Origin of the sequence: Terriglobus sp. ADX1 (genome assembly GCF_036877645.1) — a bacterium.
Classification (GTDB): Bacteria; Acidobacteriota; Terriglobia; order Terriglobales; family Acidobacteriaceae; genus Terriglobus.
On record NZ_JAEDXV010000014.1, the window covers coordinates 57,672 to 115,342 of the forward strand.

The 57,671-nt window shown below is 54.1% G+C and carries 49 protein-coding genes (1 of these 49 only partly in view); 27 read left to right on the top strand and 22 right to left on the bottom strand.

The window, feature by feature from the left end:
* The 3 genes from JAO32_RS10965 to JAO32_RS10975 all read right to left on the bottom strand — a co-directional run.
* Positions 1-1,200, bottom strand: the beginning of a protein-coding gene (locus tag JAO32_RS10965; protein ID WP_334240250.1) for a TonB-dependent receptor. 1,908 nt of this gene lie to the left of the window's left edge; the window shows 1,200 of its 3,108 coding nt (coding positions 1-1,200); its start codon is at positions 1,198-1,200; the stop codon falls past the left edge of the window.
* 88 nt (positions 1,201-1,288) lie between these two features.
* Positions 1,289-2,581, bottom strand: coding sequence for a hypothetical protein (locus JAO32_RS10970; protein ID WP_334240253.1), 1,293 nt, complete (start codon positions 2,579-2,581; stop codon positions 1,289-1,291).
* A gap of 1 nt (position 2,582) precedes the next feature.
* Positions 2,583-3,269, bottom strand: a complete 687-nt coding sequence (locus JAO32_RS10975) for an RNA polymerase sigma factor (protein WP_334240255.1) — start codon at positions 3,267-3,269, stop codon at positions 2,583-2,585.
* Positions 3,270-3,422: 153 nt separating this feature from the next.
* Here JAO32_RS10975 and JAO32_RS20030 point away from each other — a divergent pair, with 153 nt between their 5' ends.
* The 6 genes from JAO32_RS20030 to JAO32_RS10990 all read left to right on the top strand — a co-directional run bounded on the left by JAO32_RS20030 (position 3,423) and on the right by JAO32_RS10990 (position 12,196).
* Positions 3,423-3,638 carry a helix-turn-helix domain-containing protein gene (locus JAO32_RS20030; protein ID WP_443082590.1) on the top strand — a complete coding sequence of 72 codons (216 nt, stop codon included), beginning with the start codon at positions 3,423-3,425 and terminating at the stop codon, positions 3,636-3,638.
* Between the two features lie 1,285 nt (positions 3,639-4,923).
* Positions 4,924-6,105 (top strand): tyrosine-type recombinase/integrase, encoded by a 1,182-nt coding sequence (locus JAO32_RS20035; RefSeq protein ID WP_443082591.1) that lies wholly within the window; start codon positions 4,924-4,926, stop codon positions 6,103-6,105.
* Positions 6,096-7,055 (top strand): tyrosine-type recombinase/integrase, encoded by a 960-nt coding sequence (locus JAO32_RS10980; protein ID WP_334240257.1) that lies wholly within the window; start codon positions 6,096-6,098, stop codon positions 7,053-7,055. Before JAO32_RS20035 ends, JAO32_RS10980 begins: the two co-directional genes overlap by 10 nt.
* Positions 7,056-7,617: 562 nt before the next feature.
* Positions 7,618-8,544, top strand: a complete 927-nt coding sequence (locus JAO32_RS20040) for a tyrosine-type recombinase/integrase (protein WP_443082593.1) — start codon at positions 7,618-7,620, stop codon at positions 8,542-8,544.
* Positions 8,541-9,461 carry a tyrosine-type recombinase/integrase gene (locus JAO32_RS10985; RefSeq protein WP_334240259.1) on the top strand — a complete coding sequence of 307 codons (921 nt, stop codon included), beginning with the start codon at positions 8,541-8,543 and terminating at the stop codon, positions 9,459-9,461. Before JAO32_RS20040 ends, JAO32_RS10985 begins: the two co-directional genes overlap by 4 nt.
* Positions 9,462-9,565: 104 nt before the next feature.
* On the top strand, positions 9,566-12,196 hold the full coding sequence (locus tag JAO32_RS10990; protein WP_334240261.1) for a hypothetical protein: 2,631 nt from the start codon (positions 9,566-9,568) through the stop codon (positions 12,194-12,196).
* Between the two features lie 309 nt (positions 12,197-12,505).
* Here the strand turns inward: JAO32_RS10990 and JAO32_RS10995 are convergent, their stop codons facing one another.
* Both JAO32_RS10995 and JAO32_RS20045 read right to left on the bottom strand, forming a co-directional pair.
* Positions 12,506-13,894 (bottom strand): GGDEF domain-containing protein, encoded by a 1,389-nt coding sequence (locus JAO32_RS10995; protein WP_334240263.1) that lies wholly within the window; start codon positions 13,892-13,894, stop codon positions 12,506-12,508.
* A 416-nt stretch (positions 13,895-14,310) separates the two neighbouring features.
* Positions 14,311-14,568, bottom strand: coding sequence for an SOS response-associated peptidase family protein (locus JAO32_RS20045; RefSeq protein ID WP_443082594.1), 258 nt, complete (start codon positions 14,566-14,568; stop codon positions 14,311-14,313).
* A gap of 138 nt (positions 14,569-14,706) precedes the next feature.
* On the opposite strand from JAO32_RS20045, the gene JAO32_RS11000 reads away from it, so the two are divergent.
* The 4 genes from JAO32_RS11000 (at position 14,707) to JAO32_RS11015 (ending at position 20,169) form a co-directional block, all read left to right on the top strand.
* A complete protein-coding gene (locus JAO32_RS11000; protein ID WP_334240264.1) occupies positions 14,707-14,889 on the top strand; it encodes a hypothetical protein in 183 nt (60 codons plus the stop codon).
* A gap of 944 nt (positions 14,890-15,833) precedes the next feature.
* Positions 15,834-17,930: a glycogen debranching protein gene (locus JAO32_RS11005; RefSeq protein ID WP_334240266.1), complete on the top strand. Its 2,097-nt coding sequence runs from the start codon at positions 15,834-15,836 to the stop codon at positions 17,928-17,930.
* Between the two features lie 582 nt (positions 17,931-18,512).
* Positions 18,513-19,460, top strand: a complete 948-nt coding sequence (locus JAO32_RS11010) for a universal stress protein (RefSeq protein ID WP_334240268.1) — start codon at positions 18,513-18,515, stop codon at positions 19,458-19,460.
* A 52-nt stretch (positions 19,461-19,512) separates the two neighbouring features.
* Positions 19,513-20,169, top strand: a complete 657-nt coding sequence (locus JAO32_RS11015; protein ID WP_334240271.1) for a BON domain-containing protein — start codon at positions 19,513-19,515, stop codon at positions 20,167-20,169.
* A gap of 636 nt (positions 20,170-20,805) precedes the next feature.
* Here the strand turns inward: JAO32_RS11015 and JAO32_RS11020 are convergent.
* Positions 20,806-21,750 carry a universal stress protein gene (locus JAO32_RS11020; RefSeq protein ID WP_334240273.1) on the bottom strand — a complete coding sequence of 315 codons (945 nt, stop codon included), beginning with the start codon at positions 21,748-21,750 and terminating at the stop codon, positions 20,806-20,808.
* A gap of 277 nt (positions 21,751-22,027) precedes the next feature.
* Here JAO32_RS11020 and JAO32_RS11025 point away from each other — a divergent pair, with 277 nt between their 5' ends.
* The 5 genes from JAO32_RS11025 (at position 22,028) to JAO32_RS20050 (ending at position 26,635) form a co-directional block, all read left to right on the top strand.
* Positions 22,028-22,807, top strand: coding sequence for a polysaccharide deacetylase family protein (locus JAO32_RS11025; RefSeq protein ID WP_334240350.1), 780 nt, complete (start codon positions 22,028-22,030; stop codon positions 22,805-22,807).
* A gap of 2 nt (positions 22,808-22,809) precedes the next feature.
* The gene (locus JAO32_RS11030; protein ID WP_334240275.1) at positions 22,810-24,069 is read left to right on the top strand and encodes a putative glycoside hydrolase; all 1,260 of its coding nucleotides are present in this window, start codon (positions 22,810-22,812) and stop codon (positions 24,067-24,069) included.
* A 308-nt stretch (positions 24,070-24,377) separates the two neighbouring features.
* A complete protein-coding gene (locus JAO32_RS11035) occupies positions 24,378-24,842 on the top strand; it encodes an Hsp20/alpha crystallin family protein (RefSeq protein WP_334240277.1) in 465 nt (154 codons plus the stop codon).
* A 475-nt stretch (positions 24,843-25,317) separates the two neighbouring features.
* On the top strand, positions 25,318-25,938 hold the full coding sequence (locus tag JAO32_RS11040; RefSeq protein WP_334240279.1) for a pentapeptide repeat-containing protein: 621 nt from the start codon (positions 25,318-25,320) through the stop codon (positions 25,936-25,938).
* A gap of 250 nt (positions 25,939-26,188) precedes the next feature.
* Positions 26,189-26,635, top strand: a complete 447-nt coding sequence (locus JAO32_RS20050) for a CBS domain-containing protein (RefSeq protein WP_443082595.1) — start codon at positions 26,189-26,191, stop codon at positions 26,633-26,635.
* 101 nt (positions 26,636-26,736) lie between these two features.
* On the opposite strand, the gene JAO32_RS11050 is transcribed toward JAO32_RS20050, so the two are convergent.
* Positions 26,737-27,333: a hypothetical protein gene (locus tag JAO32_RS11050; protein ID WP_334240282.1), complete on the bottom strand. Its 597-nt coding sequence runs from the start codon at positions 27,331-27,333 to the stop codon at positions 26,737-26,739.
* 458 nt (positions 27,334-27,791) lie between these two features.
* Between JAO32_RS11050 and JAO32_RS11055 the strand changes: the two genes are divergently transcribed.
* Both JAO32_RS11055 and JAO32_RS11060 read left to right on the top strand, forming a co-directional pair.
* Positions 27,792-28,466 (top strand): BON domain-containing protein, encoded by a 675-nt coding sequence (locus tag JAO32_RS11055; protein WP_334240283.1) that lies wholly within the window; start codon positions 27,792-27,794, stop codon positions 28,464-28,466.
* A gap of 215 nt (positions 28,467-28,681) precedes the next feature.
* Positions 28,682-30,388, top strand: a complete 1,707-nt coding sequence (locus JAO32_RS11060; protein ID WP_334240285.1) for a L,D-transpeptidase family protein — start codon at positions 28,682-28,684, stop codon at positions 30,386-30,388.
* Positions 30,389-30,691: 303 nt separating this feature from the next.
* Here JAO32_RS11060 and JAO32_RS11065 read toward each other — a convergent pair whose 3' ends face one another.
* From JAO32_RS11065 to JAO32_RS11095, 7 genes are all read right to left on the bottom strand, one after another.
* On the bottom strand, positions 30,692-31,588 hold the full coding sequence (locus JAO32_RS11065) for a universal stress protein (RefSeq protein WP_334240288.1): 897 nt from the start codon (positions 31,586-31,588) through the stop codon (positions 30,692-30,694).
* Between the two features lie 578 nt (positions 31,589-32,166).
* Positions 32,167-34,689, bottom strand: coding sequence for a magnesium-translocating P-type ATPase (mgtA, locus tag JAO32_RS11070; RefSeq protein WP_334240290.1), 2,523 nt, complete (start codon positions 34,687-34,689; stop codon positions 32,167-32,169).
* Positions 34,690-34,698: 9 nt separating this feature from the next.
* Complete coding sequence (locus JAO32_RS11075) at positions 34,699-35,703, bottom strand: zinc-dependent alcohol dehydrogenase family protein (protein ID WP_334240292.1); 1,005 nt, start codon at positions 35,701-35,703, stop codon at positions 34,699-34,701.
* Between the two features lie 64 nt (positions 35,704-35,767).
* A complete protein-coding gene (locus tag JAO32_RS11080; protein WP_334240294.1) occupies positions 35,768-37,243 on the bottom strand; it encodes an efflux transporter outer membrane subunit in 1,476 nt (491 codons plus the stop codon).
* A gap of 24 nt (positions 37,244-37,267) precedes the next feature.
* On the bottom strand, positions 37,268-38,350 hold the full coding sequence (locus JAO32_RS11085) for an HlyD family secretion protein (protein WP_334240296.1): 1,083 nt from the start codon (positions 38,348-38,350) through the stop codon (positions 37,268-37,270).
* The gene (locus JAO32_RS11090) at positions 38,340-39,056 is read right to left on the bottom strand and encodes an ABC transporter ATP-binding protein (RefSeq protein WP_334240297.1); all 717 of its coding nucleotides are present in this window, start codon (positions 39,054-39,056) and stop codon (positions 38,340-38,342) included. Before JAO32_RS11090 ends, JAO32_RS11085 begins: the two co-directional genes overlap by 11 nt.
* A gap of 1 nt (position 39,057) precedes the next feature.
* Positions 39,058-40,239: an ABC transporter permease gene (locus JAO32_RS11095; RefSeq protein WP_334240354.1), complete on the bottom strand. Its 1,182-nt coding sequence runs from the start codon at positions 40,237-40,239 to the stop codon at positions 39,058-39,060.
* 942 nt (positions 40,240-41,181) lie between these two features.
* Between JAO32_RS11095 and JAO32_RS11100 the strand changes: the two genes are divergently transcribed.
* A complete protein-coding gene (locus JAO32_RS11100) occupies positions 41,182-42,750 on the top strand; it encodes a PAS domain-containing sensor histidine kinase (RefSeq protein WP_334240299.1) in 1,569 nt (522 codons plus the stop codon).
* Positions 42,751-42,772: 22 nt separating this feature from the next.
* Positions 42,773-43,171, top strand: a complete 399-nt coding sequence (locus tag JAO32_RS20055; protein ID WP_443082592.1) for a response regulator — start codon at positions 42,773-42,775, stop codon at positions 43,169-43,171.
* On the opposite strand, the gene JAO32_RS11105 is transcribed toward JAO32_RS20055, so the two are convergent.
* Positions 43,140-44,495, bottom strand: coding sequence for a sigma-54-dependent transcriptional regulator (locus tag JAO32_RS11105; RefSeq protein WP_334240301.1), 1,356 nt, complete (start codon positions 44,493-44,495; stop codon positions 43,140-43,142). The genes JAO32_RS20055 and JAO32_RS11105 overlap by 32 nt on opposite strands.
* Before the next feature lie 181 nt (positions 44,496-44,676).
* Here JAO32_RS11105 and JAO32_RS11110 point away from each other — a divergent pair, with 181 nt between their 5' ends.
* The 4 genes from JAO32_RS11110 (at position 44,677) to JAO32_RS11125 (ending at position 47,760) form a co-directional block, all read left to right on the top strand.
* Complete coding sequence (locus JAO32_RS11110) at positions 44,677-45,363, top strand: Crp/Fnr family transcriptional regulator (RefSeq protein ID WP_334240303.1); 687 nt, start codon at positions 44,677-44,679, stop codon at positions 45,361-45,363.
* Positions 45,364-45,534: 171 nt separating this feature from the next.
* The gene (locus JAO32_RS11115; RefSeq protein WP_334240305.1) at positions 45,535-45,981 is read left to right on the top strand and encodes an Hsp20 family protein; all 447 of its coding nucleotides are present in this window, start codon (positions 45,535-45,537) and stop codon (positions 45,979-45,981) included.
* A 50-nt stretch (positions 45,982-46,031) separates the two neighbouring features.
* Entirely contained in the window at positions 46,032-46,631 is a 600-nt protein-coding gene (locus JAO32_RS11120) for a nitroreductase family protein (RefSeq protein ID WP_334240307.1), read from the top strand.
* Positions 46,632-46,794: 163 nt separating this feature from the next.
* Positions 46,795-47,760 (top strand): universal stress protein, encoded by a 966-nt coding sequence (locus JAO32_RS11125; protein WP_334240309.1) that lies wholly within the window; start codon positions 46,795-46,797, stop codon positions 47,758-47,760.
* A 485-nt stretch (positions 47,761-48,245) separates the two neighbouring features.
* On the opposite strand, the gene JAO32_RS11130 is transcribed toward JAO32_RS11125, so the two are convergent.
* Positions 48,246-48,695, bottom strand: a complete 450-nt coding sequence (locus tag JAO32_RS11130; protein WP_334240311.1) for a universal stress protein — start codon at positions 48,693-48,695, stop codon at positions 48,246-48,248.
* Between the two features lie 528 nt (positions 48,696-49,223).
* Between JAO32_RS11130 and JAO32_RS11135 the strand changes: the two genes are divergently transcribed.
* Positions 49,224-50,096 carry a universal stress protein gene (locus tag JAO32_RS11135; RefSeq protein WP_334240313.1) on the top strand — a complete coding sequence of 291 codons (873 nt, stop codon included), beginning with the start codon at positions 49,224-49,226 and terminating at the stop codon, positions 50,094-50,096.
* A gap of 173 nt (positions 50,097-50,269) precedes the next feature.
* Here the strand turns inward: JAO32_RS11135 and JAO32_RS11140 are convergent, their stop codons facing one another.
* Positions 50,270-50,416: a hypothetical protein gene (locus tag JAO32_RS11140; protein ID WP_334240315.1), complete on the bottom strand. Its 147-nt coding sequence runs from the start codon at positions 50,414-50,416 to the stop codon at positions 50,270-50,272.
* A gap of 529 nt (positions 50,417-50,945) precedes the next feature.
* Positions 50,946-51,530: a hypothetical protein gene (locus JAO32_RS11145; RefSeq protein ID WP_334240317.1), complete on the bottom strand. Its 585-nt coding sequence runs from the start codon at positions 51,528-51,530 to the stop codon at positions 50,946-50,948.
* A gap of 567 nt (positions 51,531-52,097) precedes the next feature.
* On the opposite strand from JAO32_RS11145, the gene JAO32_RS11150 reads away from it, so the two are divergent.
* Complete coding sequence (locus JAO32_RS11150) at positions 52,098-52,457, top strand: hypothetical protein (protein WP_334240319.1); 360 nt, start codon at positions 52,098-52,100, stop codon at positions 52,455-52,457.
* 31 nt (positions 52,458-52,488) lie between these two features.
* Here JAO32_RS11150 and JAO32_RS11155 read toward each other — a convergent pair whose 3' ends face one another.
* The 3 genes from JAO32_RS11155 to JAO32_RS11165 all read right to left on the bottom strand — a co-directional run bounded on the left by JAO32_RS11155 (position 52,489) and on the right by JAO32_RS11165 (position 55,703).
* Positions 52,489-53,172, bottom strand: coding sequence for a universal stress protein (locus JAO32_RS11155; protein ID WP_334240320.1), 684 nt, complete (start codon positions 53,170-53,172; stop codon positions 52,489-52,491).
* On the bottom strand, positions 53,165-53,347 hold the full coding sequence (locus tag JAO32_RS11160) for a universal stress protein (protein WP_334240323.1): 183 nt from the start codon (positions 53,345-53,347) through the stop codon (positions 53,165-53,167). Before JAO32_RS11160 ends, JAO32_RS11155 begins: the two co-directional genes overlap by 8 nt.
* 442 nt (positions 53,348-53,789) lie before the next feature.
* Positions 53,790-55,703 (bottom strand): heavy metal translocating P-type ATPase, encoded by a 1,914-nt coding sequence (locus tag JAO32_RS11165; protein ID WP_334240325.1) that lies wholly within the window; start codon positions 55,701-55,703, stop codon positions 53,790-53,792.
* A gap of 97 nt (positions 55,704-55,800) precedes the next feature.
* On the opposite strand from JAO32_RS11165, the gene JAO32_RS11170 reads away from it, so the two are divergent.
* Positions 55,801-56,178: an AI-2E family transporter gene (locus JAO32_RS11170; protein ID WP_334240327.1), complete on the top strand. Its 378-nt coding sequence runs from the start codon at positions 55,801-55,803 to the stop codon at positions 56,176-56,178.
* Positions 56,179-56,386: 208 nt separating this feature from the next.
* Positions 56,387-56,863 carry an AI-2E family transporter gene (locus JAO32_RS11175; RefSeq protein WP_334240329.1) on the top strand — a complete coding sequence of 159 codons (477 nt, stop codon included), beginning with the start codon at positions 56,387-56,389 and terminating at the stop codon, positions 56,861-56,863.
* A 93-nt stretch (positions 56,864-56,956) separates the two neighbouring features.
* Here JAO32_RS11175 and JAO32_RS11180 read toward each other — a convergent pair whose 3' ends face one another.
* On the bottom strand, positions 56,957-57,643 hold the full coding sequence (locus JAO32_RS11180; protein WP_334240331.1) for a VIT1/CCC1 transporter family protein: 687 nt from the start codon (positions 57,641-57,643) through the stop codon (positions 56,957-56,959).
* Positions 57,644-57,671 lie beyond the last annotated feature (28 nt).

Genomic DNA, 57,671 nt, shown 5'->3' on the forward strand with positions numbered 1-57,671 from the left:
TGTGTTGTCGATGCGGACGCTGGTGGAATCGATCTTGCTCGGAAGAGAATAGCCCTGAATAAATTGTGCGAGCCCGCTTGTATAGGTGATGGCTCCTACGGTCGGTAACGGAAATGCATCCATCACAGGACGCAGCGCAACTGGCACGGCTTGCCGCATCGCGGTGCCGGGAACATACTGGATCGTAGCAGCCTGCGGCAGTGTCAGCCTCAGACCTTCATAGGAACCGAAGAAATAGAGTGGATGCGCTTGGGTGATCGCTCGAGCAAATGGCACAGGGCCACCCAGTGTCCCACCGAAGTCATTCTGGCGAAGTGCCGTGGCGGCTCTGCCGTAATGGTTGTTGAACCAGTTGTTGGCATCGAAAACGTTGTTGCGGAGGTAATCAAACGCAGTGCCATGGAAGACTTTGGTTCCGGAGCGAGTGAGAAGTGAGAACTGACCTCCAGGCGTCCGTCCGTACTCCGCAGAATACGACGAGCTCGACACACGAAATTCCTGCAGCGCATCCACGGAGATCAAGCTCTGGGTGGTTCCCAGCGCAGACGTCGCGCCCACCGATCCACTCGTGGCAGCTTGTGGACCGCCATTGGGTGCACCTGCTGCAACGTTCCCACTCACACCGTCGACGGTGTAGTAGTTACTCTCACTGCGTTGGCCGTTCACGCTGAAATCCCCATTTGCGCCAACGGCTTGGTTGGCCTGCGGACTCTGCGTCACAACGCCCGGAGTCATCGAGATGAGGTCCTGAAAGCTACGACCATTGAGTGGAATATTTGCGACAAATCTGCGATCGACAACCGTGCTCACAGCAGCGTTCGTCGTATTCAAAAGCGACGTTCCGGCCTCGACTGTAATGCTCTCCGACTTGGCGCCTACGGGCAGCGAAAAGTTGAGTGCGATGGCGCCCTGCACATTGAGGATGACGTCTGGCTTGATCAACGTCTTGAAGCCTGGCTTCGAAGCTTGCACGTGATAGTGCCCAGGTGGCAGGACCGGCACAAAGTAGATCCCGAGCGTATTGGTCTTTACCGAATAGATGGCGCCTGTTTCATCGTTCACGATGTCGATGGCGACATCGGACATGAGGCGTCCACTGGCATCGGTAACGCCACCGCTGATGGTAGCGTTGGTGGATTGTGCATGCAGGATAGGTGCGAGAAGACACAGACCAGAAAGGACACAGGCATTTCGTTTCATGCAACGGCACTCCGAGAGAGTCAGGATGAATTGGGTTCATCCCGTCTACGGCTGTCTGCAGAGACTTGTACCAACACGCACAAGAAATTTATGGATGGTTCGGCTGCACCTGGAGGTAGGCCAGTAAGACCGGCTTGCCTGTGGGCTTGGTTGAGCCTCCCTGTGGCTCTGCCGTTACGAATACCATGTTGAGGCGTGCCAATGTCTTCGTGTCGTTAAATTGCAGCACCCAGCGCTTGTGGCTCTCATCTTGGTAGAAGAGTCCAAGGCTGACGTTCTTCTTGTCTTCCCCGCTGCCCCATGCCTGAAAGGCAACCGCTTGCTTTAGGCCACTCTGTTTATCGAGGTCGTATCCATAGAAGACGAGCGAGCGGTCCTTCGTGTAGAAGATTCTTCCGAAAGGCTTCGCCGTCTTTCCATTCTGCGCGACATCGTAGATGTCAGCGATGTAGAGATTTCGTGCCGCAATCAGATCCCGAATCTCCCGGTCGTGAGAGAGGAACTCCTTATCCAAAGCCAACATGCGGTCTTTCTCTTCAGCCGATGCATTGAGTTGCCGGAGCCGTGCCTCGAGAGCGTTGATTCGCCAGGCCTGCTGATTGGCTGCCGTGGCTGAGACAGAGATATTGTCGCGAAGGCTTTGAGTCTCGGAACGAGCGGCTGCAAGCTGCTGGTTCGCCATATCCAGCTCTCCGGCAATTTTCGTCCGTTCACGTTGCTCTGACTCCAACTGTTCTTTGGCACTGGCAGCAGTGGATGCCGACTCCTTCCATCGCGCATCGGCCAGCATGAGCTCACTTTGAAGTCGAGCGACGTCGCGCTGCGACGGATCGGGCATCTGCTGCGGCACATCCGTCGTGTTTGGCGAGACTGTATGATCGGGAGCTGGCTGCGAGTTCACGATGGGAGATGGAGGATTCTTTACTGTACTCATCGAAGCATGGGAAGGATGCGCCCATCGAAACGCAAACGGAGCAGCGACTCCGGCCAAAGAGGCCGCCAGTAAACCAACGTATAGCTTCCAGGGTAAGCTCTTGGGGCGCTTCCCTGCCGTCGCGGACTGCGCGATTGCTGGGGTCGCCTCCAGAGTCCGCAACAGCCGGTCCTCAGCCGCCTTCATATCGATCGGATGTGGCTCTGGTTCAGATTGGAGGAATGACTCCGCGGCAAGGCGCGGCATGACATTCTCTGCCAAGTGTTGATATTGCTCGAAAAGAGCGGTGCAGGATTGGCAGTAGGCGAGGTGAATCTGCAGCAGCGCCCATTCCTCTTCCGTCAGTTCCCCGGACGGATAGAGGCTGCAAAGAACCTCGAACTCATGGTGCCATGGAGGGTTCACTGGGTTCTGCTTCCCGGATGCTGTCGGCTTCGAATCGTTCACTTTAGTCGCGTTTTCTCGGGAGGACAAGGGCACGAAGCCGTTCGAGGCCTCGGTAGTGATGATGGCGGACGTTGCCTAATGTCTGGCCCGTCTTCCCCGCGATTTCGTGGAAAGTATAGCCCTCAAAGAAGTGGAGTTCCAACGTTTGTCGTTGATCGGGTGTCAATTCATCGCGGAACTTGTTGAGCAGTTCCCTGCAGCCGATCCCATTGACAGTAGATTCTTGATGGGGCCGATAAAGGACGTCGTCTCGGAACTCTTCGACATGATAATGATTGCGCGTGTTTAGGTAACGACGGCGGTCAAGGGACCGGTGACATGCAATTTGAATTACCCACGAGATTGCGGAGCCCTTTGCAGGATCGAAGAAACTTGCTCGCTGCGACACGAAGACGAAAACATCTTGGAGTAAATCTTCTGCCTCCGCGGCATCTCGCAAGATCCTATTCCCGACGTGAAACACAGAACGAGCATATCGTCTGAATAAAATCGTCAGCGCCTCCTTGTCGCCATCGCGAACCTGACTCATCAAATCTTCGTCAGAAAAACGATTGAGAGTCAATTCATCGGCCCGCGCACCGGCAGGGATGTCTCCTGACTGTTCTATGAGTTCAGAATCGTCAAGCTGGTGTAAGTGAGCAATATCCAACACCGAGCTCGAAAAACACGTTGTGGCTTCGACGCTCATGGCAGCTCCTTGGAAGTGCTTCTTCCGGGTCGTGCGGTTCTCCGTTCGGTTCGCGTCTACGGATACGGTTCCGATATTGCTGCGTGAGAATCCTCGGCGCACGATGTTCGGCATACCGAACATCTCTTTTGAAGATAAAAGCAACGATGGGAAATGGCAATCGCTTTTCCCATTCGACTTGGCCGGCGCCTAAGTGAATTGAGGGAGAATCGCGGGTTGTCTCAGGCACAACTCGCTGATATGGCGGGGGTGGGACGCTCGCACCTGAGTCAAATCGAAAATGGCGCTGTTGCAGCAAGAATCGACACACTCTGGTCGCTAGTTCAAGCACTGGACCTCACGATGGAAGATCTGTTTAAAGGCTTTTGAGCAAGAGCTGAGGTGCCACTCTGAGACAACGCATGGAGCCCCCTCGTAAAGCGCAACTCGCATGCAGACCACACTAGGTATTCTTCGCGATTCTGAAATACCACGGTCTTAAAATGAAAGCAGCACGCGTAAGCAAACCGTCCGACTGCGGCGACAAAATCGGTTCGGGCACGCAATCAGCAAACTCCGAAGTCAGGCGTTGCCCGCGTGAGTGATGCCGAGTCGAGGGTCGTGATCGTCTGACTGGCTTCGACGTGGACGGTGCCATAGCTAACAGGCTCCGTCGCAACTCCTTTCTAAGCGTTGCCTCTCGGAGATGACGCGAGATCGAACCCTGCGATGAACCTGTCGCGAATCGCGTCCAAGTTTGTAGGAGAACAGTGTTCTGATTGAGCGGCTACCATGAGGACAGCCAATCCTCCCGTAAGCAAGACCGCAAGACTCGGTTGTGTTGTGATGTACAGGAGTTACAGGTTCTTCTAAACAGGATGCGGCGAGCTCCAAATTCCGCCCGCAAGCTCCCAGCAGATTTTGATCGCCATCCCTTAGGGACTCTCAACCCGCACGACAGGGTAGTGTGGACGTCGATCGGCCAGCTAGCAGATTCGCCTGAGTGCGAGTTCGGCAATATACCCGTCTACATCGTCGATTCGGTAAACCAGAGTATTGCCATAACCCGCAGATTCGATAGAAAACGAATTTCTTTCATTAGAGAACTTATCTCGGCAAGCGTTCAATGCTTCCGCTGTGAATGGACCGGAGAGCTCGGTCATAGGGGTATCGTCGACGAATACAACCACCATGTATTGACCTAACCTAACTTTCCGACTTTGAACCGTCCCGCGTCTCTTTTCCTGCATTCAGGAAGCCTAGCAGCATCTCCTCCGCTCGAAGCGGTAAGGGCAATGGAAATGGGCTGTTCCGTTTCTTTCCGGCCCAACCGTCATAAAGATCATCGTCCTGCGAAAGGTTCACATTTGCAAGGGCCCGTGGACGTGGAGTGTTCTCGCGATGGCGCCTATCCGATTTCTGTTGGTAGGAGCACGCTCGATCAGATGCATGACGATAGAGTCTAACTCCTCCAGAGCACTGTCCGTTCTGAGCCTTCCGACGTTGACGGTTGCGCGAAATCTCTTCAGATTTGTCTTGCCAAACGTTGGCGACCTTGGCGTAACGTTTTCCAATGTTGAACGCGTGCGAACAGCCGGGGGTTACTGCCACACGGGGAGTTATCGAAAGGCTCTTCGTCCATCGCGATGCTATCGCGAGACATCTATCAGCACCGATGCTGTCAGAGCGGCAGGACTATCTAGGAAAGTTGCTTTCGTCGGGTTACCAGAGACAGTTCGTCGCGGATCGTGCTTCCACGCTCTGCCATATCGTCACGCAAGGATGGCTGACGGGAGCTGAAGTGACAGATGACGACATAGTCTCCGTCCTTCCGCTCTGGATAGGTGAAGAATCGCCGCAGGACCCGAAGCTTCTACGGCAACGGGGAAAGTATTTCATTGCGGTAGCAAGACACTGGACAAAATACTTACATTCATACACCTTTTCGCAACGCGAAGAATGTTGCTTTCGAGAGCAACTTGGAGAGTTCGCCACCTGGTTACGACAGGATCGCGGTTTCTCACCCTCCTCCATCGAGTCGTGCGCCTCGGAATTGAAGGTTTTCCTTGCGTGGCTAACACCAAGATGTCCGGATCTTTCGCGTGTGTCTCTTACTGAGATTGATGCGTTCATTGCAGAACGTAAGAGCGAGGGCAGGAGCCGACACACGATCATCGGTAACTGCCACACGATACGGATATTTTTCCGCTACGCGGAGGAAAGAGGGTGGAACCACAAGAACCTAAGCAAGACGGTACGAACCCCGCCGCAAAGTGTGACGGAGTGTCCGCCTCGGTGCCCTCCGTGGAAGCAAGTACGAACGACGCTTGCGTCATTGGACACATCGAATCCATCGCATATCCGTGCAAGGGCAATTCTGTTCCTCGCTTCTGTTTACGGTCTCAGGCGTTCGGAGATTCGCAAATTGACCCTCGAGGACTTTGACTGGCAGAACGAAATCCTGACAGTGAGGAGGTCCAAGCGCGGTAGAACGCAGCAGTTCCCACTCCAATTTGAGGTTGGCGAAGCGGTTATCCGATACCTCAGGATTCGTCCGAAGTGTAACTTCCGGGAATTATTCCTGACACTGCATTCTCCGTTTCGACCGGCGAAAAATTTCAGTGGTGCAGTGCGGAAAATCCTCAACGCGCAGAAGACATTTGATCGACCTTGGGGGATGCACGCGTTTCGCCATGCGTGTGCAACAGAACTCTTGAGAAAAGGCACTTCGCTCCGCGGTATCGCTGATTTCCTGGGACACAGAGGAATTCAGTCTGTGAGCATCTATGCCCATTCCGACATTCGCGCGCTTCGCGAAGTTGCAGCTATTGATTTGCGGGGTCTTCTATGCGTTTAGCAGATGCTGTGGCGGAGTATGTGGAAACACGCCAACATGGCGGTTCCCCCTTCCACAGTAGTGAAATCACTCTCCTCGCCTTTTGCAAGCATTGTGGAGATATAGAACTCGGTAAAGTGACTTCGGATCTTGTCTGGAATTTTTCAAACAGCCCTACATGCGCGCCCGTCACTCGCATTGCGAAGTTCAGTGGAGTTAAATGCTTCCTGGAATACTCCCAAGCTCGAGGACAGATCTCTGAGCTTTTGCTTCGCAAACCTGCGAAGCCGCATGAGACACTTGGGCCGTTCATCTACACAAAAGCCGAGATTGCCTTGCTCTTGAGGAATGTTCAGCGCTGTCAGTCGAAGACCTCCGAGCTAGATACAAAAGTTTTGCGCCTGCTTATTCTGCTGACATATGCAACTGGCATCACGGTGCAAGAAGCCCTCAGACTGAGATGGTCATCGATTGACCTTAAGAGAAAGGTGATCCTGATTGAAAAGAGCTTCCTGAAAGCCGCCCGGACACTTCCTATTGGCGCAGAACTTGTCCGGCATCTTGCTCGATTCCGGCCACGGAATAAGAATGACGTACGGCACGGTTTTGTTCTATGCGGCAGAGATGGAAATTCGGTGGGGTTCTCCAACCTTAAGGAACGATTTGTTCGCCTGAGGGAGCTTGCCGGATTGAAGAAGAAGGTTGATGGCCGTGTTCCACGCCTTCGGGACCTGCGCTTCACCTTCGCAGTTCATCGTCTGAATGATTGGATGCGACGCGGGGATGACCTCAACAGGCTGATACCTGCCCTCTCTACCTACATGGGATATCGGAGCCTTACAGCCGCAGAACAATTTCTTGCCTATGTTCCCAATCGATTCAAGCAAGACCTACAAAAACTCAGTCCGGCCAGGGGACGCAAGCCTTGGTCAAAAGATGAAGAACTGATGACCTTCCTTGCTTCGTTATAGGTGGTGAAACCGTTCGCACAATGAGTCGCTTCCGACGTTGCGAATACGGACGATGTGTTCGTGTGCTTCGCGGCGCTTCATTGCGCCCCCGTCTGCGATGATCCGTCTCGCGCTCAAGAGCATTCTCTGTGTTCGACCAGGTAGGACCACCAGCCGCCCTAAACGTCGCAGAAGTCTCGAACTCCTTGATCGTCTCAACTCAGCCAGCATATCGTTGGCCCCCCGGATATGCTGGAGGTATTTTGTGGATGGCGTTCATATTTCGAAACATTCACTCGCACGTCACGAAGCGGCCCCTCTTCTAAGAGAGCGCGAATCGTACCTCGCCTACCTTCGACAACTGGGGGTTGGCCGAAGAAGATTGGCTGTCGTTTCTGCGATGTTGTTGCAGGTCATCCGTCACTTGGGACTGACCGAGCCAAACCTAGTGACGTGCGAACAAGTCACAGCCGCAGGAACGGCTTGGTGCTACGCCACGGAACACCGAAGACCTCCAATGGCTGGTCCCCATTCTCGAAGAACGTTCGAGGGTACCGCTCGACAATTTTTGCGTTTCACGGGAATGCTGCTGAAACCTCCTCCTGCCACGAATCAGTTTTCTGGTTTCCTCAAGCTGTATCTCGACGAAACCGGACGAGAACGGCGGCTCTCTTTGACCACTAGAGACACGGCGCGCTCGAGGCTGCGACGTTTCTTTGAATGGCTCGCATCTCGTCGTGCCTCGCTGGAGGACGTGAAGATGGAAGACATCGACGCATATTTAGACTTGAAGCGCCAGTCTTGCAACAGCCGAACCATTTCTAGCGAGGCGGCTATGCTGCAAGACTTCTTTCGCGCCGCAAATCGCCACGGCTGGTGTTCGAACAACTTTCACCAGAGAGTGATCCGTCCGCGATTATCAAGGCCCCGCTATGTAGGGAACCGATTGCGATGGGATGATGTGCGGAAGCTGCTCGCGTCTCTGAAGGGGAATGCGTCATGCGATCTCAGAGCTCGCGCCATGATCCTACTTTGTGCCCTTTATGGTTTGCGGAGCAGTGAGGTTGCACGACTACGACTCGACAGTTTTGATTGGGAAGAAGGCACCTTCAGTCTGACGAGAGCGAAACGAGGTCGGGGCCAGTGTTACCCAGTTTTGCCTGAACTTAGAGATTCTGTCATGGAATACCTTCATCGAGGCCGACCACAATGTGATGACAGGGCCCTGTTCCTCTCTCTTGCCATCCCGCATCGACCGGTATGTCCCGCGCTTGTCTCCTATATCGTCCGTTCGCGAATTTCAGGATTGGGTCTCATGGCCTCGCCGGCTGGAGCTCACGCTCTACGTCACGCTTGCGCAACTGAACTTCTGCGAACCGGATCTTCGTTGCACGAGATCGCAGACTTTCTCGGACATCGAAATCTTAGAACTGTCAGTTGCTACGTCAGGCACGATGAAGCCGCATTACGCAGAGTTTCACTCTTCCAAATGGAGGTGACTGTGGCATGAATCTTCTAGAAGCAGCAGAGCTATACCTTGCTCACCGCCGCGCCGAGGGCATCGCATACAAAAACCAGGCGGGATGTCTACGCTCACTGTGTAGTCGAGCAGAGAGCAAAGACATCGAGGAACTACGCATAGAGGATCTTCACTCCTATCTCCGTGCAGACGGATTAACTCATGCCACGGTTAGCAAGCGTTTTACATTGGTCGCGAAGTTCATCCAGTTTCACCAGGATCGTGGTAGGGCCACGTCTTTCAAGATGCCCCTGCGGCCACGACACGCGCCGCAGGTTTTCACTCCGCACATCTATACGTCCGCTGAGGTCCGAAACATTCTCGTTGCTTCTCGAAGCAGGGCGCACGGAAGCATTCCAACCCAAACCTTTGAAGCTCTAATCCTTTTCCTATATGCCACGGGAAGCAGTCTCTTTAGCGCGATGCACCTGAGAAACGAGGATTTGGATGTTGAGAGGAGCAATGTGACTTTAGAGAACCAACGATCGAACGGCAAACGCACGATTCCCTTAAACCAACAATTGGTCGCGACGCTGGTCGAGTACGCTTCCTGGAAGTCTTCCAACAGCATCGAGGGAGGATCGTTTTTCGTCCGTGCCGATCGAAGTCCCTTGGTAAAAGAAACGGTTGGCTCGCACTTCCGATCCATCCTGAAAGCCGCACGGTGTGTGCGGCGAGACGGTTCTCATTGCCGCCCGAGACTGCACGACTTCAGAGCAACCTTTGCAGTCCAACGGATTTCTGGATGGATTAGAGAGGGGGAAGATCTTGGGACGATGTTACCCGCTCTGGCTGCATATATGGGCATGATTGACCTGACTGTGACGGAGCGGTATCTGGCGCTCTCGCCTGAGCGCTTTCGTAAGGAATTGCAAAAGCTGTCAGCCTCAACGCAATCTGCGGTTTAGGCAGAAGTATCAACGCGCCGCGCAGGCGGGCGGACTCAAGTGGCAGCGTCAGAACGGGGCAAGCACTCGTTCCGCCAGCCTTCCACTGGTCTAATGTATCCACGATGAATCGATACGGCCTGTCGATGGGCGGGTTGAATGGTGTAGGAACTATGGACATAGAAATCGGTACGACTCTGTGCAAGATAAGGAAGCCCGATGTGGTGATTTGTGCAAGCGTCGTCTTCCTTTTGCTCCTTCTCGCCGTTAGCGCCCCTGGTCAGTCTGGAAGCCGACCAGCCGACGATCGATCTGCAGGGCGCGCCGAAACCTATGTCAATGGCATCAATGGCTTCAACGGCGCTCCACAGTTGGCGAACCGCTCTCTCTATTACTTTGATAACAAGACCCCCGACCCTTCACACGCGGCAAACACGTACGTGACTCGCCCACTGGGAACCCTGGAGGATTGCAACTTCCTGAATAAGGGACGCAATGACGCCATTGGCACTACCCTCTCGCAGTGGACTGTTGGCGCCTGTCACTTTCGTAGAGTGAGTTCCTGGGGGGCAGGCATTCGACAGGCCGACACACTAAACATGTATTGCTTTGGCGTTGGCGATTGCATGGCACGCTATTGGTATTTGAACTTTTACGGTGGCATTCAAGATGCCAGCGGTGAAGGTGTCCGGGGCGATGCAGTCCAGGTGATTGAAGGAGCAGGTGACGCGAGCGGGACCGTCGCTCATGACTATACGGGGCTCGGCATAAAAAAGGTGAAGTTGAATGGCAACTATCGGGTTGCCGGTGTAGGTCACTATTTCGTTGACAAAGCGTCTGCAAAAGCCTCTGGAACGATCATTTCGCAGTCGGGCTCGAATGGCATTGCAACTGTGACGACGACGGCGAGTTTCAAGCCATCTCCTTGGATGGGCACGGCTACTCTACCGACGACTTATTCCGCCGTGAACCTAGATGCTCCCATGACAAACCAGTTCAAATTTACGACTTCCATCGGGGATGCAAGCCTTATTGCAGTCGGTAGTCATGTCTGTTTGGCTCCGTCCGTTTCGAGTGAAGGCGAAGAGCTACTAGTAGAGTCCGTGTCTGTCAGTGGAAAAAGTGTGACTCTCGGCCTGGCAAATAAGCGTGTTGTCGGCGGTTATACGAACGTTGCGCTCGGCTCGTGTGATGCGGTTGATCTTGTTTCCACTCGACTGCGAACTGCCACAGGCTTGATGAACCCCCTTATGGTGGTTGGCTATCCCTCCGCCCACCAGATGATGGTGGCGTGGTGGGGTAAAGGCGGATTCCAGAACAACTACGCGAATTACCTCGCGCCTGGCACCTCGTGCGACATAACCGTCTCTCAAAGCGGTACAGAGGTTAATGCAATTCTCGGGAGTCATGGGAATCCCAATAACAATTACTGCAACGCGGGATATTATGCTCGGAACACGAACTCTATTATCAGTGGAACCGCCGACTTCAATGGCACAGTCACGCCTAGCTATGGTGACAGCACGGACACCAACAGGCTGACCTGGACGTCACAAACTTCAAATACGATTCGTGCTGAGACCGGAACGATTTCTCTTGGCGACGTGCCCGGGACTTTCACTGTTTATCCCATGGCTATTGTTGCGAACGTTTGCAACGACAACACCACGAATCCGATCAGCGATAACAACGAAGATTACAAGCAGGCCTGCCTTGACGGAACGATTGATCTGGAAAATAACAGCATCAATATAGCGGCGAATGACCCATGGGAGATTCCCCATTACAACGCCATTCGCAGTAATGGCTATTTCCTGAACTTCCAACAAGACACGATCCCCTTTCAGACTGTCCCGTTCGCTATCCAAGCGGGTGGCGCTGGAATCGAAAGCACAATCATGGACATCGTCAATCCCACCCCGAATGCATATATCGGTTCGGGTGGACGCCAGCAAGCACCTCCTACAGTTATTTCATTCCGAGGGCCGAACGGCGGGTTTGCCCAGACATACGCGCCATCGTTTCCTGGCAATGCAGTACTCAATATCAACTGTGCGACGTCGAGTATCAGCTATACCGGACAAGACTGTCCGAACACACCGAACTACTATGTCTATCGGGTGAATAATCGCTCGAAAGGGATGGGGCTTCACTATTACCCGTCTTCGGGTGATGCCACATTTGAGATGTTCGGTGGTACGCTCGGCTTTAATTCGGCAATTCAGCTCTTCAATCAAAATTCAGGCCTGAAAACATCCAAGTCCGGTACATTGTTCTACAACACCACCGCGCAGCGGATGCGTGGATCGGATGGTAGCTTCACCTTCCATGACATCCCATGGCGAGATGAAACCGTGCTGAAATCCGGTGACACGATGACGGGGCCATTAGTGCTATCGGGAGATCCCACCTCTTCCATGCAAGCTGCCACGAAGAAGTACGTGGATAATCATTCAGTTGGTAGTAGTACTGATTACTGGTGGTCGCAAGCTGTAACTGGGTGTTCTGGAATGAATAATGTGGCCGGAACATCATGCAACGGCAGCATCGCCACGCAAGGCACGATGCCAGATTCAAAATGGTTCCTCCAGTGCACTGCACATAATCTGGAGCTTTCCACCCTGGTCGTGACAGATGACGGTTCAAGACCTCCTTCATCCAACGCCACGATTCATTTGTCCGTCTTCGTTTCCGCAGTTACCGCTGGCAGTAGCACGTTCACGCCACAAGTCGATTGCCACGCTCACCATAACTAGGATGGTGTTCCGTGAAATTTAGGGGAGATCTTGACTCGCTTTCAAGATCCCAAACAGCGGCAAAGCAGTACTGCGTTTCCCCATTGCCAACCACCAGGTAGAGCTCTTCGCGACAGTCCATGACAACACGTGCAAAACAGAGCGCTGGTCTTCTTTCGTTTCGCCACCGACAAGAGATCCTTGAGGTCCTCTTCGTCCGCATTACCCATCAGAACGCTCTTAGAATCCGCAATCCGCAAGGTCGGCGGGGTTCAAGTCCCTCCGGGCACCACATGATAAAAAGCGGTTTTTAGAAAGTTGAATGAGAAGTCAATCTTCTTCAACTTCGGTCTTTCCGCAATCCGAATGAGCATTACTCGGGTACGGTTCCGGACTTAGATCGTCGTAAGACACGATGCTGTTCAGATCAATACATTCGATCCGGTCCCGTCCGGCATCCTTGGCGCGGTACAAGGCCATATCGGCTGCCTTCACCAAACTCTGGGCAGCAGCGGTGCTTTCAAATCGGCCCAGAGCGGCTCCGATACTGACGGTGATTTTAGGGGTGGAGCTTATGGAGTTCTCTACTGCAAGCCCATGCATCGCACGGCGCAGCCTATCTGCCACGGCCTCCATCCCGGCGAAGGTTGCTCCTGGGAGGATAGCGGCAAACTCCTCTCCTCCATAGCGGGCGACAAAGTCTCCGGTGCGAGGAAGTCCCTGCTGTAGAACCCTCGCAACGTCAGAGAGAACTTCATCTCCGACGTCGTGGCCGTAGGTATCGTTCAATGTTTTGAAGTGATCGATATCAATCATCAAGATTCCGAGCGTCCTGCTAGTGCGCGCACTCAGTCGCCACTCCCGATCAAGTGTGTCGTTGAAGGAGCGGCGATTCGGAATTCCGGTGAGGCCATCGAGAGCTATCATCTCTTCTAACTTGTTGTTGACCCGGAGCAGGGATTCTTCCGCTTGGACAAGGTTTTCCTGAATGAGAGCATTTCTCAAGCCATAGCCAATGAGCATCAAAAATAGTCCGACGGCTCCAGGTCGGAAATGATGCTCTGCGACGCTAATTCCGAGTACGACGAGGGCCAAGCCAACAAAAAGGGTGCTCGATACACGGGAAAGCTGAATGATCTTTTTCGAGGGTTGATAACTGCGAAGCCATTCTGGGGGCTGATAGACCGCAACGATCATAATCGGAATAAGGAGAGCTCTCGTATCTGCAACGAGGTTCCAAATGAGTTCCCAGAATGGACTGACCTGGCCCAGGGTCATGTAATTGCGGATATTGGTGAGCACGACCGTGATCCAGGACGTCGCCGTCAAGATGAAGAAAAAGCGGCGCTCTTCTTGATGCACCGTTCCAAATAATCGAAGGGTTGCACCCGTCGCAAGAAAGATCCCCTGAAGGGCAAGGACGAGATTTAGCTTACGTATCCCCGCGTCGTCGATGTGACCGACGAGGTTTACCAGCGAAAAAATCAAAAATACGAAGAGTGTTCCCGTAAGGAGCGCCAACGCAACATCGAGTACACGAACAGGTAAAGTTTCCCGTGCGTTGAACTCGCAAGAGATTGCGAGCAGGGAAGGAATCGCGCCAAGGATGAAAAACAAGACGGGAATTCCCATCGAAAAAGCGCGCTCTTCCGAAAGCAGGGCCCGTACACCATAGAGAACCATCGCGGCCATGCCCAATACCTGGTTCAACAACAACATGGACCATCGCAGCCGTGTACCAACTGAGACTACCTGTCGCGTAATCCATACGATGGATACGATCCCGAATACCCTGGTTAAGGCGTAAACAAACCAAGTCAAAGAGTTGTGGGCTGGTAATCGAGGAAAATACGTCACAAACCAGACCAAAAGAAGATTGGCAGCGCAAAGGGCAGCGACATGGGTCTTTGCTCTTCTACTCCCACCTATGATCTTGTCTGCCCCTAACACGCGGCCCCCTTGAAGAAGCAGAATACTCTACTGCTTAAGATCATCTTGGTGACTCATTTTCCCTGTCTTAGAGTGATCGCCGCCCAACACCGCGATGGCACTTCCATGACATCAACCCGAATGAGTTGTTTCTCGTCTTGAGGGGTTGGCGACAGGCGCAACATCGTCACAACATCTGATCCTGTTTATTGCTGTTGATGTGCCATCATCTTCTCTGCTTCGAATGGACGCAGTAAATCGACAGGTGGCTGGTCAGTCTCTTCGCGACTCAGCCAGCGCGTGTAGTCCTTAGGGTGCACTATAACCGGCATCCGTTTATGGATCGGTTCCATCAATTCGTTCGGGTCCGTTGTGATGATTGTGTAGCTCCGCAACCAGTCGCCAGTATCGAGGTTCTTCCAGCCACACCACAGACCCGCCCTGGGATTATCCTTCTTCCGTATCTTTTGTCACTCATAAAAGCTGTCTGCTGCAACCAGACAACGACGCGATGGCACGCTTCCACATCCCGACTTCTCAATGCCCTCGGCACGAGCATTGCACGTTGTGGACGGAAGTCTCTCGTTGGGCTTATGTCAAGAGTGAACGAATCCGCAACGCGCCATTACAAGGTCGCGCTTACCAGTGTCCCTGTTGACGCGGATGATCGGCTGCATTGCCGTGGGGCGTATGTCGTCATCTGGTGGCAGGATGACATCTTCGATGTTGCTTTCAATACGGAAGGCAGTGGCGATGGCCTGCTTGTCACACTTACGTCTGCATAGTCCACACATGACTACGTGATGCGATGTAAATGGGGAAAAGGCCGAGCAGACGGGGGATGAAAGCTATCACAGACCTGGCGTGAGTCCATCCCCGTCACGGGCTTCCGTGCTCGCTACCTTAGGCAGTCTTTGCGCGGTGCCTGTGCTGGCTCAGCTTGAGATTACCCGATGAGACGATGTTGAAAGCAAAAGGGAGGCGACTCTGACGAGTCGCCTTTCTCCAAGGTCTGTGTTTTCAAGTTCAGTGTCTAGTGTTCTATTCCAATTGCGATAGTTTCCAAGGACGCGGGACGCCCCTCTGCTGCTCGACCCGCTAATGCACGAAGGCCCAGCTTACCCGATGAGCGTCTGGGCCTTCACGTTTCTGACTTTAGAAAGAGAGCGTTAAATCGCGGCTTTTTTCCGGAGTGACCAGGCTTTTTTCTGACCAGCAGCAATACGAGCCTTTCCTTCCAGGCTCATGCCGCTCTTAATAAGTTTGGCTGACAAATCCTTCTTGGGCCGTCCTGGTCCCTTCTTTACAGTAGTGGGAGTCGGATCGGAATGCACCGCGAGGAGAGAACGAGCCTCTTGGAGCGTAGCAATCTCAGCGTCGATAGCGGAGAGGATCTCATCGATAGTCATAGGGCTAGTGTAACGAGATCTACGCGTATCCGATTTAATGGCTATCTACTTCCCACAGCATCTGCAATTTGCGGTCGGCTAAGCAGCTCGTGTACCTCGGGCATCTAATTTACTTCGACTCGATGTAGCGAGCACCTCTCCACTCTTCACGGTCCATCGGACTCGCACACAGGCCTGCCACGGCTGTGATGATAATCACAGCGGGCTCTCTCATTTCCATTTCGAATGATCCTAGCTCTGACCAGATGCTGGGATTGGTCTGCATTCGGCCTATGTCCAGGGTAATGGAAGTCGGTGTTCGGAGATGATGGGAGGGTGCCATGGGAATCCGAACGTCTTGGGCTTTCAGCGAAGGACTTCCGACCCCATTAGGCTGTACCTGGATAAATGAGGAGCGTTCTTTCAACTTCGCGCTTTACTCGAAGTACGCGAACCGAGTCACGCTCCTCATTTATGACGGGGCCAACTACTCCGAACCCAACTTTCAATATGTGTTCGATGTGCTTCGGAACAAAACGGGACGCATATGGCACGCACGCATTCCAGATGGTGAGATCAAGGAAGGTCGATACTATGGCTATTCCGTTGAAGGACCGGTAGATTCGGGCAGCCGATTCGAGCGACATGCTTTCCATCCAGAGAAGGTCCTGCTCGATCCATACGCAACCGCAGTCTTTCTTCCTCCTAACTTTGATCGGCGGGCTGCGTGCGGAGGTCAAAGTAACGCAGGCAGGGCAGCTCTGGGCGTCTTGCCATCAACCAGGCCTGAGTTGTTTGACTGGGGCCTGGCCCCGCAACCAAAACACGACAGCGATCTTATCGTCTACGAGTTGCACACTCGAGGCTTCACGAGGAGTTCGACTTCCGGAACGGATGCGAACCATCGAGGAACGTTCGCCGGTATCGTGGACAAGATTCCGTACCTTCTCGATCTTGGAGTGACAGCAGTGGAACTGATGCCTGTTTTCCAGTTCGACCCCTCCGAACCGAACTATTGGGGTTATATGCCGATGAATTTCTTCGCGGCACACGATGGTTACGCGCTGAATCACATGCCGGGTTCTCAACGACGTGAGTTTCAAGAAATGGTAAAGGCTCTACACGGAGCCGGGATCGAGATCTTTCTGGATGTGGTCTACAACCACACAAACGAAGGCGATGAAACCGGTCCTGTCTATTCCCTCAAAGGCATCGACAACAGCACCTATTACATGGCGTCGGATGATCCACTGCATCCCTATGCGGATTTCACCGGAACCGGCAACACGTTGCATTGCGCGAACCGGGCCGTCCGGCAACTGATTCTGGATAGCCTCACCTATTGGGCAACGGAGATGCGGGTTGACGGCTTTCGCTTCGATCTAGCTTCCGTCTTCTCGCGCAATAGTGACGGCTCGATCAATCTTTCCGCCCCTCCGATCTTTGGTGATATTGCAGGAAGCCATCATCTTAGTTGTCTCCGTCTCATCGCTGAACCCTGGGAAGGCAATAGCAAACATGTGAACTACCAGCTCGGAACCGACGTGCGGGTCTCGGGAAGTATTGCGACTGCAAGCGCGTTGCAAAAAGCCTTCCCGGGGAACGGGTGGCGCCAATGGAATGACAAGTTCCGATCCACCATTCGGCGGTTCGTGAAAGGTGAGGCAGGGATGATCCCGGACCTCATGACTCGGCTTTACGGGAGTGCCGATGTGTTTCCAGATACCACCCGAGAGGCGTACCGACCTTGGCAAAGCCTCAACTACGTCAGCTCACATGATGGCTTGACGCTCTTTGATCTCGTCTCCTACAACACCAATGAGAGCTGGAATTGTGGTGGACCCGATGGAGCGTTTCTCTCAGACGCGGTTCGATCGCTGCGGAAACAGCAAGTCCGAAATTTCTGCTGCCTTCTGTTCCTTTCCAATGGCACGCCCATGTTTCGTGCCGGAGACGAGTTCCTCCAGACACAATATGGCTTGGAGAATCCATACGCCGTCGACAGTGAAGCCACTTGGATCGATTGGAGTCGACTGGAAACGTACCGAGATATCCAGCATTTTTGGAAAGGGATGATTGCCTTTCGCAAGGATCATCCGTCTCTTGGCCGGTCGCATTTTTGGCGTGACGACGTACGGTGGTATGGGACGGAGGCGCATGTCGATCTTTCGCAGAGTTCGCAGAGTCTCGCATATTGTCTGCGAGGTGCCTCAGAGAGCGACGACGATCTGTATGTCATGATCAACGGGGCAAGTCAGCCACTTCGGTTCACGATCCAGCAACCGAGCGCGTCCGGTTGGCGGCGCGTCATCGACACTTCCATCGAGGGGCAAGGTGGCATCGTTGATCACGATAAAACACAGCCTCTCACATCAATGGACGTTCAACTGCCAGCCCGTACGATCGTTGTTTGTCTCAGCTACCGGGAATTGGGCTAACCTGTCCACCCTTAGCGCACCCGAAGCGTTCCACAAAAGCGCGTGTAACTGGTGTCTCAGGTTCACAGCGTGACGCATGTACCGATCACTCACCCGCAGCAGGTTTTGGCCTCCATATTTCTGCGCATTCAGAACACAGGCTCTTCGGGAAGGGTGTTGCGTAAGCGGACATACCCAGAGGGGCAAAAGACGCGAGCGGCTGAAGGCAGGAGGAGCGTAGCACCTCCCCGAACTTGGATACTTCAGGCCAATCCTAGCAATGACCATCCGTGGCAGAGACGCGCCACAGCCTCGGAGTCGACGCCGACGCTTCAACACGGACAGAGGGCATTCGACAGTTACGGTCGGGGATACTCGAAGCCGACGTGCACGGAAGGCCTCCGTATTGCTCTCACACCTAGGAATGGCCCGTATACGCTGGACCAGCGTTTCCGCACGGGAGTGGCTGTTCTGACGGTGAAGCAACCGTAATTGGCGTGTTGTGCTTCGTTGGTATGGGCGCCCCTCCGAACAATTCGATGTGATCTGGATCACTGTCTCGCGTTATGTAGCCCAGCAGACTTTGATTGGAGACAGATCATCATGCTTAGGTCACTCAATCTCGTCCCGGGCGAAATGCCAGCTCCAATTACAGACACCCCCATTCCACCCGTCAGAAGAATCGTTGTTGGGTATTCGCCTGACGAAACGGGAGCGAATGCTTTTCGATATGCTCTTGCACTTGCCAGTTGCTTCGGAGCCAAGCTCATCGCGGTGCGTTCTATTCAACGGCCCGCGTGGGGCATCGTTGATGTCTCGTATGAGATGCTCGCAGAAGACTTTCTGCAGCAAGAGAAAGAACAAATGGAGGCTGCGGCGGATAAGGCTCGAGAAGGTCACTCGGTCGAGTGCACCTACAAAGTTGCCTTCGGCGGCCCCGTCGATCTTCTATTAGCCGCCGTACAGAGTGAAAATGCGGATCTGGCCGTTCTTGGATGCCACGGTACGGACGGCCTCGAGGCGCTTTTACTGGGTTCCGTATCCCGATTGGTTGGATTGCTCTGTACTTGCCCGGTGCTAGTGTTGCCGCCTGAGTGTGTGCATTCAGCTGTGACCTTGGAAACAGCCAAATCTCTAGACGCAGGCCCGATCTTGTTCGTAAGCGACGTCCGATATAAAGACATGCGTACCGCCGAGTACGCGAAGGAGATAGCGACTCACCTCTCTCGCGACCTGATCGCAATGCACGTCGTACCGGAAGCACAGGGAGCTTCGCCCAACAGTATGGTGTGGGAAGAGGAAATCGCAAAGGAGCAACTCCGCATTCTCTTGGGGGAGCGCCCGGGAGAGGGCAAAGCCCTCATCGCCGTGAGACACGGAGAGCCTTCGCGAGAGATATTGGCCGAGGCGACCCGACGGCACGCAGCGTTGATCGTAGCCGGCGGCGGAGTTCACCATGGAGGGATAGACCATGTTCCGTGGGAAACCCTTACCCGAATCCTTCGTCATGCCACATCTCCGATCTTGGTCGTACCGTCCAATTCAAAATAGTCCCATGGCGCAATGCTATTGCGCAGAATTCATTGCAGTCAGGAGACTAGAAATGCTCGCGAGTGATCAGGCGTTGAGAGAGCACGTTCAGGACGAATTACTATGGGATCCTCAAATCGACGCTTCGGCAATCGGTGTCAGCGTAAAGGATGCCGTCGTCACTCTTTCTGGGACCGTCGAAAGCTATATCCATAAACACGCGGCCGGTGAGATCGTTACAAAGATTCGAGGAGTACGTGCACTGGCAAACAAGATTGATGTCAAATTACCGGCAGACGCCGACAGGAGTGACGAGGACATCGCTCGAACAATCGCCATGATCTTCGAATGGAATACGATGATTCCCAAACATCAAATTCATGTTGAAGTTTCCCAGGGTTGGGTGACACTCGCTGGATCCGTGCATTGGCACTGTCAAAGAGCCGCCGCTGAGCATACGGTGCGCGGATTGATGGGCATCAAGGGCATCACCAATGCGATCGAGGTAGAACCCATCAATTCCACGCGAGTGACGCAAGCTGACCTGCAGTCGGCGATGAAGAGAAACCTCGATTCGGAGCATACGATCGATATGATCCTGGACAACGACATTGTCATCCTTTCCGGACCGGTGAGGACACTCGTGGAGCGTGGGAACGTCGAGCGAATCGCGTGGAATGCGCCAGGCGTTCGCTACGTTCAAAATGAAATAGAAATAGTTCCGCTTTGACTCGGTCAATCACACCAGTCTGTGGTGGCTGGAAAACAACGTCCGGCTAGTTATACAAGCGCGAAAGCCATCCAGCGATATTGAGATCTCCGCGTAGATTTCGAATATTAAGATCGCTTTCTGAGGGAATGGGTTTCTGATCAGATAAACCAGAAAGAGAGACAGCACCCTGTCCATCAAGTGCCAAGAATCTTCCAGTTACTCGACCGTTGAATCTTGCTGCAACAATTTCCGTTGTGCCTTCATCGCGAGATATCCCCCGAATAACCGCGAGGGAGACCGCACCAGCGAGAGCGTGGTCTGATTTGCGAAGAGACCCCTCGCAAGGCTCAGGAGTCATAAGAGTTGCTCACGCATCGAGTGACCGCCGCCCCTCACATACCAGCTGAATCCGAAGTGAAGCGGGCCGGGAAAAAGTCAAATCCATCGGATGGCCAGCGCCGTTACCGCGTTTGCAGCCATGGGAAGAGAGATGGCGACCAGCCCGACGACAATCAGACGATCATCAGTGCGCTCAACACGCAAGACCTATAGAGAGGGGCTTTGGACGGCTGTCGAATGGGTTTGGCTCTTACAAGAGCTTCTCTCGAGTACGAGCGAATTCTGATGTGGTTGCAAAGCGAACCAGGACTTCGCTTAAGCAACACCCGGTACAGTCAGCACCGGACAGGGTGAAAGCTGGATCACTTCAGAGATCGTGCTGCGTGCTGACGGGTCCAGGGCTTTGTGTTCGAGTCCAAAAATGATGAGCCCCGCGCCCCTCTGCTCCGCTATTTCTGCAATGGATTTTCCGGCAGGTGGGGCGAGTAGGTACGACGACGCCGGAATCCCCGCACGATTCAGGTGTGCAACGATTGCCTTCTGGCGGTGTTCGAGTACTTCTGACGGAAGTATTTGATCGCTCTTCTGTCGGATGTGGACCACATCCACGGAAGCATTACATACACGCGCGACAGTTTCAGCGAATGAAAGAGCTTGTCCCATGTGGTCACGGAGCGATGAAGCGAAAATCAGGCGTCGGAAGCTGGATAAGTGTACATTTTTTCTGGTTGCTTCGACGCCGATCATCAATGTGGGACAAGGTGCCGCCCGCATAATAAAAGCTGCAGTAGACCCAAGTTGGCTCGGAGCGAGGGAGTGATGTCCAATGCTGCCAAGGATCAGAAGGTCGGAGTCCTTCTCGGCGGCCGTCTGCACAAGGATGTCTGAAGGATCACCGACCCTACACACACTGGAACACCGTATGCCACGCGCTTCCACTTTGAATCGCTCGGCGTTCAACTGCTCGCTCGCAGCGTTCCATTCAGCTCTCTCGTCTTTGTCGTCTGCGCCGTCCGTATCCGCAGACGTTATGGCATGGACCAGAGTGATTTCTGAATGAAACAACCGCGCCAGGAGCTTGGCATAAGAAAGTCCAACGGCGGCAGCGGCCGAGAAATCGGTAGCGACCAACAGATGCTTGAGGTGGATCGCGTGTGATCGCACTTCTGTGTGGATCGGATCAGGTATCAGTGATGCCATCGTCGTCACCTCTGGTCCAGAATGCAGCGGAGGCGCCTGAGACGATGTGATCTCGATCACGCAAGTCTGCCTGCACAACCTGCCTTCCGGTACCGCTTTGGCGACCTGAGACAAATACCTAGTTTCATCGACTTGGATGATATTCGCGCTTGCCCCTCGGGATCATGCCATCGGCAGGTGGATGAGAGGGCAGGCAATGCTGTGTTTATCTGGGAACCATGGTGACTGAGGCAGAGGAAGCATTCAGATCATGTGAGCGCCATCACAAAGCCTGCGGATCCCTGTCACCCGAGTTTCCTCACCTCTGGGTCATTGTTTGTTGGGGAGACAGAAATTGATGAAAGTAAATTTCACGCTCTTGCTGGGGGTTGGAATTGGCAGCGCGATCCCGCTCGTTGCGCAATGTCCTGGGAATCCGATCCTGGCGTACCATCGCTTCTCGGATATCCCGGGCGGTCAGACAACGATAACGCGCGATCATCTCTTGGAACAATGGGCTCATCTGGAGAGTGAAGGCTATCGTTTTGTTCCTCTCAAGCGGATGGAAGACGCAATCGATCAAGGGAAACCTCTTTCCGATCATGACGTTATTGTCACAGTCGATGACGGGCACGAATCGGTATACACCGTTCTATTCCCGATCATCCGCGAGCGACATATACCAATAACCCTCTTCGTTTATCCCTCGATCATTTCTAATCATCAAGATGCGCTGACGTGGGAACAGATAAGAGAGATGCAGTCCACTTGGCTGGTTCGGGTCGAATCGCATACGTATTGGCATCCGGACTTCCGACAAGAGAAACGGCGGTTGCCCCCTGCGGCGTATGACAGTTTCGTTCAGGATCAACTCCTAAGATCCAAAACGATTCTGGAGCGTGAGCTTCGTAACGCTGTGCATTCGCTGGCATGGCCCTACGGTATCTTTGACCCCCGACTCGAAGACTTCGCACGCCGAGCAGGATACCTGCACGCCTACGCCTTCGATGGACATTTGGCGAGCGTGACCGATGATCCCTTCGCGATTCATCGTATTCCTGTTCCTGACTCACCAGGGATAGGGTTCATCCCTTGTGCGGGATCACGCAATCACCTGTCAGGTGCGAAAGGAAAATGATCATGCTGATCGGCAAGCAACAAAGACTCTTGGTGATCTGCTTCGCTTTCGTCTATGTCGTTCTGACAGTACCAGGACAGAGCGTCAACCTGGTCGATGCGGATACGGGAGCTCCTGTGAAAGAAGGTATTTTGACAGCTGATCAGCATCTCGTACTCCCGGACGCTCTCGGTGTGTTTCACCTCCCTGCAGGTGTTCAGGTCGTGACCACCCGGGCTGTAGGCTATCAACGCTCGTTCCTATCAATCACAGGAGCACGCCCGGTTGACTTGACAATGCGTCTGCGACCGTTAACCGTCCGCGCCCTGTATCTCACGGAATATGGAATCGCCTCCGCGTCCTTGCGGAACGGAGCGTTAGGCATCATCCAGCGAAACGGAGCGAATGCACTAGTCATCACTCTGAAGAGCGACCGGGGAATGATCGCGTATCCTACCCAAGTTGCGATGGCAGTGGCGGTGGGAGCGAATAAAGGAGAAACCATTCGGTCTCTGCCGAATTTAGTGGCAGATCTACATGGACGAGGGATATATCTGATTGCGAGGATTGTGACCTTTAAGGATGAGTCTCTAGCCAGCGCTCGCCCAAATCTTGCGATCCACGCCTCGAATAATGCGCTCTACCGCGACCGTGAACACCTCGCCTGGACGGATCCATTTCAGCAGGAAGTCCGGGACTACAACATCGCGATCGCCAGAGAAGTGGCACAAGCAGGCTTCGACGAGGTTCAATTCGACTATGCTCGTTTTCCGGATTGCGCTCAGTCTTTGCGATTCAGTCAATTGACGAGCGAAGGTCAGCGGATAAACGCGATTACTGGTTTTCTGCGCGACGCTCGAAAGGCCTTGGTGCCATATAACGTATTTGTGTCGGTCGACGTCTTCGGTTACACGCTTTGGAATACAAACGACACTGGGATTGGACAGCAGCTTGAAGAGATCGCTGGCACTGTGGACTATGTGTGCCCGATGCTCTACCCGTCCGGTTTTCAATACGGTATTCCTGGGCATCGGAATCCAGTGGCTGCGGACGACGACATCTACAGCACTGTCAGGCTTTCGCTTGATGAGGCGATCCGAAGAACAAAGATTTCGCCGAAACATTTTCGACCCTGGATCCAGGGTTTCCGGGACTACGGCTTCACACATCGTGCATTCGAGGCGCCAGAAGTTGCACTTCAGCGACGAGCGGCCAGTGATGCATCTACTTCAGGCTGGGCTCTTTGGAACGCGCGAAATATATATAGCTCGTGTGGTTTGTAAATTTGATTGTTTCCTTTAGCCCGGCGCGGTAGCCCGCTTAATGGAAACGGTATCGAGTTCCCAGTTGTCACGTTCACGTCTACGGCCTACGGACTTCTGATCTCCACTATGAATCTGGTTCCTGTCCTGCAGCATCAGTGGACTTCAACTCGAGGTGTGATTCTGCTCACAGTGACAAGTGCGGATACGCACCGTTCCAGTATGAATTCCTCTGTAAGTTCTGCATATGTCAGAGCGGTCAGGAGGAGCGTATGGATCCAAGACTCAGCAATAACACGAATACCAAGAACGATATCGTCGCTCTTACGATGGCAGACGATCTCATGCTTGAGATGAAACGGATCGACGACGAAATTCGTCAACTTGCCTTTCATCTCTTTCGGGATCACGGTGCATTCCCCGGCATGGAGTTGGAAGATTGGATCAAGGCGGAGAAGATGCTCCTGCGGCCTGTGGTGGTCGATCTCGAGCAGACCGATAAGGAGATCATCGCCCGCGCAGATGTGCCGGGATTCAACGAATCTGACCTCAAGGTGCGAGTCGACAGACACTGCATAAGAATCTGCGGCAAAACGCAGCAGGTGCAGGAGAGTCGCAAAGAACGAACTGTTCCCTGCGAAACTTCCCAACGCATGATTCGTGCCGTAGTGGAACTGCCGGATTCTGTGGACGAGGAAAATTCCTCCTACAGAGTTACCGACGGAGTCTTGATCGTCATGATGCCTAAGCTCGAGAAAGAGAATGAGAGGGCATCCAGTAGGAAAGCGGCTTAAGCCACTCCACCTTCTGACTCTCGTATCTTAAGTGCGGCCGTGACATTCCTGCGATCGCTGAGGCGAAGTGCCCGGTGTTGAGTCGCGTGTTCCAACTGACAGAAAGAGGTGTGAAATGGAAACCTCGTCCTTGCCATCTTCTTTCATTCCGCAGTTCCCACGGAAGAATCTGCGAATGCTCAAGCCTCATACGATGAGGAGTGTACGATCTCTCCGCTCCTCTTTCGGAATCTTGATTCCAGTTCTCTATCTCGTTTTCTTGCTCGTGTATTTCGTTGTGCAAGCTCTATGAGATGTCCCAGGCTGCTCGGATGCCAGGGGCCTCCAATCGGGAGTGTCAGCTAGGCGCATACGTCTGAGAGACGTCAAGCTGCAACTCACCGCTATGTTCTCTTGCACGTCGTTGGAAGTTAGAAGAAGTATGGATGCTGTCGATCTCGAGCCACAACCGACATCTAGAAGAATGGAGATCACGATGGATAATGCATCGCTCACTCAGAAGTTGAATCTGCACGCGTTGTGGGTCAAGTCCGCAGAGGCAGACGGATGCCGTCTGAACCTTGAGTATGAAGATCTTCGGGGGCTCACGCTTCCAAACGGAACTCTGGTCGGGGCTAAGCTAAACAGCGCGGATTTTAGAGGATCAAATCTTGAACATGCTGACTTCACGGGAGCCGATCTAGGAGAGGCGGATTTCCGTGACACGAATCTTGAGCGATCGAATTTTTCCGTTGCCAACCTCCGAGGCGCGCGCTTCGCCGGCGCACATCTCTCGAATGCGACTCTCGAACGGGCAAACCAACAATATGCCGATTTCAGAGACACGGATTTAACAGGAGCAACGCTCAACGAGGCAAGGCTTATGGGATCGAATTTTCGGCGAGCGGATATGAACAATGCCATCCTGAGAGGAGTTGATCTAGGCTGTGCCGATCTTCGCGAGGCAAATCTTACTCGTGCTGACTTCGCCTATGCTGATCTGCGCGGTGCGAATTTTGATGGGGCAATTGTCGACTCCAAGACAAACTTCTCGCACGCAAAGATGGATGACGACAGTGTCACGACAATTCACCACATTCTCGCTCATTCGCGATGAAACCGACGCTTCCGTGATGACATACCAGTGAAGCCTTGAGATAGCGACACAGTTTTACGTCAATCGTCCGCGCAACGTTGCTGCGATGCACGAGTGGCTGTTTGATTCTTTCTCGCTGCAAGCCAACTATCCGTCAACGCAAACTCGCAGATGTGATCGGCGTCACGACTCGTTATGAGTTCAATCACCAAAGAAAACGCCACACGAGAGAAGATGCTTTGAGGAGGAAATCATGAAGGTGTCCGAGGTAATGAGCAATAATCTGACGTACTGCATGGCAACAGACACGGCGCAGCATGTCGCTGAAATGATGAAGCGAAGCGATGTTGGATCTGTACCGATCATGGACGTTTCTGGATCCAGGAGACTCGTGGGAACGGTCACAGATCGTGATCTCTGTCTGAAGGTGATCGGTAGAGGCCTTCCCGCCTCAACGCCAATCCAACATCTCATGACACGACACGTCATCACGTGTCACGTCGATGACTCCTTGGAAAGGTGTGAGGGATTGATGCGGAAGCATCAATTGCGGAGAATCCCGGTTGTGGACGGCGATGGGCTATGCGTGGGTATGGTGGCTCAGGCGGACGTTGCGCTTCACGACAACTCTCAACATATTCAGATGACTCTGCGCGAAATCTCACGCCCTGTCAACGGTGCGATGCATGCCCACGAAGCAGTACTAGCCCGAGCCTGAGCCCCTGTGACCTTCCTTTCTGAAGTGTCAGTTCAGAAAATATCTACTCAAAAGGCTTCTACTGGCGGACGCCTCGTGTGCACCTATCCTTTGGAAAGCGATCACAGCGGGCGATCAATAAACGATCTCTTGTCCCCACTATCTTGAATTAGCATTCTTGCGGCGTTTACGCACTGTGCCATGCCGAAGGCAATGAGGAATGCATAGACGATCCAAGCGACCTGCTGGTATGTCAGTGCATGACTCAGAGAGAGCCTGACATACACGTAGGCCAACGCAAAGAGACCGGCGATGAACGCTGCAGTGCAATCCCACGACCGGATTTTTCTGGTACGTGCGTGCTTTACCAGAATAGCCTCAGTGCAAGCGGAGATCGCTGCCTGCAGAGCAGCTAAAGAAAGAAACCATTTTAGGTCTGCGTGTTCGAAAAGGAAGGATAGCAACAGAACGCCCATAGTCATACTTGCCAACCCATGTGCGCAGTGAGACGACTTCATCGCTGACACGGTCGTTGCATAGCTCGCCCCGATCAACAAAGCGCCGTCCACAACTCCGTACACAGCAAACAAACCTACGGATATGGGGAGCAGAAGAATGGCTCGTGCAATCTCCGGAAGAGCGAAGATGCCGCAACCGGTCAGTATCGCGGTGAACCCGCGGGCAAGTGTGAGGAGCCAGTACGTTCTTTCCTTGCTCATGATGCCGCCTCTAAACCGAAGCTGCGGGCTCGCACGCGCTGGCGCTGTGACGCAACGTCGCGGTTGTTGTGATCCAGATCACATACGCCAACGCCACGCGGACGTTTCCTGTTGCACTGCTGTCTAATCAGCGGCATCCGCCAAAGTGTGTTTTGGATCCAGACATTCTACGGAATAGATAACACCAATTGATATGTCGACGATCCTAGCGTTTTTCTGGTCGAACACCTCCAAGCCCCAATTCAGTGATTGGGATTTTCAGAACCGCTGCCCTCATCTCTCGCGCATGGGACCTCTCTGAGCCACGTGACGTGGATCACAACGATGACACCATCGCGGCAGTATCCTGTGTTCGCGATGGGAACCATGCTGATCAGTCCGGCATGCACCGGAGCTCTAGTCCTGACGCACCTGTAAGACATTTCCATCGATCTGAGTTTTAAGGAAGGAACACCGACATGATTGGAACCATTGACTCTTATACAAAGCTCCGGGATCTGCGCATGCAGGAAGATGTTGTACGTCAGATCGCATGGCAACCGGAGGTGCATTCGAAGGACATCGGAGTAAAAGTGACCGACGGGAATGTCACGCTGACGGGTTTCGTCCATGGCTATCTGGAAAAGATGGCTGCAGAACGTGCAGCCAAGGCGGTGTTCGGTATTGTCTCTGTCGCGAATGATATTGAAGTCAAGCCGAATATGGCCCGGACGGATCCTGAGATCGCGAGAGACGTGGCCGCTGCACTAAGTCTCCATGCGAGTGTGCCTCAGGAGAAGATTAAGGTCGCAGTCGCCAATGGTTTCGTAACCTTAACCGGATCAGTGGACTGGCACTACCAGTTGGAGAATGCAGAGCTGGCGGCCCATTCCGTCACCGGCGTTCGAGGTATTGTGAATCTCCTGAAGCTCACTCCGAAGGCTTCCAGCGAACAGGTACGGGAAAAAATCGAGGCCGCATTATGCACCATGGCTGATCTGGACGCGCGTTCGATGACGGTCTACACCAACAACGGCACTGTGTCCCTCTACGGAAATGTTCGTTCATGCACAGAGTGGGACCGAGCAGAACACGCTGCCTGGCAAGCACCCGGCGTTCACCATGTCGCTAACCACTTGACCATCCATCCTTAAGACCATCCACGCCCTACCGATAACTCTGCGGAAGGAGTTTCAGCGGGCGACCGGGGTCAGAGTTGAGTGCATGCGACCCACATCATGGTCGGGCCCAGAACGGATCGGCCTCTCCTGAAGAGGACAAATTGTAACGGTCACTGCAAACAGTCTCATGGAGCGCTACGTTGCTGCCTGGCCAGCCGGAGCTGCTGGAAGAATGGAGATTGATACCCATGAGGAGTCTTCTGCTGTTTGGCATCATGATGCTGTTGTTCGTGCCTGGAGCATGGTCACAGCCCACATGCCCCGAAGAAGGAAGCAGGCAAGACGTTCTGAGCACTCAGGCGACGAAGTATCTTTGGTCGCTCGATCCCAGAAAGGTCACACCTTCTCGTCGCCTCGCCTTACAGAAGGTGTACACCCCCTGTGGGTTTCGATTGTTATGGTCTCAGGATGGCGTCGTCTCGACACAGGCTCGGGACATCATGTCCGAGATGAGACTATCTCCACGCAAAGGCCTCAGACCGTCGGATTATGGGGTGAATTGGTGGGGATGCAGAGCGGTCGCCACCGAGATTCCATGCAGCGACCGCTATCAGGAACTCGCACAGTTCGACGTGGATCTGACCGCCGCCGTGACGCGTTTCGCCGGAGACTTACGCTACGGTCGGGTACCACCAGTGATTCCGAAAGCCGGCTATGCTTCGGTTGTCGACGACAACTTTCTGGCAGAATTCGTACGGCGACTCGCGATCACAGATAACGTGCTCGCGTTGGTGTCCTCGCTGGAGCCCGCGTATCCAGGGTATCTAAGAACAGAAGCTGCCTTGTCCCGAATGTTGACCCAGAGGCTAGACCAGACGGAGACGTACCTTCCAACTACTGTTCTCAATCTCAAGCAAGGCCAGACCGGCGAAATTGCGGGCCTGCTCAATCAACGCCTGAGTGAGCTGTCCTATCTGCCGTCACCACTCATGATACCGATCCGAGACGAGTTCGATGGCCAGACGACAATCGCGCTCACACGTTTTCAGAAAGATCATGGACTCGATCCGACTGGGGCCGTGAATACCGAAACGGAGCGTCAGCTCAATATCTCCATCGAGAAGCGAATTGAGCAACTCGCCCTTACTCTCGAACGGTGGCGTTGGCTTCCTCAGCAATTTAATACAGGGCCTATTGTGGTAAACATTCCCGAGTTTCGCCTCCGCGCGTATGACAACGCAGGCAATGTCCAGCTCTCCATGGCTGTCGTAGTGGGTAATGCGGCCAACAGGCTGTCTCCTGTGTTGCAGGCGGAGTTGCACCGAATCATCCTTCATCCGTACTGGAACGTCCCTGCGGACATAACGCAACTTGAGATGGTACCGGCGATAAGGCGCGACCCGCGATTCTTGGTTAGGCGCGGATTCGAATTAGTTGGGCGCGACCAACGTATCGCACACCCATCAAAAACACAAATCATCCATCTACTACGTTCTGGGACTCTGCGGATTCGGCAGATGCCGGGGCCGGAGAATGCCTTAGGAGATATTAAGTTTGAGTTTCCGAACTCATTTGATGTGTACATGCACGGGACATCGCAAGCTTCATTATTCGCTCACACCCGTCGCGACCTTAGTCATGGATGCATCCGTCTCGAGGCTCCCGATCGCTTGGCAGTGTGGGTACTGCAACAGCAGAAGACGTCTTGGGATCGTGAGCGCCTCAAGATGGAATTGTCGGTGCCTGCAACAGAAGTGGTCACGCTTGACAAGGACATCCCGGTGTTATTTGTGTATGGAACGGGGTTTGCTGCGGAAGATGGCTCGCTGCGTTTCCTCAATGATGTATATGGAATCGACGCCCAGCTTGAAACGGGCCTGGCTCGAATCTCTGCTCAACGGGAGCATGACGATCGCATACCGTGGAGTCCACTCGCGATAGCGCCATCTCCTTAGCTAGGAGCAGATGGGGTCGAACAACTCGTCTCGAGGGCGCACGGCATCATGTCTTTCAGTGAGGAATTTGAGCCGATGACTCTTGGATACGAAAACGAGATACGATTGGCGGCGGACGACTATCCAGCTTGAGGGAATCATTTCGCACCAAATGCGCCCCGCCTGCCTCTACAGCTACTAAAGATTCGGCTGTTCCCGGAGTGATTGAAGTCGCGACGGAGTAACTTCACAGACGACAGCACAGGCGCGTCGACATATCGTTCATGAAAATTGGATGCCCGTGGCTTCCGACGAGTTCAGGGCTCATTGCCGGGCCATGCGGACAGCGAGTACAGGGCAGACAGCCGCATGTACTACCTCAGCAAACGTTGACCACGGTGTAAGTGTATTTTCGGATGTCCTCTCTGCGATGCCCATGACAATCAGGTCGGCGTGTCCGTTGGCCGCGATCTGTGGGATTAGCTCGCCGGCGCGTCCTGGTTCCACACAGAATTCCACGGCACAGGCGTCCGCAGACGCGGCGCTAAACAACTCCCGCATGCGCTCGAGAAGCTTGGCCTTCTCTACTTCATACATAGAAGAACTGGCCCTTCGGAAGACATGCAAGAAGGTGAGTTGGCCTTCTTGCTGAGCCGCAGCCAGGTTTGCGAGATGCACAGCATGCTCAGAGGGGGCTGACAGATCTGTTGCGAAAAGTATCCGGCGAAAAGGTGTTCCCGAAACTTTTGCATGTGGCCCCACAATCAGTGTTGGACATGTGGCTCGACGAAGAATGTTTTCGGCCACCGATCCGAATGCAAGGCGCTCCATTCCGGAGGTGCCATGTGAACCAACAATGACCAGATCGATGTGCTCCTTCTTTACGAGATGCCCGACCAGAAGCTCCGGCCTTTCTGCAGAGACGATTTCAGTGTGAGAGCAGGTATTGATGCTCATGCGGCTGGCTAGAGTTTCGCGCAGTTTTCTTCGGCCCTCCGTCAGCGCAGTGGCTTGATCTAGGGGAGGGAGATTTGTAGAAGGGTTGTAGATCGAATGAACAAAGAAGACTTGGGCGTTGAACTGTCTCGCAAATGCAAGGACGCTCTCGAGAACCTGTGGCGTTTGGGCACTGAAATCAATTGCCGCAAGAATTCTCCTGATGTTCCAAGAATCTCGAGCCACAGACGTTTCGGCGAGGTAGGAGTCACCTGTCATTTGCATGGTTCTATAGCTCCTCGAAATGTTGACAGTAGGCCGAGAAAGAGACAGATGCGGTGATTTCTGTCACACAGCTCACCTAACACTGACCTCCCGAGGGCTCACATGTGATCCCTGTCACTGACTTCTCAATCGTGTACTGTTCATCTTTTGTTGAAAGGCAGGTGCCAGATGGGGGCATCGCTAGCGAACGAACCACCTATCCCGAACGCTGCTGCGATCATTCCCGCACCACTCGTGACAGAGAAGCGTTACCTTTCGAACGGTATTCGATGGAGTCCACGGCTGCGGCGACTCCTTCTTTGGGCAATCATCATCGCAGTGTTCCTCTCCGCGACGGCTATCGTTGCCTGGCAGATGAGGCTTCCTAGGCCCGTCAGCTATACGGCCTCGAGAGGGCAGCATCAGCTACCTGGGAGTTGTGCGCCCACACGACACTCTTGGGTGGCGTGCTCTCACGCCCCAGATAGTCAACGAGAGCCTCGAACGCATCCGTCGCATGCTTATCACGAAAATTCAAGGCTTAGGCAGCGTCATGGAACAGAGAAATTGTTTAACTCGAACTCTCCAGTCTGCAAAGCTTAAATATTTTCTCGTCGGACGTGATGCCCTGTTCTTAAATAGCGCCCCTTGGACATGATGTGACGCTTCACCAGCTCCACCATGCCAAGGTAGAGAGCAGTCGCGCTTCCCAGAAAGACAAAATAACTTACGGGAAGATGGGTAAACGAAAGCGATGCAGAAAATCTAGAATAGGGAATCCAAAATCCAACCACGACGATCGTAACAACAGAAGCCAGGAGGGCCCAACTCGGGCGACTACGGAATGGCGATCTGCCTGTCCGAATCACCAGTAAGACGAGGGTCTGCGTCGAAAGAGATTCCACGAACCAGCCCGTGTGGAATTCTGCAGCGCCTGCGTGAAAGACGTGAAGAAGCACGTAGAACGTGATGAAGTCGAATATTGAGCTGATGGGCCCGACGAGAATCATGAAGCGACGAATGACAGCGATATCCCACTCTTGCGGCTTCGCGATGTATTCCGCGTCAACGCGGTCAGTTGGAATCGTAAGTTGCGAAAGATCATAGAGGAAATTGTTGAGAAGTACTTGGGCCGGCAGCATGGGTAGGAACGGCAGAGCCACGGCTGCTACGGCCATACTGAGTACGTTGCCAAAGTTGGAACTGGTTCCCATCAAGAGATACTTCATCACGTTGCCGAAAGCATGGCGGCCTTCCAGAATGCCTTCGTGAAGAACTGCGAGCCCTGGCTCTAGCAGCACGACATCCGCCGCGTCTTGTGCAATATCCACTGCATGCGGGGCGGCAATGCCTACATCTGCAGCGTGTAGTGACGGCGCATCGTTGATGCCATCTCCCATGAATCCGACGGTGTGTCCTCTACGACGCAGAGCATTCAGGATGCGCAACTTCTGTGGTGGAGAGACACGCGCGAAAACATTTGCCCGTTCCGCTACCTGAGTGAGAGCGGTGTCACCCATCAGTTCAAGTGCCTCGCCGAGTACGATCTCTGTTACAGAAAGACCTGCCTGTGCGCAGATATGTGCTGCTACCAGCTCGTTATCGCCCGTGATGATTTTCACGTTGATGCCGTCAAGTGAAAGGCTGGCGATGGTCTCTGCGGCATCAGGGAGAATTGTGTCGGCAAACGATAGAAAGCCTGCTAGGGTGAGTGCAGTCTCATCCGCGAGTACATACTGCGGCTTGATCGGAACAGCTTTGTACGCAACCGCAAGAACCCTGTGACCAAGGTTGCTCTGTGCGTCGCAGTAGCTTCGTGCTTGCTGCAGCCAGCCCGGTGTTACTGGTTCGGTTGCTGCGGACGTCGAAACCGATGTGACGAGAGGAAGGATTCCTTCGGGTGAGCCTTTGCAAATTAGTTGTCGCCGGCTGTGTTCTTCCACGACAACCGAAAGACGTCGACGCTGAAAGTCAAAGGGCAGTTCATCCACCTTGGTCTGCGTTGTCGAGGTCGCACCGCTTGCCAGGATGGCTGCATCCAGCGGGCTTCGTATACCTGCCTGCAGGCTACTATTCACCGCGGCAATACCTCGCACGGCATCGGATAGTGTTCCGTCTGGCAACGCACTTGAAACAAGCGACATAGCGCCCGCCGTTAAAGTGCCTGTCTTATCAGAGCAAAGAACATCAATGCTGCCCAGGTTCTGGATCGCGGGAAGATGTTTCACGACGACATGTTTGCGCGCCATAGCGACAGCTCCACGAGCGAGCGTCACGGATGTGATCATTGGGAGAAACTCCGGCGTCAGTCCTACTGCTAGCGCCACGGCGAAGAGTAGCGACTCGATGGGAGGCCGGTGCAAGGCAAGGTTGGCGGCCAATACGAGCAGCACCAGTACGAACACCACGCGTGCAATCATGTAGCTGAACTGCTTGATACCGATATCGAACGCTGTCTCGGGTGCTTTAGACGCGAGTTGTGCGACGATGTCTCCGAAGGCTGTTGCACGGCCTGTCGCTGTCACAATTGCTATCCCGGTTCCACTTACGACAGACGTACCCAGAAAGACCATATTCACTGCATCGGCAGCGCAGGATGCTTCTGCCGAGGTGGCCATCTTTTCCGCTGAGGTCGATTCGCCGGTCAGCATCGCCTGTAGTATGGCAAGGTCGCGAGATTCGATCAGCCGTGCATCTGCGGGTACAAGATCGCCCGCGGATAGCCGAATACGATCGCCGGGAACAATTTGTGAACGAGGAAGCTCTCTCCACGCGCCATCTCGCTCTACACTCGCGGTTGCGGCGACCGTGGCACGAAGACGTTCGATTGTGACTTGCGCATGATAGGTTTGGGCAAAATCAATCGCTCCTCCGATTGTCACAATCGCAGCAATGAGTACAGCATCGAACCGTTCCCCGATGAATAGGGATATCCCGGCTGCAACCAGAAGAACAACTGAAAGTGGATTGAAGAGAAGCAACAGTTGATCGAGCCACGGTGGCCTTCGTTGTTTCGTGGTCGTTTCGTTGGGGCCAAATTGCTTGAGTCGATCTGCTGCTTGCTGGGAAGTGAGCCCAGTCTGCTGGTCCATCGAGTTGTCGGTTTTGACTTGTGCCGGCATACGCTGCCCTTATGGAACGATTACGGCTGAACCAACCACGTCTTCGTCTTTGATTGCAGCAAGAGCATCGTTTGCCTCGCGGAGTCGGAATATTTTGATTGCCGGCGTAATCTTGATCTGTTCCGCGATGCGCAGAAAGTCCCTCGCATCTTGTCGGGTCATGTTGGCGACGCTGCGAATCTGCCGTTCCTGCCAAAGGAGTGAGTCGTAGTCGAACGCTGGCATTCCATCAAGGTGAATTGCGTTGATGGAGAGAATGCCTCCCTTCCCGAGAGACTTGAGGCCTGCAAGTACAACATTGCCTACAGGAGCAAAAGAGACAGCTGCGTCGAGGGGTACAGGTGGCTGATCGAATGCAGCGCCCACCCACTTTGCCCCGAGCGCCCGCGCTTCCTGCCGATGGCGCTCCCCGCGTGTGGAGACATAGATCTCGCATCCCCAATGCTGCAACACAGGCACTACAAGCCGCGCTGATGCGCCGAAGCCAAAGAGACCTACTCGCTGCCGAGGCTTCACTTCGGCGACTCGAAGACTCCGAAAGCCAATGATTCCCGCGCACAACAATGGCGCGGTTACTTCGGGCGCAAGAGTGTGCGAGATTGGGATAAGGAAGTCCGTCCGTGCACTGACATATTCTGCATATCCCCCATTTCGCAAATAGCCGGTGAACACCGGATCATCGCATAGGTTCTCCCTTCCGCTGTGGCAGAACTTGCAAGTCCCATCCGTTCCGCCCATCCAGGAGATACCGACGCGATCGCCAATCTGAAACCGATCGTCCGAGCACAACACAACGTCTCCGACAATCTGGTGCCCGGGAATCAATGGCGACAGACGAAGCGGCAGGTCTCCTTCCACAATATGGAGGTCTGTACGACATACTCCGCAAGCGAGTACCTTGATCAGAGCTTCGCCTGCATTAAGTTGTGGTACAGGAATCTGTTCCAGTGAGAGTGGCTGTCTACCCGCTGCAGTGCCACGAAACATTGCGGCGGTCATAGTCGTCGGAATCATTGTGATTCTCCTGAGCAGCTTCTTTACGGAAAAGACCTTACTTAGTGGTCTTTGATCATCTAGGCTATGGGGCATGCCGTTTTAAGACTTCTTTGCTCGTTGGAAGGTCGTTTGTACTCCATCCTCCCCCCAGCGCGGTAACAAGTGATACAGCTGCCAATTTCTGCTGTGTACGGAACGAAACGCAAGTCTGCTGATATGTGAGCAGATTTACCTGGGCTATCAGCACATTCAGATACGGATCAAGTCCAGCCGCATTGCGTGTTGTCGCCTGTTGAAGATACCGCCGAGCAGACTGAACAGCCTGATCCTGCTGCCGTATATCTTCGTTCAGTATTCTGAGCGCAGCGAGATTGTCTTCAATCTGCTGAAATGCGGTGAGCGTCGTCTGGCGGTATGTCGCAACGGTTTCTTCGTACTGCGCCTTGTACTGGTCTACGGTGGCTTTGCGCACACCGCCATCGAAAATCGTTTCCGCAGCGGATGGCCCTATTGACCAGAAGCGACTGGGCCAGGTGAACCAGTTGAGCCCGGAAAGCGTCTCAAAGCCCCCCGAAGCACTCAGCAGAATACTTGGAAAGTAAGCGGCCTTAGCAACGCCGATCTGTGCGTTAGCTGCGGCCATTGCCCTTTCTGCGGAGGCGATATCTGGTCTTCGCTCCAGTAATTCAGATGGAATACCTACAGCTATCGGCGGAACGATGTCATCCTTCGTAACCAGAGACACATTAAGTGCGGACGGAGACGTTCCAATCAGCACAGCGATCGCGTGTTCATATTGGCTTCGGGCGATGCCCAGATTGGTATCCTGAGCCTGCGCGGCTTCCAGTTGTGATTCAGCGGCAGCTAACGCTTCGTCCGCTACCAGGCCACTCTTCTTCAGGCCCTGGGTAAGCTCAAGATATCTCTGCCACGCTATCAGCGTGGCATCCAGAAGTTGCTTTTGAGATTCAATACCCACTAGTTGAAAGTAATCTGCTGCCAGGGACGCGTGTGCTAAAAGGCGAGCATTCTCAAGATCCGCCGCGCTTCCCTGTGCGGCGTACACGTTTGCAGCGACACTCTTGCGTACACGCCCCCAAAAGTCCGGTTCCCACGCAACTGTAATTGGGAGGCTGTATTCGTTGTAGGAGATGCCAGATGCTGTGGTTGTGTAAGGCGTCGCAGCGATACGCTGATTGGAGTATGACGGAGTAGACGTTACCGATGGAACGTACTGTGCCCGAGCCTGACGCACAAGCGCCTGAGCGGCGTGGTAATGGGCTTCTGCAACTGCAATGGTCTGATTGCCGGAGTCTATTTTTTCTTCCAGAGCATTCAGTTGAGAATCCTGAAATATCTCCCACCACTTCCCATGAGAGCTCGCATCGGCTGGTGTAGCTGCCTTCCAGACTGAGGTATCGATCTCCTTGTACGCCGGTGCAACGGGAACAGCGGCCACGTGATACAGAGGACCGACCGCACAGCCTGTCAGTAACGTCAAAGCAAAAATGGATGAATAAGGCAGTCGGGCCTGACCGAAATGATGTCGCGTTGGCATTGTCTTACTCCAGAGCCCTGTCATCTAGTGACCGATGTAGACGTCAACTAACTCGCCAGGATAGAGAGGCACATTCTGGGGCCGCTCGAATTGAAAGATAATCGGCAGTACCCTTACATCCACGCGCTCCTGCCGTTGGTTCGATAACTCAATCTTGGGAGAGATAAACGGCTGAATACGATCGAACGTCAGGGGGACTTCCGTCGTGGTTCCCCGGATCGTCATGCGAGCTTTAATCTGCCCTGTAGGCGGTAGGTGCGACACCAGGATTTCATCGACATAACAGCGCACGTTCAAGCGCTCGCCGACGCTGCCGAGCGAGATAATTGGGTCGGCACCCTGTGTGTATGTGTCATACGTGCCTTGCGATGACACGAATGATCCAGCAATTGTATTGACAGAAAGCACCACGCCATCTTGAGGGGCACGTAACAGGTATTTGTGTAGCAGCGCCTCAGAAGATGCATAAGACTTGATTAAAGCGGTATATTGCTTCTGTTGGTTATCGATGTCGTATTTCCAAGCGCCAGCCCGTGAAAGATCATTTTGGCGTTGAGCGACTTCAAGATTCATCTCGGCCAACGCATGTGTGTTGACAGCCCCGTCTAACGCGTCCTTACTGATGGATCCTTGGTCAACGTTGTACGCTGCTTGTTCCTTTTCCAGGGCATCAGATGCGGTTTTCAGGCTTGCCTCAGCAGCGTGGACCTGAGCTGTTGTGATGGCGAGGGTCTCTTGACGAGGCTCCGCCTTGAGTTCTTCGAGCAGAGCATGGGCTGCCTGTGCCTGGGCAAGCTGTTGTTCCGCAGTGGCACGTTGGACTGAGTCATCAATGAGTACCAGAGGATCGTTCTTCTTTACGATCTGTCCTTCGGCCACAAAAAGCTGTTTCACCGTGCCCGGCACCTCCGGGTATATGTTTATGTTCTCTCCGCTGGTCTGAACTCCTTCCACAATGCCTTCGGCGTAGATGCCATCGTCATAAGGGCTTGCGGCGGGATTGAATAAAGGCTTCTGTGCGGCCCTCGTGATCGTGGCGAAGTAGGCCAGGTAGCAGGCACCGAGAAGGCCAATGGCCGAAAGGATGAACAACCATTTAGTCTTCATTCTGTTTTCCTTGCTCTTCTTTGGTCAGTCGTCCGTCTTCCATGTGAAGAATCCTGCTCGCAAACTCGTAGATCCTGCTGTCATGCGTGACGATAACGATGCAACGGTTCTTGTTCAGTAGCTGCTCTTTAACAAAGCCGACGATTGATTTCCCCGTATCTCCATCGAGTGAGGCGGTGGGTTCGTCCATGATTAAGAGGTCCGGGCTACCGATGATGGCTCTGGCGATCGCTACACGCTGTTGTTCCCCACCGCTGAGTTTGACCGGAGCAATGTCGGATCGGCCCTTCAATCCTACGAGGTCAACGAATTTACGAGCTTCGGCTATGGCGCTGTCCCATGCAACGTTGCGCAGGATGAGCGGGATCGCCACGTTTTCAGCCACTGTCAGACGCGGAAATAAATGAAAGTCCTGAAATGCGAATCCTATCTTGTGGAGCCGGAATGAGGCCAGAGCGTCGCTGCTCATTGACCAGATGTCGTTTCCTTCGCTGATTACGGTGCCCGCATCGGGCCTGAGGATGCCGGAGAGCACACTGAGCAGTGTGGTCTTGCCGCTTCCCGATGGACCGACGATGTACACCATCTCGCCAAAGCACATCTCAAGTTGGACATCATCAAGTGCACGGGTTCGAGCCTCGCCTTCGCCAAACCACTTGGTGATACCAGTGGCTTTGATCGCGACTGTGTCCTGCGATGTGGGCATACTATCCTCGGAAGATATCGAATGGTTCGATACGGAGCACTTTGCGTACTCCTACGTAGCCGGAGACTGCGGCGATGATGATCACCATCACTAGGGCCAACAGCAGATTCTGGTAAGTTACAAGCGCTGCGTAATCAGGTAGGCGCATCTTCGCCAACGTGATTGCTAACGCGCAAAACCCAATGCCAAGTCCATATCCTGTCAATGCTGTAAACGAAGCCTGAAAGAGGATCATCGAAACGAGGACTTTGCTGGTTGTCCCAATTGCTTTGAGAGCGCCGAATTTGTCTATGTTTTCGAGGATGAAGGTGTAGAACGTCTGACCGGAAATAGATAGCCCCACTATGAAGCTGATGGCAGTCATCATAAGCAGGTTCATTCCCAGGCCGGTCTGAAACATGTAGAAACGTGATATTCGTTGCTCGAAACCTTCGCGTGTTAGTGCTAGATAGCCGAGCGTGCTCACCTGTTTCTGAATCGCGGGGATATCCGCTGTAGTCTTGGGTTCCACCAGGACATATGAAATGGTGAAGCGAGGATTCGGAATGTACTGAATCGCACGATAGTACGTGGTGTATAGGGTAGGAACACCAAACAGACTGTTGGTCGATACAGCTGCAGTGCCAACCACCACACCGCGGTGGTCATTCAGTTCAAAGGTTGTACCCGCTTTGGGACTCCCCAGCTTGGAGTATTCCGAATCGTGGACAACGATGAAAGAGCTTTCCGCATAGATGTCTTCGATGTGGCCTGCTTCCATCTCTGGTCTTCCGAAGAGGCTGGAGTCATCCAGACCTAACACTGAGACCGGTTGGTATGTTCCATTGTCCAGCTTGACCAAAGCGCCACCCGAAAAAAGGGGCACGGCATATTTGACACCTTTCATACTTCTTACGGCATCGAGCGTGTAGTCTGGCAGGCCAATAGTATTCGCCACTGTGTTTACAGCAGGATCCATTACCCATAGCTTTGCGCCGATGTTGATGACCGTTGCCGACGCTCGATTGAGCACGCCGGCGAACATCGAGAGCATCATGACCATCAGGAAGACAGAGAATCCGATGCCGACAAGCAGTGTAATGAACTTCGCCCTGTCGTTAACCAAGAGTTTGTACGCGAGTCGAAGGGTTCCGTTCATGCTGTCATCGTCATTGCATCGCACAGAAACCGATAGGCGGAGCATCACTGTCAGACGTGACACAAATCACAGCGCAAGCTCCTTGTGGCCCGCCCCCCGCAAGACACGTGTATGGGCCGGTCTGATGTAATTGAATACATCAGACAGCAGCGGAAAAGCGCGCCGAGGCACTATGTGAAGAATGTGTAGCCTTTCGTGGTGTAGAATCGCTGGTGAAAACGTCCTTCGTGTTCGTCTTTGAGCAGATTGTGATCGCATTCGTGTCCATCACAATCTCCGTTTGACTGAGGAGATGCGCAGGTAGGGGCATCTTGAGAGAGAACATTCTCATGCGGCGATCCGGTGCTGCATCGTCCCGCAAACCGCAGACGTATAAAGTTCCAGCTTCGATGTATGCTGCCAAGTCGTGGGGAGAATAGCCATGGGTGAACACGCGAACGAATGGCTCACCTTGTGAGATGCTCACGATCGTTGCGCGGCGCTCCAAAAGCCTGCGTTCGGCCATATCCCAATCTTCCTGGCCCAGCCTTCCATGCCATCCCCGTGCAGCAAAGAGAGCCAACGCTTCCCGCGAGACGTAGTCCTCAATCTGATGACGCATCGCAAAATACCGCATAGGGCTGGTCAACCCAGATACTTCCTCAGACCCACGTCGTTCCGATTCTAGGCACGCCGGCCTGTGATCCGATTGTGAGACATCGCTTTGGTTATTCGTGAGCGGGCTCTGCGTGGATCTGATCATAGGACTCACCAGTGAACTAGGAAAATTCTTGCTCTTCGCAAAAGAGTGTTCAGTGACGCGGATCACAACCTGACGTTAGTCCGTCAGAGAATGGCCTCATGCCTCTTGGCGACCCTCGAAGTCTCAATCTCGTTCGAACGCCTTGTCCGTATCTGTCACGAGTTGCAGTTGCGAGCGACGTGGAACAGATTCTTTGAATTGGATCTACAATCAAGGCCGCGCAGTCAGTGGCGACGAGGAAGAGTATGGGAGCGTCAGCGGGGATTTGGGATAAACCAGAACGTTGGCTTGCCGCCATCATCGAATCGTCTGAGACGGCGATCATGGGTACATCCTTCGATGGGATCATCACAAGTTGGGCAGGCTCAGCGACAAGGATGTTTGGCTATACGGCTGAAGAAGCCATCGGCATGTCGGTCTACCAGCTTGCATGGCCGGGCGAAGAGGCCAAAATCCCCGACCTTCTTGCAGCGGTACAACATGGGGAGCGGATCCATGGCTTTCGCACATCCCGGCGACACAAGGATGGTCATTGTGTCTTCGTCTCCTTGAATCTCTTTCCTATTCGGGATGAGCGAGGTGCCGTGGTTGGCGTGGCCAAGTTCGCGCGGGATATGAGTGAGCGTGTCAGGGAACAGCAAGAGCAAGAACGTACCCTCGCGGAACTGATCACAGAGCGAAAATATCGAGAACTGACCGAACACGCTCCAGACGGGATTCTTGAAGTCGATGCAGATGGCAGGATAATCATCGCAAATCAAGCCGCAGTGGCCATGTTCGGCTTTCCGCACAACGAACTTATCGGCGCTCCGGTCGAAATTCTTATCCCGCACGCAGGTAGATCGGACCATCCAGGTCATCGAGTTGAGTTCATGCGCATTGGGAAAACACGACCGATGGGTCAAGGCATTAACCTGAATGCCATCCGAAAGGATGGGTCGGAGTTCCCCGTCGAAATTAGTCTAAGTCCTGTCCAAACCGGCGTGGGCATTGTGGTGATTGCCGTTGTGAGAGACGTTTCCGCGCGGAGGAGTGTGGAGCGTGAAGTGCAGAGGCTGCAGGCAAGTTATCTGGCGGAGTTGGAAGCACGGCAGATGGAAGCAGAACGCCTCAACCGATTGAAAAGCGAATTTGTTGCCAGTGTGAGTCATGAACTGCGCACGCCCCTACACACGATTATTGGCTTCACGGACCTCCTCAGGGAGGATCCACAGCAAACGTTGACGGTAAGGCAGGGACGTTTTGTCGAGAATATTCAGCGCGACTCCGAGCATCTGCTGGAACTGATCAACGATGTCCTCGACCTTAGCCGCATAGAGGCCGATGGGCTGACGTTACATATCGAAGGCGTTAAGCTGTGCCCGGTGCTCGAGACGGTGGTCACGAGTCTCAAATCAAACGCCGAACGAAAAGGAATTCGGATCCATCTGGTTTGCGATGATGCGATCTTCGTCGCAGCCGATCCGACTCGTCTTCGTCAGATTGTCGCCAACCTCTTGAACAACGCCATCAAGTTCACCGCGCCGGGTGGTGAAATCGGCATCGCCGTTACGGCTGCACACGACTTCGTCACCGTGGCCGTCAAAGATTCCGGGATCGGCATCGCCGAAGAAGAGCAGACGCGGATTTTCGACAAGTTCTACCAGGTGGGGGTGACGACAGGAGGCGTGCGTGAAGGGACGGGCCTAGGACTTGCCATCTGCAAACGCCTTGTGGAGATGCAGGGTGGTCGCATCGATCTCACAAGCCAGAAAGGCATCGGAAGTACATTTCGCTTCACGCTTCCGTGTGACTCCAATCACATTACTTCATGAATCTTTTGTCTAACGTTTAAGGATGAGTTCCGAGCCATTTACGTGTCTCGTCGCTGACGGGTCCGCAACAGCACGTGAACTGATTTGCGCGATTGTTGAGAGTGCGGGGCTGATCCTTTGCGAGGCAGGCGATTTGAATGGGGCACTTGCGTTAGCTTGTCTGCACTGCCCTGATCTGTTCATCATCGATACTGCTATTGACGATGCTCACGGCCTATATGCCATCGAACAGTTTCGGAGAGTGACGAGACGTGCGCATATTGTTGCAATTGCACTTACTGGAGAGAGGTATGGGGCGCACCCTGATGTGCTACGGGCAGCGGGTTTTGCACATTCCATCTCAAAACCTGTGAAGGCATCTCAATTGCGGGCTGTCCTGACGGAGTTACTCAATCGACCAGACGTATACCGAACTTCTTAATCTTGTACCGCAGCGCATCGCGGCCAATTCCCAACCGCCTCGCCGCCTCGGATTGATTGCCTCGCGTTTCGTAGAAAACTCTCTCCACAAGATTCTTCTCCAGATCGTCCAGAGGAGAGGGATTCGAATTTGCCTGCTCCGTCAGCGGATCTTCGCTTCTAATATCCACCGGCAAATCATCCACATCAATTTTCGAGCCTTCTGCAAGCATGCAGGCTCGTCCCACGGCGTGTTCAAGCTGACGTACGTTACCAGGCCATGCATATCGCTTTAATACGACAAGAGCTCTGGGAGTAAACGTTCGCACTTCCTTATGGAAAGATTCAGCAAAACCGCGCAGGAATGAAGTGCACAGAAGTTCAACATCCTCCGGACGATCCTTCAGCGCGGGGACTTCGAGTTCAACCATGGAGAGGCGGTAATAAAGGTCTTCGCGAAAGTGGCCGGTCTTTACCGACTGTTTGAGATCCCGGTGCGTGGCCGCCACCACTTTTACATCAACTCGCGTAGGAACCGTAGAGCCGATGCGGTAGACCTCTTGATTCTGAATGGCCCGAAGGAGCTTTGCCTGTGAGGCCAGCGGCATGTCGCCAATTTCGTCAAGAAAAAGAGTTCCTCCATTCGCAGCAGCGAAGAGACCTATCTTGTCTCTATCTGCTCCGGTAAATGCTCCGCGTGTGTGGCCGAATAGTTCGCTCTCGAACAGAGTCTCAACAATTGCTGAACAGTTCACGACAACGAACGGGCCTTTTGCCCGGCTCCTCTGATGAAGAGCACGAGCCACCAGATCCTTCCCCGATCCAGTGGGACCATGAATCAGCACAGAACGGAAATGTGGAGCAACCTTGTCGATCAACTCAAACAGCTTCCACATCGAGGCACTTCTGGCCTGCATTCCTTCAAATTGGAAGTCGGAGATAGCGGAAGCTGACAAAACGGCACGTGCGCGCTTTTGGGCGACTTCCAGCAGTTGGGCCACCCGCTCCCGCAATCTAGCAATCTTCACGGGCTTCTGCCAATAGTCTGCCGCTCCTTTCTGGATCGCTTCAACGGCAGTCTCAGTGGTGTAGTGGGCCGTCATGAGGACAACTTCAGTCGTTGGGGCGAAACTCATAATCTGATCGAGAACTTCCATTCCAGTCATTCCTGGCATGACCAGATCGGTAATAACAAGCTGCGGCTTAAGTTCGCGGATCAGAGCTAGGCCTTTGTGGGGATCGTCTGCCGTATGGAGACTTAAGCCACGATCTTCCAACGCAGCAGCCAGCAGTTCCAGACTGCTTGGATTGTCGTCGATGATCACCACTCTGAGCAGTTCCTTCATGCACGTCACCTTGTTGATGTGGCCTCGGGCACCTGCGCGAAAAGGCCCAATTGGGTGGGTGCTTCCCCGCAACATCTGTGGACCACAGATTGAGTCACAGACACAAGTGATTGATATCACATGGCCGAAACGATTGGTGCTCGGACTGCTCTCTTCATGTTCGTACCTTCAGGAGAGCGTTATGAACAAATGCGTGAAATGTCCCCATGCGGGCAAATATGCATTCTGCAACCTCGGTGCAGGTGCGAGAGACTTTCTTGACAATCAATCGGTTACGCTCGAATACCCGAGGGGAAGCATTTTGTTTCGCGAGGGAGAGCGCGGGGCGGCGATCTTTCTCGTGTGTTCGGGGAAGGTGAAGGTAAGTGCTTCGTCCAGTGAAGGGCGGTCCGCGATCGTTCGCGTGGCGCATCACAGTGATGTCCTTGGCATGAGTGCGGTATTAGGTGAAACGGAATACGAAGTAACAGCCGAGGCCCTTGAGCCATGCATGGTCCGTGTGCTCCATGCAAGAGCACTGAAGCAATTCATGGCGGAATTCAGAGATGCCACGATCGGCGTGGCGCAAGCACTCGCGCAGGACTATAAAGCGGCGTTTCAGGAGATTCGTCGAATCGCTCTGCCAGAAACGCCTGCGGGACGACTCTCCCGCCTGATTCTGGATTGGGCGGAAGAACACGCCGCCATCGGTTCCTCAAGTTTCGTGATCAATCTTACGCATGAAGAGCTCGCCTCTATGACTTCGACCACACGCGAGACGATCACACGCACCCTGAGCCGGCTCAGGAAAGATAATGTCATTACGACGAAAGGCGTATCGTTCACCATTCTCAATCCGGCGATGCTTCATCAACTGGCTGCCAGCTGAGTTGTGATTCTGCTCACAAACGGCAGTATCAGGGTGCACTGTCGTTTCTTTTAACAGCGTCTAGATTGTGCCTTGACCCAACCGGTCAGGAGAAAATCAATGGGAACCGCGCTGAGCACAACGAACCACATCAAGAAGGACGCCGCTGCATTGAATGTGGCGGATGACCTGATGCAGGAGATGAAGCGAATCGACGATGAAATTCGACAGTTCGCCTTTCATCTCTTCCAGCGTCGTGGAGCATTCTCGGGCATGGAACTTGAAGACTGGTTAAAGGCTGAGCAGGCGCTTCTACATCCCGTTGCAATGAGCATCGAAGAAAACGATCACGAAGTGATACTGCGGGCTGATGTCCCAGGATTTAACGAAGAGGACTTGAAGGTCCATGTAGGAAAGCACTCCTTGAAGATTTGTGGGAAAACAGAACAACACCAGAAGAGCCAGGAAGGCCCAGCATTCAGCACGCAAAGGTCCATGCGAAGCATTCGGACCGATGTCCCTCTTCCAACCGCAGTGAATGCCGACCAAACGGTTTTTCATGTGAGTGATGGTGTTCTGACGGTCACCATGCCAAAACTCCAACACCAAGCCAAACAAGAGGCGGAAAAGGCTGCATAAGAAAGTAATGAAGAGCGGAGAGTGCGGCTCTTCTGCTCGAGAGGTGACGGATGGACTGTCTGGACGCAATTCGAGAGCGGAGGTCGGTTCGCTCCTTCCTGAATCGCCCAGTGTTGCCAAATCAGATTCAGACAGTCCTTGAAGCCGCAATCTTAGCTCCAAGCGCTAGAAACCTTCAGCCTTGGCGCTTCCATGTGTATTTGAATGCGGAAGAGATCGCCAAGCTCAGCAGACAGGTGAAGGATTGGTTGTTTGGTTTGCCGATCGATGAGCCTTTCGCCTCGCCCATGCATGCGGTGCTGAATAGTCCTGACTACAAGGTGTTCTACGACGCTCCGGCTCTCATCCTGGTGATTGCAGCGGACACGACCGCGCAATCCACCCAGGATTGCTGTCTGGCTGCGGAGAACCTCATGCTTGCTGCCCGTTCCATCGGTCTAGGATCGGCTTGGGTAGGAACTTCCATACCGTGGTTCCAGCGTGAAGAGACGAAGCGCTCCTTGCAAATCCCGTTGACGACAATGGTTGTAGCTCCGATCGTGCTTGGATATCCCCTCACATGGCCCACATGCCCCGAAAGGCGCCCACCTGACGTCCGCTGGTGTTGCCTTTCCGAGGAGGAGTACGAGAATACTGGTGACCCTCATTGAAGTGGTACGGCAGAAAATAGCTTGCCTCAGGTTCTTCAGCATGCTGTTCGACCTAACGCCAGTGACTTCCATCACATCCGCATGTCTGTTGCATCACCGCCGTCTTCCCCACAGGGAGAGAAGCTCTTAGAGAACGCGGCTCTCCGCGTGGCGGGAGATGGCGATGCAATCAGTTGGCGGTTCCGAACAGGGGGTTCAGAAGTGTGGCCCAATCATCGCCTGCATTGATCTTTCGAAATCATCGAAAGCAGTGCTGCAACAGGCGAAGCTCATTTGTCTTCGGATCGGGTCTCCCTTACAGATTCTTACCGTGTGTGAACACGGAGACCCCAGTGGACTCATGCAAGACGGCGCAGCCATGTTCACTGCGGAAGTTGAAAGACGAAAGAAGCAGTTGGAGCTGATGACTGAAGGCCTCCAGGGTCCCGGATTCTCGGTGACACCCATCGTGCTGACTGGCGATGCAATCCATGCGGTCCTTTCGTTCGTGGAAGAAGTGTCCCCCGAGTTGCTCGTGATGGGAACCTCTGGGAAACGAGGAATTGAGCGCTTCTTTCTAGGCTCAACCGCTGAAGCGATCCTTCGTTCCGCTTCCTGCCCAGTGCTTACGCTAGGGCCAAAATCCCATCCACAACTCAGCGGCCCCATTATCTTCGCCACGGATTTCAACCCTTGTGCGGAAGAAGATCTCCGATTTGCGCTGAGAGTGTCCAGCCAGATGTGTGTGTCGCTTCATTGTGTTCACTTTCTTCCGCCAAAGGTTCTAAAGCTGAAGAACACCATCGTTCCCGATGTGCTGGCAGAAGCGCTGCGTAGGCTGGCAGCCGATGCGGGCGCGAAGTCTGGAGACACTGTCTGCTCGATCGAGCCCGGATTTCGGATCGGTCGCGACATCGTCGAATTTGCCAGGCGAAGCGAAGCAAGTGCAATTGTCCTTGGAGTACGAAGGAGGACAATTGCTACGAGTCATCTGCCAGGACACGAAATTTTCAAGGTGCTGGCCACTGCCACCTGTCCGGTCTACACGTTGAGCCATTCGAAAGACCAGTTCGTTTTTGCACAACCCGATTCCTACGTTGAGGCGGCAGTGTCGCCGAGAACCGCGACCAGCGGTGTCGCCCAGTTCTGAAGGCTCTCTCCTGGGGATGCTCTGATGCGACGTAGGATTGCTCGGTCCATAGGGTTCGGTCGCGTCACTGCTGTCTGACGGGCGAAGCAGAGTCGGAATCGAGGACCAACGGACGCAGCTTTTAAGAGCCCTTGCTCTCTGTGGATCAACCGATCTCTGAGATTCGTTCCCGCTTAGACGAAACTTCTAGGCTCTTTCTGATTTCGTTTCACGCACTCAAACCCCAATGGGAACACTTAATGTTCCAAATTTCCCGGCCGTTCGATGGAAGCTGACGAATCTGGAGCGGTTGCGACTGGAGAATCCAGAAAAATAACAGAACCTGCTTGAATGTCTTGATGTCATGTTTGGGTAATATTCTTTCCGACAGATCCCGCCGCCTCGTCGTTCTGGCTCTGTTTCCGACGAGCCGAGATCTGACTTTGGTGCGAGAGTAGGTTTGTCGCATAGAGAGGATTACGGTAAAGCAGAGATCCCCATAGAGATCATTCGCGATTCGCTTTACGAACAATCTCCACCGAGCATGGCGCATGTATAGCAACCGCCGTTGCAAGCGATCCTAAGAGAAATCTGCCGATTGGGCCATGCCCATGGGAGCCGAGCATCACAAGATCAGCCCGCCATTGTTCGGCCTGTTTCAAGATTTCTTCTTTAGGCGAGCCTTGAACCACATGAGTCTTTACACGTAGAGACGGGGAGGTGCGGATGATTGCGTTCGCAAAATCTGTAGCCACTTTGCTGGCACGCAGATGTTCCGATTTCTCCGAATCGATATGACATGCCTGCGCAATCATGAGGGGATCCTTGATGTCTGGGAGAGGATGCGATACCGAGACAATGAGGACTTCAGTCCTCGAGGGCCAAGGCCGCTCAAGCAACTCCCTCATCGCAACCTTGCTGCATTCCGAGCCGTCCACTGCCAGAAGTATTCTCATTAGCTCCCCCAAGGAACATCAAGATAAAAGCAGCGATGGTTAAACGCTGTGATTCCTATCACAGCGTGCGCCACGAAGGGCCCTTCGCCCAACGCAAACAGCCTGCCACCTTGAGCGGGAGCTGTGTCCTTCCGCGAACTTGCGGCCCGACAATCTAACGTCCGGCCTTGATATAAGCCATCCCGTCTCTTGCATTGTTATGACTTCCGCGATCCCGGAGGAGAGTGATTTTCAGCTCTGCTAGTGGCGGTCTTGCTCTTTGTTTTGGCCTGTTATAACAAGACCAACTCTAACGACTCGATGGGTCTAAGAAGACGCGTGCCTGAAACGAAGCGGATGAACATTCCCGCAGTTCTCTACACTCTGTCGGTTCTTTCGTTAGTATCAGGTGCGGTCTGGGCGAAGTGATGGAAATCACATTCATATTCGCCGGTTGCCACGACACTTTCATGAGCGAGGTAATCTCCATGAGACCAGAGCACCTGCAGCAACGCCCTTCGCCCGAGAATCCCAGTCGAGGTTCCTTCCATGAAATTCCTTTCCATCGCATCGTGGTGGGTTACGAGTGTGATGAAGCCGCGCGGAAGGCCATGGAAATTGCAACCGTCATCGCAAGTGATCTTGCGATCTGAGGTTGTCGTCGCAGCGACAGTACCTCACCCTGTGGCCAGTCCGCTCGACACACTGAATCCAGATCTATTTGGGGAAGTTTTGCGCGACTTCCACCAACACCTCCGCGAGGAATTGCATGAACTGGGTTACGACCGAGATGTGGAGGGCCGTATCCATGTATCGTTCGCGACGCCTGTCAATCACATCCTCGGAACAGCAGAGCAGGTAAAGGCCGATCTGATCCTCGTGGGATCTCATGGACGCCACGGACTAGAACAACTGGTTCTTGGATCCGTATCGGAATCACTCGCAACCCAGAGTCCCTGTCCAGTAATGATTGTTGGGCCAGAATGCGAGGTTCCAGACGAGCGTCTCCATACGGTGCTCTTCGCCACAGACCTAACAGACACCGGAATCTGCGCTGGTCAGGTCGCAGCCGCATTAGCCCGGAAAGCGCGTTGCAGGCTGATCGTACTGCATACGATGCGCCAAAAACCCACTGCAGCGGGTAGGACGCGCGAGTGGGAGGAAGATCTTCTGCGCGAACAGATGAAGCTTAGCGTGCAGGAGGACGGGCAACAGAACGCCGCTGCCGTGGAGTATCGAATCACCTATGGAGATCCGGCCGATGAGATTCTCTCGGTCGCGACAGGAAATCATGCCGGTCTCATCGTGGTCGGTGGCGGCAATCACGGCGTCGTCGCTGACCACTCGCCTTGGCGGACGTTGACTTCGATCCTTCGATTTGCGCTTTGTCCGGTAGTCGTCGTCAGTTCCAAATGTCCATAGCGCAATGTCGAATCCGAAGCGTTTCCGGCAGATATGCATGCTTCGCGGGTCCTCGCCCACTCCCAGGCTCAGCACCACTTTTTCTTAAAGCACCGGACCAAGTGATCCGACGAGAATGCTCGTTGCCTGGCGTAACGGTAACCCAATCAATCGCATCCAATCCTCTAACTCACTCAAAGGATTTCTTCGGCGTGATCGCTACTATTTTTCGCAATAAGGATGGCCGTTTCGATGTCTGTTTCCATGACGCCACCGCCATACCCCAGGAACCAAAGCGCGCGTTCGGGCTTGGCCGGCAGGATATGATCCTGCAGTTCCACGGAGAGGACCAGAATCTTGCCGCGGAGTTCGCTGCGAGCAACGAAGACCAGTGCGTCATCGGGCAGTGGCTATCGGTTTAGATTGAGATTACGCATCTCGTCGAGGAGTTCAGCCATTGAAACCATAGTTGCTCCTCCTGAACTCTACACACGACCGCGTCATGCCGGAGAAAACACGTTTGACCTTGCAATTCGCTATGTCCCTTGCCGGTCAGTGGCTCCAATGGTCTGCTGCTCCGATGCAAACTCCCCGCTCAAGGTGCGTACGCCAGCACTTGTGAAGCTGAAAGCGGCTTGGAGATGGTGAGCGTGGGCAATGCTCCTATCTGTAGGGATTGTAAGAACATTGCCTGAAGTGAAAACAGACCTTGACCTCTATTGAGGGGCGAGGATAGAGTTCGCTCGTCTTGTAGAGCGCGACGGACCTTTGGACCGCATGGGCAATGGCCACCTACCTAATCAATCAGTAATGCGCCCGTACGGCCGTTGTCTGCATCAGCTACCGTGAACGGGGCTATCCTGTCCGCTCTCATCGTGCCCGGAGATTCACCGTGTTCGGAACCTCTCGGTAGAAGAAGATCGACAATAACTGCATGAAGGTCATGCAGGCGGCCGCCCCCAACAGCTCGGCGACGCGTGCGCTCGGCAGGGTCGCCCCCCAAACAAGGGCGACGCCCAGAACGAGTTCGAGCATACCGCACACTGCCAAGGCGCGGCGCTGCCGCGGATGCCGCTCCAGATGTCTAGCTATCCGAAGCTCCGCAAGCCCGAACAGGAATGCTTGCGGGGCCGCGACGAGCGCGACCCGTTGCAGTGACTCGTCCGGCGCAATCGCGAGGTGCAGTGCAGAGGCGATCGAAATCACGCCGAGTATGAGGTAGACGATGATCTCTCGACTGTGTCTCAGCCCAAAGTAAAAGACCGTAATGCTTTCCACCATTCCCATGAAGCCAAAGGTGGTTGAGACGACGATCAGAACGATGAGGGAGAGCACTACCTCAAAGTGTTCCGCGCCGACGTGGGAATCGAGATAGAGAAGCACAGCGATAAACAGGGCGAGCAACGTAACCAACATGCCCAGCACGAATCGATGTAATCCGAGTTCATAGCGCATATGGTTCCCCCTGCACCTAGACTCTAAGCCGAAGACGCACGCGTATCTGTGATGAGCGTCACCCGCCTGTAGCCGCGCCGGAGTCCTTTGCCCTAGGCAGCGGCATGCACCGCCCCCGCCAAGGGATGTTTCGAGTAAGGTTCCAGGTTGCAGCAACTCCAGCCCGGTCTTCTGGAAACTCACGAAGAGCATCGAGCTGGGTAAGGATTCGACATCCGTGGGTCAGCGTGCCGGTTTTACTGATAAACAGCACGTGACACGATTCTATGGATTCCAGAATCGAGCGATCCAATGATAATTCCACGTCGGGTTCCGACCAAGAACGTATCGATGATCACGACCGGTATCGATACCAAGTGTGGATACGACGTGCCGATGACGAGAACCGCCAGGAAGCGCTCCGAATGGTCGCTGAATTGCCAACTCGCAAGCGCGATCGTAACGTCGCGTGGTGTGTACCAGGAACCAGACGATTCTCCTCTGATGCATGGAGAACTTCAACGATTCTTGTCATAGCGAAAGTCACTGGCTTTCTTGGTTGTTCGAATCGTCAGTGCGGAGTCGCCGTTGATCGAACCCGACAAGACCGTGGTTGCCCGGTGCTTTCGCAGTCAGAAAAGGCTGACCGGTGAGATAGGACTCATCCATGCTGCCTCGTCCCGACACAGCCACGCCATCCAGGAAGAAACGTCACGGGGCAAGAATATCTGCGCCGAAATTGGCTCGGAGAATGTGCAGAATGAGCGAAGCAGCCAACGGAAGACTTGCAGTCGCGATAGCGACGATCAGGGCAATATTGGCGACCTATCTCGATCGACGAAGACGCTCGCTGCCAGCGTGCCGCCTACGATCATGGAAGTCTTCACGAGATGGGCGGTCGGCGTGTCGGGTCAAGCTCTCATCGAAGATCATTGCAGCAGAGCATAGTCCATTTTGATAGCACCAGCTATCAATTGGCCTACTCGCAGACCGAGAGCACAGGGCAAGGAGCGCTCATCACAATCTGAAATCCCGTTCGTGGGCTGGTGTAGGCAGTCAGCGCCTTTGCAGGATGGACTCCAATCGCCAGCAAGTCTGCCTTCGCCTTAGAAGCCGTTTCTGCAATCGCGTACGGCAACTTAACGTCGACGAGAAGTCGGAATTCGACTTGCTTCCGGACTTCATTCTCGCCGAGGGCCACCACGAGGCGATCACGAATGGAGTCAGTCCAGGATGATGGTGTAATTTCGGAATCGGGCGATGCCACGTGCAGCACTAACAACCGCATACCGGATGACCACAGAGACACGAGGAATGGCAAAGACGCTAACGACCGTTCGGTGAGATCTGTCGCGAGCATTAGGCGCCGGATCTTCCGATGCCAGAACGGAGTGACGTGCGGGCCTACAGTGACCACCGGATACTGTGCATGCCGCAACACTTCCTCTGCCGTGGAACCGATGAAGAAGCGTTCAAGGCCTGAACGAGAATGGGTGCCAAGAACGAGGATGGGGTTTTGAACCTTCGCAGTGATCCTGAGAATTTCACCAGCGGGTTGTCCTGGAGCGTCTGCGATAAGCGTTTCGGCGCTTCCAGATGCTCGCGTGATGCGAGCCTTCGCGAGAGCCAGACTAGCCTTTGTGCGTTCCTTTAGCTCAACCATCCATCCAGTCGACCGGGATGGAATAACGGTGTTTGGGTACGTAAGTGAAAATATGAAGCAGCAACAGACGCCGCTTCAAGAGTTTCGACAATGCCAACGCGAAACTCATTGCTACGAGTGACGACTCAGAGAAGTCGGTTGCAACCACGATGGTCGGAACATGGGTCTCAGACATGGGAACTCCATCTCCGAAGGCTATGAGTTTCTCTAGAAGTTAGCGGTGATGCACGTCACAGAGCCTGGGTCCGCTGGGGCTAGGATCAACTCGAGGCTTTATGCCTAATGGTACCCAGAACCGGGCATCGCGAATACTGTAGGAGCGGTTCGCAGAGACTGAAGGACATGAAATATGGCCTCGTCGATGTCTACGAGCGGAGCACGGTTAAACAACGTCCTCAAGCACTGCAAAAAGGCTAGAGCGCCGCTCCGCAAGCACCTCCATGATCACCAATCAGCACACGTCCGCCAATCGCTCGCCATTAGGCTGAAATAGTTGTGGAAGCCAAAGGCGTTTAGCGTCGTTGGATTACGCACGCTTTGACGGACCGGGTCTAGCGAAATCGCACCTGACGCAGGACGCTTCGCTCCACAGAAGAGCGATTGGTGCGAACACCCGGTCACGGTTTGGATCGATCAGCTCCAGGTAGAGTTTGTGCGCCCTCTGGAGGTGTTTCAAAGTCGGTAAGCGAGCCAGTCGGCAAAATCACGCGCAATGAGTTGAGGATGGATAAAAGATCGATCACCTCTTGAGCAATGGCTCCCTGAATCGGCGTAATCAGACCGAACGATGCGGCAGCCATCCCGATAACACTCAGTCCCATGCCCCCGACGGCAGAAAGCAGCGCAATCCTCCGCATTCTGCGCCCAATGTGCAGCAACTCGTCAACACCAACCAAGGAGGATTGAAGGATGACCGCACCGGCTGCTTCTGACGTGATATCGCTGTTCACACCCAATGCGATTCCCGCTGTAGCTGCCATCATCGCTGGCGCATCGTTGATCCCATCGCCGATGTAGAGCGTTCTCCCTTGCCGAGTTTCGTTTTCTACCAGCGCAACTTTCTCTTCCGGACTCTTGCCACCGTAAGACTTAGTAATTCCCATGCGCTTTGCGAAGAGCGTAACTTCAGGGACACGGTCGCCTGAGAGCAGGATGATTTTGGAGATCGAGTGCTTCGAGTCAAGATGACTTAGAAAGGACTTGCTCTCTCTGCGGGGTTCGTCCTGAAAGTGGAGAACGCCAGCGAGGTTGTTATCCAGAAGAAGGACGCATTCCAGGCCCGGCGAAACGGGAGGCATAGCGGACAGGTTTTCGGCAGAAAGCTTACCGCGACCCGTCACCGTGACCTGTCGTCCTGCAACCAGCCCCGTGAGACCCGCACCCGGCGCTTCGGATACATTCTCGATACGGAGCAGTTCCAGCTTGTCCCTCTCTGCGGCAGCGAGCACGGCGCTCGCGAGGGGATGTTTCGAGTAGCGCTCCAGGCTTGCGACATACCGCAACGCCGTCTCCCGTGTCGTTCCACCGATGCAGTCAATGGATGTGACGGTCGGCTTGCCGTAGGTCAGCGTGCCCGTCTTGTCGACGATTAAGGTGTGACAAGTCGCCATCTTTTCCAGGATGGATGGGTCCTTGATGATGATGCCTAACTTGGCACCTACAGAAATGGCACCGATGATTGCTACCGGTATCGAGATCAACAAGGGGCACGGCGTTGCGATGACCAGTACGGCGAGGAATCGCTCCGACTGGCCAGTGAAGTACCAGCTTGCCAACGCGATCGCAATCGCAATCGGCGTATACCAAGAGCCAAGCCGGTCGCCGAGCCGCTGTATCCGGGGCCGGTTCTCCTCCGATGCATGCAGCACTTCCACAATCTTCGCGTAACGAGAGTCGTTGGCGATCTTCGTCGCCCGGATCGTCAGTGCCACATTCCCGTTGATGGAGCCGGAAAGCACATCCGTCCCTGGCGCCTTTGCGATCAGGAAGGGTTCGCCTGTGAGATACGACTCATCCATACTGCCTTGGCCGCTCACCACAAGCCCATCGACGGGGCAGACTTCATGGGGATAGATGAGGAGTTCGTCGCCGACAGCAATCGCGTTGATGGCTACGTCCTCTACGGCAGTACTCGCTCTGTGTGCCGTCAGAGGCATTCGCTTTGCCAGGGCGCTCAATACAGACGAGGCGCGTCGCGTCGCAAAGCCCTCCAATGCCTGACCGCCGGAGAGCATCAGGACAACGATGGCCGCGACCCAATACTGCCCAACTACCAGTGACGTAACAATCGAGAGCAGCGCAAGGAGATCCACGCTGAAGTTCCCCTTGAACACCTGTTGCACCAAGGAGATAAGCAACGGAATGCCGGCACCGGCAATAGCTACCAACAGCACGAGATTGAGGATTTGCGAATTTTGAAGGAGCAGCTTTGCGATCAGCGCCGCAATCATCCCAGCTGCGATAAAGCTGGCCGTTGCGATATGTGCGACAGGACTGTCCAGCCACTTCGTGATTGCACTGGTCTCATTCATGGGACACGCTCGTTCGGGGAGACTACAACGCTCTTGAAGCTAAAGATGTGTCCGAGAGCACTATTGTTCGATTTCAATCGGCCTATACTCTTGTGGCGTGCGTGACCTCCCCCTATCTTCGCTTGCAACTCCCAAGAATTCCTCGCCGACGAGCCTTTTGTTTATCGGCCTGGGGTCGATCGTTGCACTGTTGCTTGCGTGGCACGGAAGAGTGATACTCATGCTTCTGTTTGCGGCGATTGTAGTTGCAGCGCTCATGACTGCGGTCGTCGAGTGGCTAGGCACAAGATCCAAAATTGGCCGGCGAATATCCTTGCTGGTCATTCTTTGCGTTGCAGGCGGATTGGTTGGTTTGACTGTCTGGCTCAGTGGCCCCAGCATCATCGCTCAGTTCGCGGACCTGCAAAGCGACCTGCCTCAAGCGGCACATCAACTCACGGGAAGGGTCAATGACCATGGCTGGGAAGCTGGTTGATTGCACAGTGGTCCGACTACTCCAGCTTTCGAGTAGTGTCAGGTCCGCGTTGACGCGCATTGGGGGAATCGTTCTGAGCACAGCGACGGTAACTCTCAGGGCTTGTGCTCGTCGGCTTTCTTGGCCTTTATCTGGCAGCTGAACCGGAGATCTACTTCGCTTATGTTCAGAGGGTGACGCCGTCGGCATTCAGAGCCAGGCTCAACGCTTGCGCCGCCGCTGCATTGCGGAACTTAGGCTGGTGGTTCTCTCGCAGATGCTCTCCATGACCGCCGTGGGAGTGATTGTGACGATAGGCCTGTGGATGCTGGGTGTGCCGCTTGCCGGTATTCTCGGCGTCATCGCCGCCCTACTCACCTTCATTCCGAACATCGGTCCGATATTGTCGGTTGTCCCCGCCGTTCTGTTGGCCGTTGCCATCAGTCCGATGAAGGGGCTGTTCACCGTGCTCCTATTTCTAGCGGTCCATTTGCTGGAAGGCAATGTCATCACCCCTTTGCTGGAACGGAAAATCGTCCGTCTGCCTCCAGTTCTCACGATGACTGCCCAGCTCTGGTTGGCCGTCATCGCAAGCCCCCTCGGCCTAGCACTCGCAGCACCGTTGGCAGCAGCAGCCCTGGGCGTTTTCGATGTGCTCATTCCATTCGAAGCCGACGATACATCTCATGGTCGCCCAGAAGATTAGCTGCGGCTTAGAGGCCGCGCGAGTGACATTGAGCAGGCCGTCTACGGATCAGCTCATCCTGAGTAGTCGTGTGAGCCCGCTTCTATCCCGGTTTTAGACCTGCGTTCCGAATAGCGCTCCTACCCCAGCAGTCACTGCCATCGCGAGTGCACCCCAGAACATAACTCTGCCCGCCCCCGGGAGCACTGGCGCACCGCCAACCTGTGCTGCAAGCCCCCCCAGAATGGCAAGACAAACTAGGGAGACGGTCGCGACCGCATACACAAGGACAGATCCCGGCAATAGCCAGGATATTGCAAGAGGCACAGCTGCTCCGATCGCGAAGCTGGCTGCAGACGTCAGTGCCGCCTGAACAGGCTTTGCGCTTAGGGCATCTGTGACGCCAAGCTCATCGCGAGCATGAGCTGCCAAGGCGTCCCTGGCCATCAGTTGCGTGGCTACCTCCATTGCCAGAGTGGCGTCGAGGCCTCGTTCTACATAAATATCGGCCAATTCCTGCCGTTCCCCTATAGGATCTGCGGCCTGTTCTGCTTTTTCGCGTTCGAGATCCGCACGCTCTGTATCGGCCTGCGAATGCACTGAAACATATTCCCCGGCCGCCATTGACATCGAGCCAGCAACCAACCCAGCGAGCCCCGCAACGAGAATGCTGGCGTGGGCACCATGCGCGCTCGCTACGCCCAATATCAGGCTTGCGGTAGACAATAGGCCATCGTTAGCTCCAAGCACGGCGGCACGTAGCCAGCCGACTCTGTTTGTGCGATGACGCTCAGTCTGCATTGGTTTAATGTCTCCCGGTGTCACTACA

Excerpts from the sequence above, each read along its gene's own strand:
- JAO32_RS20030 (WP_443082590.1), top strand. The coding sequence starts at position 3,423 with ATGGCAATCGCTTTTCCCATTCGACTTGGCCGGCGCCTAAGTGAATTG.
- JAO32_RS20050 (WP_443082595.1), top strand. The coding sequence starts at position 26,189 with ATGAGCAATAATCTGACGTACTGCATGGCAACAGACACGGCGCAGCAT.
- JAO32_RS10975 (WP_334240255.1), bottom strand. The coding sequence starts at position 3,269 with ATGAGCGTCGAAGCCACAACGTGTTTTTCGAGCTCGGTGTTGGATATT.
- JAO32_RS11180 (WP_334240331.1), bottom strand. The coding sequence starts at position 57,643 with ATGCAGACTGAGCGTCATCGCACAAACAGAGTCGGCTGGCTACGTGCC.
- JAO32_RS20040 (WP_443082593.1), top strand. The coding sequence starts at position 7,618 with ATGCTGCTGAAACCTCCTCCTGCCACGAATCAGTTTTCTGGTTTCCTC.
- JAO32_RS11050 (WP_334240282.1), bottom strand. The coding sequence starts at position 27,333 with ATGAGCAAGGAAAGAACGTACTGGCTCCTCACACTTGCCCGCGGGTTC.
- JAO32_RS11075 (WP_334240292.1), bottom strand. The coding sequence starts at position 35,703 with ATGATTCCGACGACTATGACCGCCGCAATGTTTCGTGGCACTGCAGCG.
- JAO32_RS11110 (WP_334240303.1), top strand. The coding sequence starts at position 44,677 with ATGAACAAATGCGTGAAATGTCCCCATGCGGGCAAATATGCATTCTGC.
- JAO32_RS11130 (WP_334240311.1), bottom strand. The coding sequence starts at position 48,695 with ATGAGAATACTTCTGGCAGTGGACGGCTCGGAATGCAGCAAGGTTGCG.
- JAO32_RS11120 (WP_334240307.1), top strand. The coding sequence starts at position 46,032 with ATGGACTGTCTGGACGCAATTCGAGAGCGGAGGTCGGTTCGCTCCTTC.
- JAO32_RS20035 (WP_443082591.1), top strand. The coding sequence starts at position 4,924 with ATGCTGTCAGAGCGGCAGGACTATCTAGGAAAGTTGCTTTCGTCGGGT.
- JAO32_RS11055 (WP_334240283.1), top strand. The coding sequence starts at position 27,792 with ATGATTGGAACCATTGACTCTTATACAAAGCTCCGGGATCTGCGCATG.
- JAO32_RS11085 (WP_334240296.1), bottom strand. The coding sequence starts at position 38,350 with ATGAAGACTAAATGGTTGTTCATCCTTTCGGCCATTGGCCTTCTCGGT.
- JAO32_RS10995 (WP_334240263.1), bottom strand. The coding sequence starts at position 13,894 with ATGTTGTTGTTGAACCAGGTATTGGGCATGGCCGCGATGGTTCTCTAT.
- JAO32_RS11015 (WP_334240271.1), top strand. The coding sequence starts at position 19,513 with ATGCTCGCGAGTGATCAGGCGTTGAGAGAGCACGTTCAGGACGAATTA.
- JAO32_RS11100 (WP_334240299.1), top strand. The coding sequence starts at position 41,182 with ATGGGAGCGTCAGCGGGGATTTGGGATAAACCAGAACGTTGGCTTGCC.
- JAO32_RS11030 (WP_334240275.1), top strand. The coding sequence starts at position 22,810 with ATGCTGATCGGCAAGCAACAAAGACTCTTGGTGATCTGCTTCGCTTTC.
- JAO32_RS11040 (WP_334240279.1), top strand. The coding sequence starts at position 25,318 with ATGGATAATGCATCGCTCACTCAGAAGTTGAATCTGCACGCGTTGTGG.
- JAO32_RS11035 (WP_334240277.1), top strand. The coding sequence starts at position 24,378 with ATGGCAGACGATCTCATGCTTGAGATGAAACGGATCGACGACGAAATT.
- JAO32_RS10980 (WP_334240257.1), top strand. The coding sequence starts at position 6,096 with ATGCGTTTAGCAGATGCTGTGGCGGAGTATGTGGAAACACGCCAACAT.
- JAO32_RS11090 (WP_334240297.1), bottom strand. The coding sequence starts at position 39,056 with ATGCCCACATCGCAGGACACAGTCGCGATCAAAGCCACTGGTATCACC.
- JAO32_RS11080 (WP_334240294.1), bottom strand. The coding sequence starts at position 37,243 with ATGCCAACGCGACATCATTTCGGTCAGGCCCGACTGCCTTATTCATCC.
- JAO32_RS10985 (WP_334240259.1), top strand. The coding sequence starts at position 8,541 with ATGAATCTTCTAGAAGCAGCAGAGCTATACCTTGCTCACCGCCGCGCC.
- JAO32_RS11160 (WP_334240323.1), bottom strand. The coding sequence starts at position 53,347 with ATGTCTGAGACCCATGTTCCGACCATCGTGGTTGCAACCGACTTCTCT.
- JAO32_RS11155 (WP_334240320.1), bottom strand. The coding sequence starts at position 53,172 with ATGGTTGAGCTAAAGGAACGCACAAAGGCTAGTCTGGCTCTCGCGAAG.
- JAO32_RS11145 (WP_334240317.1), bottom strand. The coding sequence starts at position 51,530 with ATGCGCTATGAACTCGGATTACATCGATTCGTGCTGGGCATGTTGGTT.
- JAO32_RS11165 (WP_334240325.1), bottom strand. The coding sequence starts at position 55,703 with ATGAATGAGACCAGTGCAATCACGAAGTGGCTGGACAGTCCTGTCGCA.
- JAO32_RS11065 (WP_334240288.1), bottom strand. The coding sequence starts at position 31,588 with ATGCAAATGACAGGTGACTCCTACCTCGCCGAAACGTCTGTGGCTCGA.
- JAO32_RS11135 (WP_334240313.1), top strand. The coding sequence starts at position 49,224 with ATGAAATTCCTTTCCATCGCATCGTGGTGGGTTACGAGTGTGATGAAG.
- mgtA (WP_334240290.1), bottom strand. The coding sequence starts at position 34,689 with ATGCCGGCACAAGTCAAAACCGACAACTCGATGGACCAGCAGACTGGG.
- JAO32_RS20055 (WP_443082592.1), top strand. The coding sequence starts at position 42,773 with ATGAGTTCCGAGCCATTTACGTGTCTCGTCGCTGACGGGTCCGCAACA.
- JAO32_RS11025 (WP_334240350.1), top strand. The coding sequence starts at position 22,028 with ATGAAAGTAAATTTCACGCTCTTGCTGGGGGTTGGAATTGGCAGCGCG.
- JAO32_RS11125 (WP_334240309.1), top strand. The coding sequence starts at position 46,795 with ATGCAATCAGTTGGCGGTTCCGAACAGGGGGTTCAGAAGTGTGGCCCA.
- JAO32_RS11095 (WP_334240354.1), bottom strand. The coding sequence starts at position 40,239 with ATGCTCCGCCTATCGGTTTCTGTGCGATGCAATGACGATGACAGCATG.
- JAO32_RS11115 (WP_334240305.1), top strand. The coding sequence starts at position 45,535 with ATGCAGGAGATGAAGCGAATCGACGATGAAATTCGACAGTTCGCCTTT.
- JAO32_RS11005 (WP_334240266.1), top strand. The coding sequence starts at position 15,834 with ATGGGAATCCGAACGTCTTGGGCTTTCAGCGAAGGACTTCCGACCCCA.
- JAO32_RS10990 (WP_334240261.1), top strand. The coding sequence starts at position 9,566 with ATGAATCGATACGGCCTGTCGATGGGCGGGTTGAATGGTGTAGGAACT.
- JAO32_RS11105 (WP_334240301.1), bottom strand. The coding sequence starts at position 44,495 with ATGAAGGAACTGCTCAGAGTGGTGATCATCGACGACAATCCAAGCAGT.
- JAO32_RS11060 (WP_334240285.1), top strand. The coding sequence starts at position 28,682 with ATGAGGAGTCTTCTGCTGTTTGGCATCATGATGCTGTTGTTCGTGCCT.
- JAO32_RS11010 (WP_334240268.1), top strand. The coding sequence starts at position 18,513 with ATGCTTAGGTCACTCAATCTCGTCCCGGGCGAAATGCCAGCTCCAATT.